Raw genomic sequence first — 52862 nt, forward strand, 5'->3', positions numbered from 1 at the left:
GCCGCCTTTGAAATAATCCCTGAGAGTGGCGATTGATACTGCATCCTCAGGGATTGTTTCAAAGGCGGCACTGGAAGGTGAATCCGTAATGCAGATACGCCTCAAAGAAGTCTCCCAGATTCAGCTTCCGAGTGACTTAGAGGCAGATCTACAGGTCGGGGGTGGCATCTCGCCTCAGCTTCTGAAGTTCTTGGCGGAACCGCTCCCAGAATCCGTCGATAAACTTGATCCCTTCGATTGCCTCAGCGGGGCATAATTTCGCCCACTGCATAAACGGGTTGCCAGCGACTGTTTGGAACTTCGGTTCTCCTGCTGCATCCCCCTCGCGCCAGTAAACATCCTGCATCCAGGCATCTGTCCGATCAGGGCGCGAACTGCTGGCGAACTGTTCTCCCTTGCAGTCAGCGAACAACCAGACATCAGCAACAGGAGGACCTGCTCTGCCTGACGCTGGTTCATCAACGCACTTCTTGGTCTCCCAATTGCAGTTCTGAATCCAAGTCCTGCGCCGAACCTTGAGACGGATCCAACCATCAGGCATCCGCTCTGGCCGTGACAACTGCTCGGTTTCGACACGGCACCCAGTTCCACAACCAAAGACAGGAAGGACATGCTCTTGAGGCACAGTCAGATCCTGAGGGGTAGTCAGCAGCAGGAATAGCAAGGGATTCATCTGCCCAACCCCTTGAGTTCTTCCAAGAGAGCTCGGTTGAGTCTGTCGTCGCATCCAACAACCATCTGGGGGTAAATGGTTCCCTGTCTGTATGGGGCGTAGGCAGCAGCGCAGACCTCCTGTGTTGCTGCTTTCCACTTCTCCAGGGTCACTGGGGTGAGTTGCTTTTTGAGTGCCTGGTTGGACTCCTCCCACTTTTGAGCGGCACAGAACCTGATTTCATGTGTCGTATGACCAGGGCACTGGATCTCTGGTTCCTCTGCCTTCACAGGCACCACAGGCAGAAGCAGCAGGAGCACCAGTGCTTTCACTTTTCCTCTTCTAATACAACTTTCTCCACCACAGCATCCTTCACTCGGTCTCAAACGGTCTTGCCGTCTTGATCGGGAGCAATCGCATTGGCAGTTGCCTTGGAGTCGGGCAGGGCTGCTGGTCGGCCTTGGTGCAGATCGGAGAGGCCCTTGAAGTGGTGTGGGGTGTGGGGTGTGGTGGATGCGATTCAGGGTTTGAGACTCGCCTCCGCCATCAGTTCGCTGCCATTGCTTGCGCTGGCTTTACAGCTGATGCGTTGTTGATCAATGGTGCAGCTGCCACGGGCAGACCATGCTTTTGGCAGTCCTTCGGCAAGCCCCAGCTGATTCATTAGGGCCTCGGCGGCGCCCATGACTGGTCCCGTCCAGCTTCTCCCGTTCAATCTGCAGTGGCCTTGCTCGCAGTCCACTGGAAGGCGCTGATCAGCAGCCACCGTCACAAAGGTGAGGCTGTGCGTTGCTCCATTGCTGTTGGCCTCGCCGAGAAAACGCAGACGCATCACGGTGTCGGTTTTGCGATCCAGTTGCAGCTGGTTGCAGCGATGGTTTGTCCCTGAGGTGTCGACATAACTGCATTGCGAGGTGTTGCTTTGCAGGCGTCCAATCGCAGGGAGAGCCGCGCTTGAGGTGGGTGTACACAGGAGCACCACTGCCACAGCACCTCCTACAAACGAACCCAGAGTTTCATCATCGTGGAGAGTTTCGGTCATGCGACTGGCGCCTTCTTGATTTAGTAGTCGCTGTCGGCCACACACATCCCCAGACAGCGCAGGCCGTTCTCGGCTGTTCTTTTGCAGTGGGAACAGAGCACCGGTGAGGCTGGCACTGCAGAGGGTGTGGACGCCTCAGTATCGGCGGACGTGCCATCTGGTGCTGAGGAGGGTTTGAGTTCTACGTGTTCGCTCGCTGCCATGACTGCCTTGGTGCAGGGCTTCCGTTGAAGGATTTGGTCAGGCGATCATGGCGTCCAGTGGGGCAATCGTGTGGCAGGGATCGGTTTTGGCACCTGGTCGTGGGGGAATCAATTGCTTTGGGGCTACGACCCGGATCGTGATGACCCTGAACTGTCGGCCACGCTTCAGGAAGCCGTCGCCGGTGGGTTGGCCTTGGTGGATACGGCTGATTCCTATGGCACCGGGCGTTTTAACGGTCGCAGCGAAGCTCTCCTGGGTCGGATCCTTGAGGATTGCAGCGGTGAACTCCGTTCCAGGTTGACGGTGGCCACCAAGTTGGCTCCGTTCCCCTGGCGCCTGGGACGGCGCGGTTTTGACCGTGCCTTTGCTGCCAGTCAGGCACGCCTCCACGGTCATCTTCAGAGGGTGCAATTGCACTGGAGTACAGCTCGTTATGCCCCCTGGCAGGAAGGGGCTTTGCTTGATGGCCTCGCAGATCTTGTCGATCAGGGCCGGGTTTCAGAGCTAGGGGTGTCGAATTTGGGGCCTCGCCGTTTGAGGGCGTTGCAGGCCCGGCTGGCGGCCCGTGGCATCCCTTTGCGCAGTGTTCAGGTTCAGATGTCATTGCTGGCCCCTGATGCAATCGAGGCAGGAGGCCTGAAGCAGACCTGTTCTGATCTGGGGATTGAACTTTTGGCTTACAGCCCCTTGGCCCTTGGGGTGTTGACGGTCAGTCCTGGGGATCTGCCGCCAGAGTGCACCCGCTTGCGCGCTGGTTTGTTCCGCAGGCTGTTGCCAGGGAGTGAGGCCTTGCGGGCTGGTATGGCCGCGGTCGCCGCTGCCCATCGGGGATCGCTGGCTCAGGTGGCACTCAATTGGTGCCGAGCCCATGGCGCGATGCCATTACCCGGTCTCCGCCGTGTGCATCAGGCCCAAGATGCAGTGGCGGCATTGGCTTGGTCGCTCAGTGATGAGGAGCGGGATCAACTGGATGCTTTGGCGCTTGCTTGCTCAGCGCGGATGCCGGCCAATCCATTCATGAGTGCCTAGCCAGATCTGACACGGCTCCAGTGGGTGGCCAACAGCTTCAACCGCTTGCGGCTTCGCCAGGCTCCGGGTCTGGACTGACCACCACAGGCAGGCTTGAAGCAGGGTTGGTGAGGGACACCACCTTGACGGGTGTTGGTTTCTGGTTGGCAGGAGTGCTCTCGGGTTCCTCACGATGCTGTTCGCAGGCGGTGAGGGCTTCCTGCAGGAGAGAGTCAAAGGTGGCGCCTGGTAGGCGATGGCGCGCGATCTCAAGAAAGGTGCGCGGTAGAGACTCATTGGCTGCGCTTCTTACCGCCGGGTTGTTGCGGCGATGCTCTTGCTCATCGCGAATTGCACGTAGGAAGCGATGGGTGACATCTCTTTTGGTACAAGCCTTGATCAGGGTGTCGCGCTCTGCCTGGGCAATGCTGTGGTTGCTTTCTAGTTCGCTGATGCGTCGTTCCAGGCTGGCCAGAACCTCTTCGGCTTCTTTGCTGATGTGGGTGAGCTGACCATCGGAGAGGTAGGGCATATCGGCCACATACACCTTGCCGTGGTCCTTGAGGGCCAGGAAGGTGGGCCGTGGACCCTGGCGAGTGAGATGGCCGCGATCGTGATGGGATACGGCAGGACGACGTGGAGGAACGGGGCCTGCAGACGAACGCCTTCTGGTGGTCCGTTGGGGTTTATCGAAAGGCATCAAACCTAAGGGGATGTAACGACGCGGATGTTGCGCGGATGACGCAACAAAGCTTCCGGGAAATGTTAAAGCGGTTATTGGTCGCGGGTGATGACCTGAAACGCCGATTTACGTGCGGTTGTCAGCTTTGATTCAGCTCGGGAGACCGTTGATCCCATCGCGCTGGGCGCTAATGATCTGCTCAACCTCCCCGATCGGCCAGGCGGGAAGGTTGAGTGCCTGACAGAGGGAGAGGGCCTCAGCCACTGCCGTCTCGGGGAGGACCAGGCAGAAACCGATTCCCATGTTGAACGTGTGCCAGAGGTCGCGTTCCGGAATCTCACCGTTCTGCTGCAGCCAGTGGAAGAGCTCGGGACGTGACCAACTGTCTGGGTTGATGCTGGCACTAAGGCCTTCAGGCAGGCACCGCGGCAGATTCTCGGGAAGCCCTCCACCGGTGATATGGGCCATCCCATGCAGGGGAAGTTTCGCTGTCTGCAGGCTCTGCACCAGGTCGCCGTAAAGCGTGGTTGGAGCCAGTAACGCCTCGATCAAGGGCTGCTGTCCGGGGCCGAAGCGGGTGCCGCCATCGGCATTGGCCATGGCAAGAACCTTGCGCACAAGGCTGAATCCATTGCTGTGGACTCCGTTGCTAGCCACACCCACGATCGAGTCACCGGCTTCGATCGCACGTCCGTCAATCAGTTCGTCTTCTTCCACGACCGCCACACAGAACCCGGCAAGGTCGTAGCGGCCTGCTGGATAGAACCCTGGCATTTCCGCCGTTTCTCCCCCCAGGAGAGAGCAGCCACTGCGTCTGCAGCCATCGGCGATTCCTTCCACGACCTCGGCCATGGCCTCGGGGCTGAGCGCGCCCGTTGCCATGTAGTCAAGGAAGAACAAAGGGGACGCCCCTGAGGTGATCACATCGTTCACACACATCGCCACCAGGTCGATGCCAACGTTGTGATGACGGCCATAATCCTGCGCCAGCTCAAGCTTGGTGCCCACTCCATCCGTCCCGGACACAAGGAGCGGCTTGCGTAACCCTGCCGGGAGGCGCATCAGTCCCCCAAATCCCCCCAGACCTCCCAGCACTTCTGGCCGGAAGGTGGATTCCACGCTCGAGCGGATTCTGCTAACGAAGGCTCGTCCCGCCTCGACGTCCACGCCCGCGGTCTTGTAATCCATCCTCGTGCGGGGGCGGCCCCCGAATCGCGCTTTCTTCGATCCTCTCTCCCCGTGGTCCCAGGCCCGGTTGCTTGGCCGTCCACACGGCTGATTAGGTGGCGTTGTCTCGCCGATAAGGCTGGCTAATCGGGCTTTGATGGGCCTTGCTCTTCTGTCGCATTGCAGTGCAACTGGTTGAGCGCTTTGGCCTGGTTGCGTCCCATCGGTTGGAAGCTCTTTGTGCTGCTGCGCGCATCCTGAAGGCCTCCTTACCGTTCGATCGATATTTGTTTGATCAGGTTGCTTGGATTTGATTCCCATTGGGAATCTGCAGGCTCAACGCAGCTCCCGTCAGGCGATGAAGCGTTCCAGCCATCCAGGCATCCGCCACGCATGCGCTCACCTTTCGCTCTTCTGCTGTTCACCGGACTGGTTTCGAGCGGAGTCGCTCTCCTGCCAGTTCTGTCTCGTGAGCTTGCCCCAGGCTTGGTGCGTGAATCGCTTGAAGCAGTGCTGAGTCAACCCATTCAGCCTGTCCGTTCATCCTTTGTTGACAGCGAAGACAGCGGAAGCAGCATCAACCAAACGGTCGTTCCTGCTTCTGCAGACGAGACGCTGTCGAAAGGAAGTGTTCCTCCAACTTCAGTGATTGCCCCTCCTCCCGTTCCTCAGCCTGCTGTGGTCTCGGTGAGTACAGGTGAGGCCAGCTGGTATGGCCCTGGCTTCTACGGAAATCGCACGGCCAATGGTGAGGTCTATCGGCCCGGCACGATGACCGCTGCCCATCGCACGCTTCCCTTCGGCACCAAGGTGCGGGTGACCAATCTCTGGAACGGGCGTATCGCCGTGATCAGAATCAACGATCGTGGACCATTTGTGGGCCATCGTGTGATCGATCTTGGCCACGGTGCCGCCAGTCGTCTTGGTCTGACGGCCTCTGGTATCGCACAGGTGAAGCTCGAGGTACTGCGCTGACCTTTCAGGTTCTTCGATCAGTGTCTGCATTGCGCCATTGGCGCGCTCAGCAGACCCATCCCGTCCATTTCGTACCCACCATGGGTGGGCTCCACCAAGGTCATGCGCGGCTCATGACCGCTGCTCGTGGATTCAGCCCTGCAGCTTGCTCTGTTTTGGCAAGCGTCTATGTGAATCCTCTTCAGTTCGGGCCAAGTGAGGATTTCGAGCGTTATCCCCGAGACCTAGAGGCTGATTGCCGTAGGGCAGCACTGGCCGGTGCGGATGCCCTTTGGTGCCCCAGCGATGTCGAGATGTATCCCGATGGTGCTGATCAAGTGTTCCGCATCCAAGTACCCAGAGGATTGCAGCAGCATCTCTGTGGTGCAGGGCGTCCTGGGCATTTTGATGGTGTGGCAACGGTGGTCAGCCGTTTGTTGGCGCTCGTGCGTCCCGCCGTGCTGGTGCTCGGTGAGAAGGACTGGCAGCAGCTCACCATTCTCCGTCATCTGGTCATGGATCTGGACTGGCCTGTGCGGATCTGTGCAGTCCCAACGGTTCGCGAGCCAGATGGTGTAGCGAGCAGTTCCCGGAACCTCTATCTCACCGCCCCTGAACGCCAACAAGCGGCGGCGTTTTCGGCAGCGCTTCGTGCTGTGGATCTGCAGACACCTGTGGCCTCGGCTCGTGTCGCCATTGCAGCTGCTGGATTGGAGCTGGAGTATGTAGAGAGGGTCGATCCCTTCAGCCTCCAGCCTTGTGGCCCCGAGAAAGCGATCTCGCTGCTGGCCGCGGCGGTTCGCTGCCGGACGACCCGTTTAATTGATCATGTTTTTCTGATGAGTCGTCAGCCCCTCGTTGCGATCGATGGCCCGGCCGGCGCCGGCAAGAGCACCGTGACTCGAGCCTTTGCTGAACAGCTTGGACTCATCTACCTGGATACCGGAGCGATGTACCGCTCGGTGACCTGGTTGGTGCAACAGAACGCTGTGGACCCCAAGGATGGGGCGTCCATTGCGCCGCTGCTGAACGACCTCGACCTGCAGCTGCGGTCACTGCCCGCTGGCGGTCAGCAGGTGTTGGTCAATGGGCAGGACGTGAGTGAAGCGATCCGCTCGCCTGAAGTGACTGCGTCGGTTTCGGCTGTGGCGGCGCACCGCTGCGTCAGGCAAGCACTGACTGCTCAACAGAAAGCGATGGGTGCCAAGGGTGGCTTGGTGGCAGAAGGTCGCGACATCGGCACCGCTGTTTTCCCGGATGCTGATCTGAAGGTGTTCCTCACGGCCACCGTGGGCGAACGTGCCCGGCGTCGCGCCCTTGACCTGGAGCAGCGGGGGTTCCCGGTGCCTGAGCGCTCTGAGCTCGAGGCACAGATTGCCGAACGGGATCATCTCGACAGCACGCGCGAGGAAGCTCCCTTGGTGCAGGCGGACGATGCTGTGGAGCTCGTGACCGATGGCATGAGCATTGAGGCTGTGATCGACGCCCTGGTGGCGCAGTTCCGGTCTCGGGTGGCGGAGGAAGCCTGGCCTACTCCAGCGGTGGACTGAGTTCGTCCAACAGGTTGGAACAGGCGTCTTCGAGCAGGTCGAGCACGTGTTCAAACCCCTGCTCGCCTCCGTAATAGGGATCAGGGACCTCCGTTTCAGAGAACCGGCGGCTGTAGCTGAGCATCGGTTTGATGCTGGCCGTTGCCCTGGGCCCAGCTTCGCGAGACAGTCCTTGAACGGCGGTGAGATTGTCGTCGTCCATGGTCAGCACCAGATCGAAACTCGAGAAATCGTCGAGGCTGATCTGTCGTGCGCGGCTGGGCAGCTGAATGCCGCGGCGGTTGGCTGCAGCCTGCATGCGTCGGTCCGCTGGATTGCCCACATGCCATCCGCCCGTTCCGGCGGAATCGACAACGAACTGATCGCTGAGACCACGCTCCTCAAGCAGATGCAGGAAGACACCTTCGGCAGCGGGGGAGCGGCAGATATTGCCGAGGCAGACGAAGAGCAGTTTCATCTCTGACTTGGGCGGGGCATGGGCTTGTTCATGGACTCACAGATTAATTGCAGTGATCTACACCCTCTGCCAGGGCCATCGAAATTCTTGATGCGACGACAGGATCGGGTTCGCTGTCTTTTGCGCTAATTAGAAGGTTCTTTGCTTTTATGCTGCTCATTTTTTCAAGCGCAAGGCATGCGCTGTAGCGGAGGCCCCAGTCATCAGGCTGATTCAGGGTCCAGTTGAGTTTTTCAATGATTAATGAGAGGGATTCCTCAGCCTCTCTTTGTATAGATCCAATTTCCCCAAGCGCGTTGGCTGCGACGCGGCGTATGTTGCCCTGGCAGTGGTTTCCTATCTCTACTCCAATGGCATCAACGAAAGCTGGTAAGTAAGAAGGATTCTTGAGTTCTGACATCGCCTTAATGATTCCCATTTTTATATCTTGATCTGATTCGGAGAAATATAGCTCTGAGAGCCCTTTGTGGTTATTTTCGAAAATTCTGACCAGTAATTTTATCCCCTCTATGCGACTTGAAAGGGATGGCTCCCGAAGCATTGAAAAAGCTTCCGGAGTTGAATTCTGAGTCGTTTTTGGCCAGTCTTCTTGGCGACCTTGAGGCCTGGTTTCTTGGCTGCTCGTTGGCAGGTTTCCGGAAAAGTTTTCTTTAATAAGGGCATCTAACCTTGCAAATAAGTTGCTGCGAAGAGCGCTTTCCTTAGGCGATTCTTCGCTTGTGTGATCTGATTGTTGATTGCTAAGTTCGCAGAGAATGGCCTTAATGGCGAACATTTTAATGTTGTTGGGGATGTTCGCCTCAAGGATTGCGTCTGCACTGCTGATTGTTGCGATTCGTGCAAGGTCGAATGCTGCTGCTTGTCTTATGAATCGATTGTTGTGGTCAAGCAGTGTGATCACGTTCTCTAAGTATGATGCTTCTCCTGTGCAGATGAAAAAGAATGATGCGGCTGAGCTGGCAATTCTTTCTGAGTCTGAATCGAGGAAGGGCTCGATTTTATCGCGAACATGGCAGGCTTTGAAGGTTGTCAATGTTTCGATGAGAGCCTCGATGGGCTTGTTGATGTCTTGTCTGTCTAGGTAGGTGATCAGAGGACCGATGCAGTCATTGTTATTGATTGCGATTAGTGCTCTAAGTGTTGCCTCGTGTAGCTGTACGTCCTTCGTCTCCAGAGTCTGTAGCAACGCTGGAATGCAGCTAGAGTCTCCGATCATTCCTAGTGAACGCGCGGCCTGGCGTCTTAGGGGATATCCTCCCGCTGCTGTTCTATCGCGTTCGTCGTTTAAGCATTGAACCAGTTTTGGAACGGCGGATTTGATTCTGTGTTTACCCAGCCACCAAGCGCTGTGATACCTAATGCCTGAGTCTTCATGATTAAGGGCATCGATGGCCGTTTTTGCCGAATTGATCAGAGTCAAGTCGCTTCCCTTCTCTCGGTGACAATGGGTGCTGCAGTCTAGGAAATTGACTTGGTTGTTATTTTGCTTGCTTGGTGTAATTCTTGATTGATATCCCTTCAGCTGGCATCTGCCCAGTCTGCATCCCAGGATTCTGATCGCTTAAAGCAAAATTCTCCTGCAATAGAGCCCCAGCATCGTTGATTAGTTGTAGGGTCATATCCTCGATCCAGGGTTGAGAGTGTATTCCCCTTAAGGTGGAAATGGCTTTTGAGCACTGTGTCCTTGTCGTCTCGGCGCACGATGCAGAGACATCCGGGTTCAATTTCTCCGTGGTAGCCATCTTCCCTCTCAATAACTTGATAGTGGCATTGCTCTAAAACTGTCAGGTCGTCAGTGCTGATTTCTTGGCGTCTGCGACGATCAAGTGTCGCGTTGGTGAACCTTGCAGGCTCACGAAAGCTATGGTTCCAGAGTTTGATCGCTCCTGTTTCAAGCTCTTCAGCCCGGATCATTCGCAATCTATATGGATTCTTGGGGTCAACTGCATACGTCTGCTCTAGAAGAAGTGACCCTGGTTGAAGATGTTCTATTGGCCTATAACGAAGAAGAATATGTGCAAAAAATGGTGGATTCTCAAAGGCTTGCTGTTGGTTGCTGTACTCTCCGCAAAGCAGGCTGAGAAATCGTTGAAGAGAAGGTGTCATCCAAAGCCATGCAGAATGAAAAAAGCCTCCCTAAGTAGGGAGGCTTTGTAAGCTACTTGCTTAGATCTGCTTAATCAGATCAGGGCATTGATTGCGTAGTCGATGTAGCTGTTGGCTTCGGTGGCAGCACTGCCGGAAAGGCCGTGGTTGGCTTTGATGTGCTTCAGAGCTTCAACATACCAAGTAGGAGAAAGCTCAAAGGTGCGGTTGATCTCAGCCAGTCCGGCGATCAGATAATCATCCATGGGGCCAGTACCACCAGCGACCAGGCAGTAGGTGATCATGCGCAGGTAGTAGCCGACGTCACGGGAGCACTTGGCTTTACCTTCAGAGGTCGAGGCGTAGTTGGCGCCTTCCATCTGGGTGGTGAAGGGAAACTTGGTGTAGACAGCCTGAGCTGCACTGTTCACCAGAGCATCAGCCTGGGTGGTGAGGGCTTTGGCTGCCTCAAGGCTTGCCGTGGCGCGGTTGAAACGACCGGATGCCGCCTGAACTTCAGTGTTGCTGAGGAACCGACCTTGGGAGTCTGCTGCTGCAACAGCTTCGGTGAGGGGAGTTTTCATTGCTATAGAGAGGAATTAATAACGTTGAGTGCGACGCCTTGATCAGGCGACGGAGGCTGCAGCGCGATCGAAGTAGGTGCCGATTTCACTACTCAGGGAGGCGCAGTCACCTGAGGAGATCCCAGACTTGTCGTTAACGGTGGACAATGCTGCGTCCTTCATCAGGTTCACGCCGGCTGCCACGGAAGCACCGGGAGTTCCCAGGGCGAGATAGGTCTCACGCAGACCGTTCAGGCAGCGGTCTTCCATCACGGAAGCATCGCCGGTGAAGATCGAGTAGGTGACATAGCGCAGGATGATCTCCATGTCGCGCAGGCAAGCGGCCATGCGGCGGGAGGTGTAAGCGTTGCCACCGGGGGCGATCAGTGCAGGCTGCTGGGCGAACAGGCCGCGGGCAGCGTTTGCAACGATGCTGGAGGCGTTGCTGGAGATACGGTTGACGGCATCCAGACGCTTGTTGCTGTCGGAAACCATGGCTGCCAGCGCATCGATTTCGCTGGCGGTGATGAACTGGCCCCTGGCGTCGGCCTGGGCGACCACCTTGGTGAAGGCGTCGAACATTTGGAACTCCTCTTGGCAGCGTCTAAGTGTGTGTCACAGACACAGGAGGGACATCGACAAAAGTCCCGTCTGAGTCGTTCAAGATTCTCGCGAAGTGGAGCGGAGGCTCCCGAAAGCTGTTCATAATGCTTAATCGCCTTTTGCTCACAGGGATCTCGCACATGCAGGAAAGAGACCCCCTACAGATCAAAAAGCACAGTATGGATGTACTCCTCTGTCCACTCTCCTCCGTGAAACCGGGTGAGCATGCCGCGTGCTGGATCTTTCTCTGCCCTGTAGTCGGTGTAGCGCCGTTGGCCGGCCAGGAGGTGATCACGGCGGCTGTCTGAGACGGGTTGGGCGGTTGCTGCCAACTCCAGATAAAGCTTCAGATACTCATTGAAGGCGGGCCGTACCACGGTCTCGATCAGATGATCGCCTTCCTCCCCCAAAGGCAGACGGGTCCAGAGAAAGCCTGGTGAGAAGAAGGGTTGGGCTTCGTCAGGGATTGGTCCTCCATCTGGCAATTTGGATCGCCAATGTTCAAACAGTGGCAAAAGTCGATCCCACACGGGTTGTGTATGGCTCTCGTCGGATTTGTCCGCTGGTTGCAGGTCTAGGGCAAGAAGGTGGCCAGCTGGAAGGGTGACCAGGTCACCGCCGAAAAAGGGCAGGTCGAAGCGAGCTAGCGGATTGATCACGAAGTTGAGCACCGAGGCAGCTCCTCCTGCGCTCACGCAGGCTGCCCTCACCTGGCGGAATTTCTCTGTTTTGCAGGCCCAGGTTGCTGTGGTGACCGTCACGGGCTTTGCTTTCGAGCCCGTCTGATCTTGCTTGAACAGGAATTCTTCTTTGACCGGATAGGACTCAATGTTGAGGCTGTTCATGGCCTTGATGGCGTCCTCAAGAAAGGGTTGCCAGGTCCATCCGGGAATGTCGACAGGATCTGTGCTCTTGAGTCGAGTCGGGCTCATTGATTCGCAGAAGCGGGGAATAGAAATTCATGCAGGAATCGATCCGACCACTCTTTGCCAAAGTGACTGGTGAATAGGCCGTGGGCAGGATCGCGCTCTGCGCTGTAAACGTCGTAATTCTCCTGCAGACGCTTGACCTCATCAGCAGGAATGGAAGCCTTGCCACCGCAGGCTTGATCGTGAAGCTGCCAGTAGGCCTTCAGGAAGGCACTGAAGGCGGGTGGAAGTGATGTTTCAGCTTGATCGGCTCCTCCACGGCAAAACAGTAACCATGAGGAGAAGTATTGATTCGGGTCAAAGGAACGCATGGTTTCTTCCCCATTGAGATCGGGAAATTGTGCGTTCAGACTCTTAAGACCCTCGAAATAGCGGTCAAGGTAATCAGCATCCTGAACCAGAGGTTGAAAGTCCAGCACCGCCACCAGTTTTTGCCGTGCCCCAAACCAGAGCAGATCCACTCCCATCAGTGGGTGGTCGAAGTCATGGTCGGGGTAGGCAACTGAATTCAGGACTTGGAGGCTGTCGCCGGCATCGAGCCTGGTAACACGCCAACGGCGAAAGCCTGGGACCTGCCAAAGCCAACTGCGGATCACGCTGTTCCCTTTGGCTGAATGGCATTCTTCGAGCCCACTCGGGACCTGAAGTGGCGTGCCTCCCCTGGCAGTGATGCTCTGATGCAGTTCGTCGAGAAAGGGGTCAAACACGATTCAGCTCCGCAACGGAAGAAGGTGGTGCATCCGCTTGGGCTCTTGCTTCTGCTGAAATCGCAGCAAGATCGGCCTCAGTAGGACAACGAAATTCAGTGCAATAGGTGGTCATGGCGACTCCATTCAGGAATTGCACCGAACTCACACGCATCCTGATCTGATCGTTAACAAACCAGCAGCGTTCAATTCCCACATTGGTATCATAACGAGTCTTGATTGTTAAAATTCCATCGTGGGTAAAGTTGTAAGTACTGACGACAGATTTTTTCTCGACATAGCCAACATCACGAAGCAGGAAGCCTGTGCTGGGGTCTTGGGGGTTTGGAGCATTAACGACGACTGCCGCATAGTCATCATTTCGAGTCTCTTGCATCAGATTGCTCTCCCACCAGAATCTTGCACCCCCAGCCGTGTCTTGGTGCTTGACGCTTAGAGCGTCGCAGACCTTTTCGACGACAGGATCGTCATTCTCGAAGGGTTCAATGATTAAATTGGAATCCCCTGATTCATCATCCTGACTGTCAAGATGATGAACCACGCGTCGAATCATCCATGTGCCGCGACTGGCTTCAAAGAAAGCCGCCATCGTTCGCGGTGGATTGGCCATTCCTTTCATGGGTTGTTCGCTTGGAAGTCCCGTTGTTGCTTGAGCTGGCTAAGGATCTCGTCTATCCGGGATAGTTCAGGGTGGTCTTTTATGGTCGCTTCAATTTTCTTCTGAGAGAGTCGGAGCTTTTTGCCAAGTCCGACGACATCGTTGTAGAGCCGCTCACGGTAAGCGGAGAGTTCCTCAATGGATTCTTGTAGCTCTTCAACTGTTGGGGCCTGATCAATTTGGTCCGTCATCCTGGTGAGAGGCCAAGAAAATTCTGTGACAACCTTACCTCTGGCCGCCATAGACAAGCCTCAGGCGTTGCGCTTGGTGACTTGCTTCCAACGATTGCTATGTCTCTCGCAAAGCCTGTCCCTGGCTCCCCTTTATTCCTTGGCTTGTCGCGAGGTGGGTGGTGGTCGACTGCTGCAAGGTGACGAACTCTTGCGTGATCGGCAGATCCCCTGCCAGTGCTTGGCAGTACAGGCTTAGCTTGCAAGAGCGCTTCAGCCCACTGGGGTCAATTGTTGTCAGGTCAAGCCTTTCCCTAAAGGACTTGCTTGGCGGCTACCTCACTGCACCAGAAGCCTTCCCCCTACAAAACTGTCTGGCCTACAATGCTCGACGCATTTTCCCGTTCGGTCGTCAGCGCTGACGCCAAAACTGCTCCCGTTGGTGGTAGTGACCTCGTTGGTCTCCGGTCCTACGTCCAGAATGGCAACAAGCGTTTGGACGCAGTCAACGCCATCACCTCCAACGCCTCCTGCATCGTTTCTGATGCCGTCACTGGCATGATTTGCGAGAACACCGGCCTGATTCAGGCTGGTGGCAACTGCTATCCCAACCGCCGCATGGCCGCATGCCTGCGCGACGGTGAGATCGTTCTCCGCTACATCAGCTACGCCTTGCTGGCTGGCGATGCTTCCGTCCTGGATGATCGCTGCCTCAATGGCCTGAAGGAGACCTACATCGCTCTGGGCGTGCCAACTCAGTCGGCTGCTCGCGCTGTTGCGATCATGAAAGCTGCAGCAACAGCTCTCATCGGTGAAACCAACTCTCCTGCTTCAGGTGGTAAGCGTTTCCGCAAGATGGACACCACTCAGGGTGACTGCTCTGCGCTGGTTGCAGAAGCTGGTGCTTACTTCGATCGTGTGATCGGCGCCGTTTCCTGATCAGCGTTATCAATTTAATTTTCAGCAATTCTCCCCTTTAAAGGAAACCATCAATGAAGTCCGTCGTTACCACTGTTGTGACTGCTGCAGACGCAGCTGGTCGCTTCCCTTCTCAGAACGATCTTGAGGCCGTTCAGGGCAATATCCAGCGTGCCGCTGCTCGTCTGGAAGCTGCTGAAAAGCTGGCTGCTGGTCTGGACAAGGTCACCCGTGAAGCTGGCGATGCTTGCTTCAACAAGTACGCCTATCTGAAGCAGCCAGGTGAAGCTGGTGATAGCCAGGTGAAGGTGGACAAGTGCTACCGCGATCTGGGCCACTACCTGCGTCTGATCAACTATTGCCTCGTTGTTGGTGGCACCGGCCCTCTCGATGAGTGGGGCATCGCTGGCGCCCGTGAGGTGTATCGCAGCCTGGGTCTTCCTACTGGCCCCTATGTCGAGGCTTTGATCTACACCCGTGACCGCGCTTGCTCACCCCGTGATATGAGCCCCCAAGCTCTGAACGAGTACAAGAGCTATCTTGACTATCTGATCAACGCTCTTTCCTGAGTTATCTCTCAGCGATCTAATACAAGGGGGCAAATGCCCCCTTTTTTTGATGCTAAAAACTGCTAGTTTTCGCTGGCTCTTAGCAGCTGATTAATAGCAAGTTTTAAAACACTTAAAACGTTCTCATCGTTTTCCTCGGTCGCCCTGCTTTGAAGAGCATCGATTGAAGAAATCTCGCGTAGCTTCATTAGCGAAAGTGCACTATTCTTTCGTACCCAGGAATCGGAATCGGAAAGCTTGGGGATGAGCAGCGGGGTCGCGATTTTTGCATCGTCAAATTTACCCAAGAGTGTGACTGCTTCTGCACGGATCTCTGCAAAAGGATCAGATAGTGCATTGAGCAAAAGTTCTTTATCCTCCTCTGTCTCGAGAGCTTGGATTTGGCTTCCTAATGCAGAAATGGATGCTTTCCTTACATTGGCATTTTCTGATGTGGCGGCTTGACGCAGTACTTGTGGAGCCCTGTCTCCGATCAGAGTTAGAGCCCAATTTGCTAGCCCAATTTGCATTTCCGTACTGTCGGGAGCCGCAATAATGCTCAGGATTGCGTCGATAGATTCTTCTCCCATCGATGCCATGGCACCCATGGTTGATCCTTGAACAACTGAGTCAGTATCGGAAAGAAAGGTTGAGAGTAGATCGGGAAGACTTGCCGGGTCCCTAATCAGCGTCAGTGTTTTGGCAGCTGCTCGTCTGACTGTGACTTGAGAGCTATGCCGCATGGCTTGGCATAAAGCAGGTACGGCAGCTTGACCAACGGATCCAAGGCTATCCGAAAAACTGCGGCGTAATAGGCCTCGGGGATCGCCAAGCCCAGCTATCATTATTGCGATCGAATCTGGATCAGACTCGATTGGTAATCCTGCTCTAAGTTTCTCTTTGAGATGCGTCGCCAGATCAAGAGCTTCTTCTTCGCTGAGTTGGATTTCAGCAGAGCTCTTCTCAGGAATTTCCATTCGATCCCCTTTGATGAGAAATGGCTGCTGGCTTCATAGCCCTCCGATTGCCTCGTTCAAGTTATCACCAACCATAGACCCCGACCATGACAGTTTTCGTTGTTTCCCATAACCTCCAATTGAACTCGCCGCAGACACCAGATTTTTCTGCAGAGCAGTTGGCGAAGGGTTTGATGCATCATTCGACTGCCTTCTCAAGTTCCGATGCTTTGGATCACCCACATTGGTTGGTGAAACTTGAATCTGATTTATCTGTGAATGATATGGCCAACGAACTCGTAAGAGCGTGGAAGGCTTTCCGGATTCATCAGGGGCATTCAGTGGATCACTCTTGTTTGGCCCTAGGAGGCCGAAAAGATAGCGCTGCCCTACCTGAAGCACCACTTCAGATGGGAAGTTGGGGGGTCGATTTTGTTGAATGTACCGACCCCGACAAATTTCTTGCGAGCATTAACTGGGATGCCCTTAAGTCAGCTCGACCTTCAGACGGTATTTTTGAGTTAAGGGCTTAAGAATGAGATCAGGCTCGATGATTCATTTTTTGCGTTGACGCCGCCGCTGGGATGACTTCTCTTTGTTGCCTCCATCTTTATCTTGCGATGATAATTTGCTGATCAGTGCCTTTCCAATCTTTGCAGCTGTTCCTTCATTGTTTTGGGCTGCCGAGCCAGGGTTTTCGGGCGTTGATATTGGCCTCATATCGGTAATCACATAACCGCTTCTATGCATGACTTGCATGCCATGGCAAAGAGAGTTAAAGGGCAGGCTGAAGTGAGTTGATATGCCTGGCCTTGAGCGATTTAGCGCATTGACTTGCACCTTAAAATGCGCGCTTGAAAATGGCCCCATTTTTTTATAGTCTATTGGATAAGTAAATTGTATGCTCGTTTTGGCTCGAATGCCAAAGCTTTACTTTTATTAATTGGGTTGAGTTTGGTTAAGGCTTGCCTCGGTCGAATGCCTTAAGATTCTGGGGAATCAGTTCATCTTGATGTGACCTTGGGCCGTTTTGATAATATCCACCCTGGCCTTACATGTAATCATGCACGCCACATCCTTTCATTGTCCATTGATGAGTTGGAATCCAAAAGTGACTTTTATATGGCTGCAGCCCACCTGATCAATTGCCCCTGCGCAGAAACTGAGGATGCACTTCAATCACTTCTTGTCTGTGCAGTAGATGATCAGGCGATCAAGATAGCAAAAAGAAAAGCCGTTGAGGTTCTAGCGCGACTTGGTTCTAAGTCTTCAGTCCCACTGATTGGCCAATGTCTCTGGTCTGATGATATTTACCTCGTTGAAAATTCTGTTTGGGCTCTCGAAAAATTAAGCTGTAATCGTCATGATTTGATCCAGCAGATGATTGGCTTGCTAAAGGACGCTTCTCAAAATCAGAGGGTTTTGATTAAGGCTCTCGCTACGCTTGCGATCGATCAGAGTTTTGACTCGATTCGCTCGCTTCAAACCTCTGATCGCCCTGGTGTTCGTGGTGCTGCAATTGCTGCGGTTGCCAAGTGTACGCAAGATAGGGCTAGCTTGTTACAAATTAAGGGGTATTTGACGCTTCCCAATCAAATGGATCGGCAATGTGCCGTTCAGGATCTTGTCGACGGGGGTTCAATTGAACTTCTCCCTTCCATTGCCACTGCACCTGTTTCTCCGGCTTTTCGAATACGAGCTTGCCGTGAAATTCTCGCAACGGCAAAGGTTCTTCTTTCAGCAGATGTAGGCCTGGATTTAATAGATGTCGTCTTTAGGGACGATCCGGCCCAGATTAATGTGATTCATCAATATGATGAGGCTCCGGCTCCTGAGTTTCTGGTTCGCCAGCTATATAGTACTGACTTTAGTCGTTGTTATCTGGCGATGCAGAATTTGCCAGAGTATTCTGCTGAAGTGCTGATTCCAATTTTGCAACAGTCGTGGGAGGAAGAAGCCCATAATGATTATGGGGCCCACTATTTTTTCATGCATATTTTTGGCTCAAGAGATGACTGGAGCTCCTCCGCTCTTGAGTGGATCGTTAATTTGTTGAATGAAGCCGCGATCAATCGGAGGCCTCAGTTCCAAAAAAGCCGTGCAGCTGCAATTCAAGCACTTCATAGTCTGAGGCCTGATTTGTTTTTTGAACTCGGTTCGCAGCTGCTTCGTGGTTCGATCCCTGCATCCTGGGAGTGTCGCTACGTCACCATCATGTGCATGGAGAGCTTATCCATCGGAGGAGGTGATCAAATCAGGGATTTACTTGTCAATTGTCAACAAGATGCCGACGCTTTTGTTCAGGCTCGAGCTGCTTCGGCTCTCTCTTCTATAGGCTGAATTGAGAAATAAAATTGTCTAGTATCATCGCCAAGGCCAAATCGGTTAAATGCTAAAATTAGAGAAGAATTAAGCAAACTGTTCATATGGATTCTCCTTCTCAATCATTTGACCAGCTCCTTGCTGATCTTGCTCATCCGAATCCGAATATCCGTGACAATGCTTGTACCCTCATGGCCGAGCATTTTGCTGATCAGGCATTGCCTCAGCTGATCTCTTTGCTCCATGATCCGGATCCAGCCGTCTACAGAACGGCTGTCAAGGGGCTTGGGATTCTGGGTCACCAAAGTGTTCCGCATTTGTTAGAGCTGTTTGAAACGTCGGATAATGGAACAGTCAAGGCTTGCTGCATTAAAGCTCTTGTTCAAGTTTCAGTGAATTTCCCGACGCAAGCCTTTCCGGCTCAGACGATGGATGTATTGGAAAAAGCGCTTGATGAAGCGAACCCAGTTGTTGCACAGTCAGCGTTGATGACCCTCGGTCATCTTTCCAAGCAGGACTCAGAAAAAGAGCGTGTCATTCCTCTTCTGATCAAGGCATGCGAAAGGGATAATATTGCTCATGTTCAGGGTGCCTTGATGGCATTGGCAGAACTTGATGCACCTTTGGTGACTGATTGCTTAGAGAAACTGGCCTCTGATATGGGTAAAGACAGCTTGGTGCGAGAAATGGCTCAAGCAAGTTTAGAACGTCGAGAAAGTCTCAATCTTGGCTGATGCTTTCATGAAATTCTTTTCAGTTGGTTGTGGGCCACTTCCATGACAGCCTTGACTTGATTGTCAGGTTCGCTCTTGATTGCGGTCATCAGGGGTTCAATTGAATGACATGCTTCCATTTTCATCAGTGCAAGGGCTGTATTCTTGCGTACCTGTGGTGCTGTGTCTTGAAGCAGAATAATCAGTTGGTCTTCCGCATCCTCTGGGTCTAACGTTTTGCCCGTGATTGTTGCTGCTTCCGCTCTCACTTCTTCTTCTTCATCTCCCAAAGCCTCGAGTAAAAGATTTCGTGCTGATCGGCTTGAGCCAGACTGAACCTGTTCCGATAACGCAGTAAGTGCAGCTATTCTTATTTCTGGATTTCCTGATTTTGCCGCTGTGTTAAATGCATCTGGGGCTTTAGCTCCAATAAAACTGAGGGCGAGATTGATCAGGCCAACTTGAAACGCGGTGCATTTTTTATCTGAAAGTATTTTGAATATTGATTCGATTGCTGGGATGCCGATGGTGGCCATCGCTCCAGCCGAGGAGCCTTGAACGACTGGATCATCATCCGTCTCGAACGCTTCGATCAGGTTCGGTAGGGCTAACTCACTGCCGATGATATTGAGGGTTTTTGCAGATGCCCGTCTGATCACAACATTCGGATTGTTTTTCAATGCATGGCAAAGGATTGGCACCGCGGCCTCGCCCACGGACCCTAGGCTTTGTGCAAACGTAAGGCGAAGTGAGCCCCTTTGGTCTCCTAATCCAGCCACCATTCTTCTGAGAGAATCATCGTCTGAATTTGGCTGCAGATGATCAGCGAGTTGAAGCTTTAAGGCTTCGGCCAGCTGGTAGGCCTCAGCTTCGGTTAGCTCTCCGACCTCAAGCATCGAAGAGTTTGGGGTTTGTTCCGTCACTATTCATTTTGCCTTGTATACAAACTCTACCTGAGTGCGATTACATCCTGGCTGTTGATCCACCTGATTGGAGCATAAAAAAGCCTCCTCAAATCTTGGTGCGAGGAGGCTAATTGTGTTAATGAGTTTGAACTTCCGTTAGATCAGAAGTGAACTCCGAAGGGACGGAAGGCGACGTAATCAGTCATCTTCGGTGTCTGGTGGCCGGCGTACTGCTGCTCAGGCAGTTTCACCGGAATGCGCGTCACTGCGGTATAAGTGAACGGCATTGGTTTTGCACTTGCGCGAGCCGCGGTGGCCAAGGGGTTGACCGTACGGCTGTTGCGACCCTGTGCGTTGTCACTGATGGCAACCTTCGCGCCACCCAGCTCACGCATCAGGTTGAAGGTACGCGTGAACATACCTGCGTAGGAATCCTGACTGCGGTCGTAAGGGACGATGTCTGAGCCAAACACCTCTGTGTATTCCGCAGAGTCAGTCAAGCTATCAACCAGTGCATCGAAGCCCTCTTCGGCTTGCAGCTTGATGTTGGCTTGAACTTCTGCCTGATTCAGTGGAGCACGGCCAAGCAGATGCTTGAAGTTCAGCTCAATTCCGCGCTGTGCGCCCACAGCATGGAAGAAGTTGGCTTTGTAGAAGTCAGACTTCGCCAGTCCGTTCACGAAATCACGAACAGTGATTTCGCCATTCATCAGACGAACTTCCAGCGATGTTTCGCGCTGGTTCTCTGTGGGTGGCAGGTTGCCCAGCACCTGACGATAAGCAGCCGCAATCACGCGCTCGAGTGCTGCGCTGTTCTCTGGGCTGTACTGATCAAAGGTGACTGCGAAGGGGCACTCGGCGTGGAGTCTTGGCCCAATACCAATACCCATCGCGGCACAATGCTGACGCTTGTAATCAGCAATAGCGCCTGCAACGGTGCGAGGAGCGGTGTTTTTGCCGGCTTTGCTCGCTGTGGAGAAGGAAGCGGGCCCTGTTCTTGTGGCTGACGTGAGGGCTTTCAGGCTGGTTTCAGTGCCGAGCATGATGAGAATTGGGTTGAGTTTTGCTTTTTGTCCCGACTCACTCCTGACTCATGCTGTTGTGTTTGCAGATCAAGAGTTAAGCCATAGACAAATGGTTGAAGCAGAAAAATGTTTCTGTGGATTTTTTGCTGTCAACGCATATTCTATGTGTTAAAGCCAATAGGCTAATTGTTCACTTGTTGGAATTGTTATATTCCGGGCGTTTGGTTAACGCCTCTATGTCGGCAATGTGTGTCTTGCGCGAAAACCTAGCCAACCAGGCGTTTGGGTTGCCTAAATAAGGTGCGCCTCGACGGTAAAAAAAAGGGGTGGGCAGTATTGCCCACCCCGGTCACATTGCTGAAGTGATAAACATCTAAGCTGAAGAATCAGCCCAGTGAGTTGATCACATAGTCCAGCAGGGTGTTGTAAGCGGTCAGAGCCTGGGGGCTCATGTCACGAGGTGAGCAACCGTCGTTACGCATGTTGGAGAAACCAGCAACGTAGGTGCCAGCGTCGATGCTGAGAGCCTTGTAGACTTCCTTCTGACCATTGATGGCCAGCTCGTCCAGAGGGCCGGTGCCGCCGGTAACCAGGCAGTAGTTGATCAGACGCAGGTAGTGAACGAAGTCACGCTTGCACTTCTCTTTGCCTTCGGTGGCGCACTTGCGGGGCTGACGGCCGGTGGCGCCGTTGGGGTACTGAGCGTACACAGCGTCAACAGCGCGCTGAGCGATGCCGTCGTAGTTAGAAGCAAGCTTTTCAGCAGCTTCGAGACGAGCAGCAGCGCGTTGGATTGAACCCTGCACCGACTCCATGTCGGAGGCGGAGGGGAAACGGGAAGCGCTGTCGGCTGCGCCGACAACGGTGGTGATGACGGACTTCATGATTTAGGAAGCTAGTTAGGGTGTTGGACGTTTAAACAGACTTGGTTCAGCTGATGGCGCTGATCACCATGTCGAAGTAGCTACCAGCTTCGCCGGACAGGCTGGAGCAGTCACCCTGGGTCACAGCAGCTTTCTTGGGCTGGCTGTTGGTGTTGGTGATCAGAGCACCGGCGGCGGCCTTCATGATGGCCACGGCGCGGGAAGCAGAACCGGTAGGAACGCCCAGAGCGGCATAGGTCTCGCGAAGACCGTTCAGGCAGCGGTCCTGAAGCACGGAAGCGTCACCGGCGAGCAGGGCGTAGCTCACATAGCGGAGGACGATCTCGCCATCGCGCAGGCAAGCAGCCATCTTGCGGTTGGTGTACACACCACCGTTAGGAGCGGTCAGGCCAGTGTTCTCGCAGCAGATGCCGGCAACAGCGTCAGAGACGATGCAAGCAGCGTTGCCAGAGATGGCGTTCACAGCGTCGAGGCGCTTGTTGCCATCAGCGATGAAGGACTTCAGAGAGGCCAGCTCGCCTCCGCCGATGAAAGCACCGCTGGAATCGGCCGAGATGGCCTTCCTGGAGAATGCGTCGAGCATGGGTGTTTGAAAGTTAGAGGGGGATGCAAATCCGCATCACGAATGACAGTAACCCTGCTCTCAGTCTCCGAACCGGGAACCCGAATTTGAAGACACACAAGTTTGCAAACCCGAGTCAGAGTCAGAATATTAAAAAAAACGGAACAGGAATTGCCTCGGCTCTGGCAGCACAGCAGTCTGCTGCGGTTGCAGAATTCATCACAACCCTTTCAGGACTTGCTCGCAGCTCCATTTGAGAGGCAGCCAGCTTGTCGTCTGCTGAATCTGCATAAGCGGCTCTACCTGGTCTTTCAGCCCTAGCCTCAGGCAGGACCAAGCTGCTGCTACGCGTGACTTGGCGTACTGCGGCAGCGTCTCAGCCAGGGCGGTGCGGACAAGATCACTACGTTCTTGTAGGCCCTGAAGTCCAACAACTGCCGTCAGCAGATAGTTGACTCCGTAATCACTCCAGAAGCGCGAATGGATGTGATCAATTGTATCGAGTTGTTGCCCCTTCGGCATTTTTATCACGCTTAATGCTCCCCCGTATTGTTTACCTTCATCCCTGTGCTGCAGGTTTTTTTCGATTTCCGCGATCTCTTCGCTGCAAATCCAGTCGTGCTGGAGTGAAAGCATTGAAGGGTCGTCTTGCAGGAGTTGAATGATGAGGTCGCTATGAGCGATCGGCACCGTTCCACTCTTTTGGGGATCGACGAGTTGAAACGCACTTTTCGCCCGCAACGGCATCGACACCGGGCACGTCACGAGATGGGGCAGCACGCTGACGTCACCGGCATCGCCAAGGTCGATCACAGCGGCCCGCCGTCGACCGGCAATCGAATCGGTCAGCTGTGGGATCAGGGGGGCGAGTCGGTCGAATTGGCCATGCACCTTGGCTGCATAAGCCCGAGCTGCGCCGGCAACAAGCGGGTTGTCATCCCGTTCTAGGGCCGCAATCGCTTGTTCTCCGGAGGCGATGCCAAGACGAGCGTGGGTTTGAATTACGGAACGCTTCTGGTTGTCGCTGCCATTGAGTGCAGAAAGGAGCTGCTCACTTTGATGGTTGCTAAGAGGGGCTCCAATTTGTGCTATCGAATCCACGGCGTTGATCACCGATGCTTCGTCGTCAAACCCTAGAGCTGTAAAAAGTGCTGGCAAAGCTCTTGGATCTCGTCGTCTTCCTAGCGCTTCAAGAACCTTTCGCCTCGTGATCCGGTTAAACAGATTTTCAGGATCTAGCTCAATGGCTTCGATCAAACCCTCTAGTGATCGATCGCTACGACAGGCAGCCAGCCTTGTTGCTGCTGTGTATTTCTCGACTGGATTGGATAGCTCTTCGGGGTTGGTTCTCAGTAATTCCAGCGCTTTCTCTTCTGGAAGCCCCTCAAATAAAATATCGAATCTTTCAGACATGACCGACGTGGCTTCATTCTTCGAAAATTAGCACCTCCAGCTTGCACCTCTTTGTAACAGTGCCAGCTTTGAATGGGTGCAGCTTGTATCTGGTAATCTTCTGTACAGATACTTGCGTATTATGCCTGTCTCTGCTGAAGCGGAACAAGCCTTGCACCGTTTTGTCGATGCAATCGCTTCTCAGTCCGCACTTCAGGACCAGTTCAACCAAGTCGAAGAGATTGATTCTCTTCGTCACCTCGTTCAATCGGTTGACTCTACTCTGACAGGTGCTGCTGTGATCCCCTTGGATCAGGCGACTCTGCCCCCTAAAATCCTTGTGAATTCTGGCGTGACGAACCAGGAGATACCCTGGCGCCTACTTCGCTGCCCCGGTGGTCCTTTGGTTCTGCAAATGATCTGCAAAAAAGCAAATTTTGCGGTTTGGATCGAGAGTTGCTGATGTCTGCTAAGGAGTTACATCGCTTTATTGATGAAGTCGTCCGCTCCCATGAGCTGGCTACAGGTCTTAAGGGGCTTGCCACGCATGAACAAATTATTGCTTATGGGCAAAGTCAGGGCTTTGATTTCACTCCCTCGGATTGGTCTAATTTGTATGACCAGGATTTCTTGAGTCAGCAAAGCGCTGTTCAAGAGTCTGTGCGTCAGGCCGATCCTTACCACTGGTCGTGGGCTTTTCGTCAACTGTCTTGCTGGAGAGCTATGCTGATGGAAGGCGCTGGAGACGGTCGGTCTTGAGCCCTGCATTGTTGTCAACCTGACTTTTAATAGCCATGTCTGATGCTCAGCAGGATCAGATTCTTGAGGATTTTATTACTCAAGCTCGTTCGGATCCGTCTTTAAGGGATGAGATCAAGGCGGCATTGAACCAAGATGAAATTATATCCATTGCCCAGGCGAGGGGCTTTTCAGTTGATTCACTTGCAATTCTGCGAAAATGGAGCAAGCACACTGATTTTTCAAAGCCAACATGGTTGGGTTGGTTTGACGACTGAATCAGGTGTTGATGTCTGAGTATCGTGTCTGATTGCTTCCTTTTTTTGCCCAGTATGTGACGAGTTCTTCTCCCCCAGGCCTGGGTACACTGGCGATCGCTCTTAGGATTTTAAATGACCTGTTAGGACCCATGGGCCAATTCCCCACTGCTTTCACAGTCCTCACTCGTCCACCAATTGCTTCAACACACTGTTCAAATTTTTCAAGCTGTGTTTGATCGACTGTCTCAAAAACAAAATCAGTTCCTTCGCATATTAGGTGTTGAGATCGAATCCAGGCCTTGATTTGTTTTTTGCTATTTTCCATGCATTACTGACTTATCTTTGTCCAATCAGGTGTAATTAGTTCTGATATTGTTTGAACTCTGGCAAAGCGAAGTGGGCCATGCTCTGAACCCCATTTTGGTTCATCTGTTTGGGGGTCAAAACCACGATCGCGACTAATCCACGTGTCTTGATCGACCTCAACTTCGCTGACTAGGTAGGTAAGGTTTCCATCTCTCGGGACGAGGCATTTTTTCCCGGGTTCGACATTGCCAATATAATGTCCTGGTTTGCTTTCAATGAAATGCATCGAGCAACCACAGCGGGGTTCTAGGTTTTTGGTGTCGATTGCTTCAAGTAGTTCTGGAGTTCGTCCTGCTCCTGCCAGCCTTTCTTTGTTGGTAAAGCCAAAATTCTCCATCACGTATCTTTCGTTTTCGACCCTAAGACGATGAATGCCTTGTCGGTATGGATCCCACGGAGCGTAATCGTAATATTGTTCTGAATAAAATCCAGGACCCTGGAAGATTGACCACGGTAATGGCCTGAAGACAATATGGATACGGGCAAAGTCTTTGGGATTCTCTTGTGCCTGCGTGAAATTATCGTAGATGCCGGCAAGTGTTTTGGTGAACCTAAGGATATCGTCTTGATTCATGTGGTTGTGTAATTGGATGATTAGGCCTTGATTCTTCTAACCTCAGACGCGAATGAAGTTTGTAAGATGCCAGATCCCTCTGAGGTTCTCAAGACGGATGATCGACACCGTACGTTTTCGGATACAAACCAGATTCTCTCCTCTGCCATTGACTGATCGTACTTTGTATTCAGGATGAATGTTCCGTCATCAAGGAACTCATAGCTTGATTCTGCAGGGACTGATTCTGCATAGCCTAAGCTTCTTAGTAGCCAGCCTGATTTACTATCTTTTGGAATCGGAATGATAATGCATGATCCGCTCGATACTTCGTTTGGATCATCGGGTTCCCAATCGCTTTCAGCACTCCATTCCATTTTGAATGGAGATTGAAATTTTGAATCAGATGATAAATTTGATTTGTCTATTAACTCTGCAATTGCCTCGCTTTTGGGACTTATGGCTTCGATTGAAACTTCGCTGAGAACATCTTCGAATTGTTGAAATGCGAGAGAATGGCCAGAGCGCATCGATCGCCATTCGCCTGCACTTTGAGCAACAAATTGCTCAATATTCATCGTTGTGAGTTAGCGGATTAATCGTGTTGGTTTGGGTGGGCTCAAGGTTGTTCTTCATCATGCTCACCATCGAGTCAACCATCATGGACATGGCCATGGGCACAGAGGAGACAGAAGTTTGGAACTCTTCTGTTTGATTCGACTGTGTGCTGGTTGTATTCCGGAGAATTGGCATGATTTGAGGATTTTGAGGCTGAGCTAGTGGGTATATATACTTGCCCTGTCAGGGTTGGCTTTTGCCAAGTCCAATCATGACAGGACTAACGATAGAGGTGGTGGCCATCACGCAAAGGCTTAAGTCTTCGCAATAGAGAGGATTTTGCCTTTCTGAGCCAGAATGCTTTGAATCGTGGCAGACATTGAGCTTTGGCTCACCACAGATCGTTGGACAGCACGACGGTTGGCTCCGATCTGCCTGCCAGAGCTCCAAGTGATCGCGAGCGTATTGCCATTGCCCACACCCTTGCGATTGACGATGTTTGGAACATCGCCTGTGGTGAGGCTGTTCAGTAGTTTTGAACTCCGCTCTGCTCCATCAAATCCAGCAAATCCAGCATCCAGAGCAGTGGATCGTGTGAAATTGATCGTTCTGCCACCGGTTACGGTCTGTTTGGAGCGGTTGTATGGAACTTGGTCAACACCAAATGAGGAGAGATACTCTTCGCTGTATGTGTAGCTTTCAATTTCAGCTTCGTAGCCTTCATCATTGAATCGCCTGACATGCTCCATCAATTCAGCTTGATCATGAGGTGAGCGCCCTAAGAGGTGCTTGAAATTGAGTTCGACGAACCTGTAAGGGCTGTTGCTTTCTAAGAACAGCTTTTTGTAAGTTTCAGACTGGGCAAGTGCAGTAACAAAACCTTGAACAGTCAGATCACCGTTGATGAATAATGCTTCAAGAGATGGATTCACATCCAGCTCCATCAGATGACGGTTGCCAAACACCTGTTTGTAGACGCTTTGGATGACCTCTTCAGCGTGGCCGAGGTCAGTATTCGCTGGCGCTGCAAGGGTTGTGGTTTCCGTCATTGGTCTGGGAATAGGGAGAAGTGTCGGTGGAGCCTTGATCAATCAAGACTCCTATTGTTCAAAGCGACTGCTTTGTCTTACATCACTTCAGTGATGGAGACGATCTTGCCGCCGCGAGCATGGATGTACTTCATCTGGCTGGACATGTCCTTGCCGGACACCAAGTAGGTGCTCCCTGCTGTGCGTTGGCGCGTGCGTGCTGACTGAGCAGAAACAACAATCCGGAACCGCTTTGTGGTGGGATCAGGAGAGCCAGATTGGGTGCCTGTGCGATTGATCCGGGTGGTCGTTGAGCTCCAGCCACCAGGCACTGTTTTCGTTGCCACCGAGGTCACCAGGGCTGAACTGGTCTGTACGGTGTCGCTGGCTGCATACCCTTCTGCCAGTTTGAGATGGCGGTTGAAGGCAACCTGTGAACGGCCGTTTTCAGAAAGGATGCGAGCGAAGGGGACTGTATCTTCCCCAAAGGTGCTTTGGTACTCCTCGCAATCCACGTAGCTGCTGATTTCAGCGTCGTAACCACCTTCGGCGAGGATACGGGTGTGTTCGCTGATCTCGGCTTGTGATTTAGGAGCCCTACCCAAGAAGTGCTTGAAGTTCAGCTCAATGAAACGGTAAGGAGCGTTGGTTTCAAAGAAACGGCGCTTGTATTCGGCCGAAAGACCGATAGCACGCACGAATTCGCGTGTGCTCAAGTAGCCGTCAATGAATTTACTTTCAGCTGAAATTGCCCGTTCGAACTCCATCAGATGAGGGTTGCCCATCACTTGCTTGTATGAAGCACGGATGAGAGCGTTCAGTTGATCGGTGCTATCGCCGGGGCAGCGCTGGTACGTTTCCTGTTCTCTCTGGCCAAGACCAAAGAACACGTAGGAATCACCACGCATCGGAGCGGAATCCTTACCGCTCGTGACGCCTGGATCTTTGCTGGCGATCCGACCTTTCGCGAAGCTTGCGCTTGGGCGAATGCCAATAGCTTGAGAGGTCAGGCTAATGCGGGGTGCCATGCCGCTGCCCATGCTGCTGGTGAGCGCACTGCTGCCGCCTCGAGCACTGTCGCTGCCTGCGAAGCTCTTCTGAAGAGCCGCCAGCATTGGGAATGCTGCTGTTGAGAGGTCAGCGGGAGAATTCCAGGCGCGAGCATAAGGAACAACATCGCTGCCAAACACTTCGAGGTATTCGGCAGAATCGATGATGCTGTCAATCAGTGCATCGTGTCCGTGCTCTGCCTGCAGGGCAATTTTTGCACCGATTTCGGCTTGAGAATGAGGAGCACGGCCCAAAAGATGTTTGAGGTTCAGCTCGATACCGCGCTGTGGGGCCACGGCGGCAAAAAACCGACTCTTGTAAAAGCTTGATTTGGCTAGGCCACGGATGAAGTTACGAACATCGAGTTCTCCGTTGCATAGCTGTGCTTCCAGCTCATTAGAACGCTCGAAATCCATCACATGGGCGTTGCCGAACACCTGGCGGTAGGCGGCAGCGATGACATCATTCAGCGCTGATGCATCGGAGGGGCTATAGCACTCAAAAGTGACGCGATGGGGGCAGTCTTCATGGCTGCGGGGACCGACCCCGATGCTCATCTGATCACACGACTGCTTGAGGAATTCACCGTTGGTTAGGGCCGCTTTCTGTGCGGACTTCGTCTTGTGCTTGAAGCTGACTGGGCTGCTCCACTTGGTTTCAGCGCCGAATCCGGTTGAGACTTGATTGGTGGCCATGGTTCAGGTTGAGGGGGAGTTGGGGAGTGTTGATTTCGAGTGCTTGTTCCTGAATGGATCAGGTCACCGGTGTAATGCTTGCGATTTTTCCGCCTTCGCGGTGGATCCGTTTGAATTGCTCTGAGAGCTTGTCGAACGGCACATAGAACACCCTGTTGGAACGGGTGTAGCGCGAGATGCGACGCAGATCATTGGCGCTGTATCCAGTTACTTCCACGCGGTAGGTCACGCCTTCCTCACCCGCACCAACACCCAGTCGCGTGGGTGCGTCCTGCAGATTTCGGGAGGGTCGGAAGCTCCAACCAGTGGTTTCGCCAGAGGATGGCGGAATCACGGGAAGAGGGAGGTTCTGATAGGCGGCACCACCGAGTTTGCTTCTCTTGCCTGCGAGATCACCCTTCAAGCTGCTGCTGCTGTTTCCGCGCAGCAGTTGGAAGCTCCAGGTGAACTCTTGGAGTGTGGTGCAGCATTCGGTCTTCCAGCCGCGTTGAAAGGGAACAGTCCACTCCCCATAGGCGTTTTGGTAATCGGCTGAATCGAGGAAGCTATCGATATCAGCGTCATATCCCTTGCTGTCGAGGAGTTCAGCGTGCTCGCGCATCTCCTCGAAGTCTTCCGGTGCCCGACCCATCAGATGGCGGAAGGTGAGTTCGATATAGCGGTAGCGCGCACAGGTATCGAAGAAGCGGCTGCGGTAGAGCTCGCTCTTGGCGATGCGACGAACCAGTTCCCGCACACTGATCTCGCCCAGCTTGAACTGGGATTCGGGAATGAGCTGACGCTCGCTCTCCATCACGTAGGCGTTGCCAAGCACCTGCTTGTAGACGGCACGGATGATTTGCTCCTTCTTGGCATCTTCGTCACCGGGAAGAAGTTCAAGGGGAGCCTCACTCTCGTCCGAGAAGCGCTCGACCCCCAAAAGCGAGGCAGGACCGAAGGGCATGTAGGTTCTCGCGTTTTCGCTTGTTAATAGTCCTTCAGAAGCGCCGTGAGCGGTCTTGTTCTTTATAAACCTCAATCAAGTATGTCCGAATGTTGCGTGGCATGACAGTTCTTCGGCTATTGGTGCCTTTCCTGCTTTAGCCGAGCGCCTGCCAGTGCTTCCCCTCAAGTGCTCAAGCTTGCTGAGGAGGGGAGCAGCGATTCAAGGCTGGAACGGGTCGTTGCCCTGGTATGGGGATTCCAGCAGTCCAATTCCTCCACAGCTCTGGCCAGCAGGGCTTCAATCTGAGCTTTCTCCAGGCCGGAACAGAGCGAGAAGTCAGCTCCTTTGATCGATTCGACCGTGTCCAAGGCCGCGTTCTCTAGATCGGCGCCTCTCATGTCCGTCATCTGCATTTCGCAAGTACCGAAACGGGTGCCACGACACATCGCACCCCGCAAGTTGGCTGAGCGAAGATCCGATCCCGCCAAGGACACCCCGTCAAGAATGGCCCCACTGAGATCTGCTCCGCTCAAATAAGAGCCCAGCAGCACTGCTCCGCGAAGATCCATGCCCCTTAAATCGCTGTTGTTGAGGAACGCACCATTGAGCTTCGCTCCTGGTCCGACTGCACCGCTTGTTCGCAGCTCAAATCCTTCAGGCACGACGGTGTGACTGTCGTAAAGGGCGAGTCGAAGATCTGCACCTTCCAGTTGGCATTGACTGAGATTGGCACCGCGGATATCGCAACGGCAGAGTTGGGCTTCACGTAAATCAGATGGGCCTAAATCCTCACCATTCCAGTTAGCCCCTCGCGCATCGAGGGGGCTTTGTTGCGTGTCATTGGCTCGTGCATCCTCCGGCGCTGACCATTCCCAAAGATTCAAGGATGCAGGACGTGACATTCGCGCTTCAGGCTCTCACGATCAAATCATCTCAATAATAAAGCCTGGCTCTCAAACACAAGACTCGCTCTAGGCCTCCTTGGCGTTCTGCTTCTACGCTGTGTTTGCTGCATACGCAGCTTGCTTGGAAAGTTGTGCTTGATGCTCGGCGGGATGGTCAGTCTTTGGCTCTCATTCATTTAGAAACAGATGTCTGAGTTTTAGGAGCGAGACTCACATCCCGCTGATGATTGGCTTGTTTGTCGTCAATGACAGGGTCGTCAATGGCAATACTTGTCATTCATGCTTTAGGTCGATGCTTAATGCCGGCTTGAGTTGTGAGTCCGTACAGCTTTTGGGCTCAATGATGCAAGCGCAACAGCCAGAGCAAGAGCGAGTCGCTGCGCTTGTTGTCTAGGCCAATGGCTAGTGGAATGGGGATGAAAAAGCACCGAAACCATAAGGGTCCGGTGCTTTGAAGGAACTGATTGAAAGGCCTAGTGTTGCACTAGACCCATAACGTTGGTGCTTGGTTCGAGCTTGACGTTGGCTCAGGCCCAGGATTTGCAATTTTTGGATTGGTACATCCTGCGGAATGCTTCGGATGTTGGATCGCTGGTTGCTTTGGAGTAGACGAATCCGCTGACGTCATAGCCCTTGCCTGCACCGCTAATGCTGCGAGCATTGGTGAATTCCATCACGAGCTGGCTACGCCCTTCGATGATGGTGTCTGAGGCTGCATTAGCTGGCGAAATCCGAGCCAGGTTGACGAAGGTTGAGCAGTACTTGCCTGCTTCAGATGTCCAAGCCCGCTGATAGGGAACTGTCTGTGTGCCGAACACCTCGAGATATTCACCTGAGTGTGTGATCTTCTCAACGAGAGCATCAAATCCCTGCTCTGCAATCAGGCTGATTGCTGCACTGACCTCCGCTTGGTTAAGAGGAGGACGCCCCAAAAGGTGCTTGTAGTTCAGTTCAACGCCACGGATGGGGGAAACCTTGAAAAAGTAATTTTGCTTGTAGAGGTCAGACTTGGCCAGGCCGGCAACAAAATCACGGACGCTGATGTCTCCGTTTGAGAGCTGGGACTCGAGTTCGCTGCAACGCTGGCTGCCCATGGGCCCTAAGTTGCCAAGAACTTGCTTGTAAGCAGCAGAGATCGTTGCCTTTAGGGCATCGCTTCCTGTCGCTGCGAATTGATCAGCAGTGCTACTAAAGGGACACTCGCTGTGAACCCTTGGGCCGATGCCAAGGCCCATGGCGTTGCAGAGATTCTCTTTGTATTGATGAATGCTGGTGGATGGCTCGCCGACGCGAGTCAGGAGCACGCCCTGGTCGATTTCCTCTCTGTAAACGTTGATTGCCTTGCCTTGTTTGAGCTTTGCTGAATTTTTGACGGCGTATGAAACTCGATTGAGGCTTGTGAAATCGCGGGTCGGCTTGATGGCAACCATTGCTGATCTCTAAAAAATGATTTGTATCAGTTAGCTTAAAACGATTGGCCTAAGCCGAATCCAGGCCTTCATGCGCTTGCAACAAAAAGTTTTCCGCAAGATTGCTAAAGTGCCTGCCCTGGTCATATACATGGATTGTCCAATTTCCGCAAGCTTCTTGAACGTTGCTTTGCATTTGCCTGCCTTGCCGCGCCTCTTGTTGACTGCTTGCGCAGTTTTTGGTGAGCCTACAGCTTGATCTGTAGCCTTCTTGGATTGCCTTGGCCGATCTGTTGATCAGCTTTGTCTTCCTCCCGAAAGCGGCTCTGAATCGGGAGGAAATGGCCAAGTCTTTTATAAGTTGTCTATTGATTGACCTCGATTGAGACGCAGAAGTCACTCTTTTGGCTTCTTGGTGAATAGCAATTCAAATCTCTTTCTCAGTTGCTAAGCATTGAGACTGTGATGGTCAAGAACACTCGTACAAGTTCGAATCCTCCCACGATTGCAAAGGCCAGCCAAGCTTTGAGGGCCCATGCAGGCGGTTGACCATTGGCCCAAGCCTCTGAAACCTTTAACTGTGCGATGAGATTCGCAGCCTCACTCGGCGCACGATTCTGGAGCGAATCACGCCAATCAGCGCCATAACGCGGAAACGATTGGTAAATCGGAAGTTCACCAGTTGCTTGCCCGGGTAAAACACGAGAACGCTGTGACGGAACTAAGTCGTATCCGAACGAATTCATATATTCCTCACTATCGAGAAGCTCGTCGACAAAGCGTGTAAATCCTTTGTGTCCGATCACGATTGACCATGCACGTCGCTCAGCGTCTCCATGGACCGGGCGACCGAGCACGCGTCCCACCACCTGATCGACCATTCTGTAATTGGAGCTGCATTGGTAGTACCCCTGTTGGAAGCGTTCAGACAGGAGAAGTCCACGAATGAAATCGCGCATGGTGATGGTTCCATTGCGCAGCTGTGATTCGAGATTCGGATCTCTGTCACTGCGCATTGCATGGAAGAACACTTGCTGATACGCGCGTTCAATTTGGCAGTCAATCGTTGTTCTCAGGTTTTCGCCGGATGAGCTGGCCGAACCTTGCGGCTGAGCTTTGACCGTGCTGCTGTCTCCAGCCAGGTTGCTGACGCGGGAGTTCTGAGCCTCAAGTGGGTAGGTCAGCAGTGGCAGAGACATCTGAGTCTTGCTGGGTAAAAATACTTGGGTTGCATCCTCACCCCTGCAAGCAGGTGGCCGCTCGCATCCTTAGCAGCTGTTCATTGAAGTTTGATTGAGTTGCTCTCTCATGTGCTGAAAGGCTTGCTGGGCGCACTCTGCTTCTTTGCGGTTTGACGTTGCATCGAGTCGTGTCTTGCAGAGTTCCTCAAGGGTTTCTAGAGCCAGGTTCATGCCGTCCATCGGCACGGCCATGAATGCGTAAAGCGCGCGTACGGCTTTCATGCCCTCATCGTCAGTGCAGTGCGGGCAAGAAGATGCGACTGCATAGATGCACACACGTAGAAAATTCCAGCAATCTCTCCAGCATGCTTCGGCACGTTGCTCGGGGTGCAGGCCCCCACCCGGGAGAATCAGTTCCGGATGGTTTTTAATCAATTGCGTTTTTGTTTGGTTAACCAAATGCTCTGCTGCCTCCTGGAGAGCAGCAATGGCGCTTGGGTCTGTGCCTGACCAGCGGCAGATTTGATTCACATCGTCTGGGCAGAGCTGCTGTTTGCTTGTGTCTGCAATGTTGATGCGCTTCCGTAGTTCCTCGGGGATGTGGTGATTGTGTTGGAGGCCACAGACCTGAGCTTGTTCGCAGAGTTTTTGGATCTCCTTGCTTTGCATGGCTAGCGCTTTAGCTGTTACGGGCTGAACGGTTCAGCACTGGTGATGCGCTGAGTTGACCATGTCGGTCCAGATAAAATGCCCATGTTGTCTCAGATGCTAGGCCTGGGCAGTGATCTGGTAGCGATCTGGCCAAATTGAGTTCAATGCCAAGGCTGTGTAGAAGGGGTGCAACTTCTTCGGGAGATTCAATCTGAAAGGGGCGAATTGCAGACCCAACCACCCACGTGAGGCAGGTATCTTTAAGGTTGCCACCGCCGTGTTGGCAGGCCAGTAGGAGGTTGCAAGGTGTTGATAGAGATTCAAGGGTTTCGTACCAGAGCCTGATGTCGTCAGGCTTTAGGTCAATGCGAAACCTTGAGCCATTGATTGTGTGAATGACTTCGCCATTCTTGTCGGCTGATTGAAGGAGGGAGTTGAGGTCTGTCATTGGAGGGTTGGGGCGGTTGGCATGTGTGTCTGGGCTTCATTCAGTTTGTTGATCCAGGCTTTTGGTGTTTCAGAAAAGAAATCTTGTGTCTTCTCAAAGCGGAATGGTTCTGTAATTGCTCCCCAAAGGTGTTCATGCATGATTCGATCGTGGCCGCGATCGATTCGACAGCTTGTTGGTGTTTCTTTGATCATGTATGTGCAGCCTTCCAGTCGGTTTAAGTCATCCTCTTGGATCGGTTTGCGTCGTTGCTGGTGATCCATGTCTGCCCAGAACCTCTGGGCTTCTTTGCTGGAATGGTTGTGGATGATCAGCCCGCGTTTTGGGGCGATGTCAGCTCTCGGCGCCCGCACGCGATAGGGATCGGCGGCAGAAATGGCATCGGCCTGCTCCAAAAGAAGAGAGCCTGGACGCCAGTGGGTGAGGGGGTGAAGGCGCACGAGGATGTTCCCGTACAGAGAGGGGGATTCAAAAGCCTGGCGTTTGTTGCTGAAGCTCGCTCTGAGGCCTTGGGTCAGGCGGGTGAGTGATTGATCCATGGCGGAGAGCCCTGTTCAGCTTGTCCTTGCCTGTGTCCATAAGGTGATGCTGCTGATGCTGTTTCGGCTGCATCCTTGCGGAGGTGCTTTGGTGCGCGAGGCATTCTTGACGACCATGGTCGCAGCTAATCCTTTGGCGCTGGACAGGGGGGTGAGGATCGATACGATTCGCCTACTTCGCTGTCGTGAGAAATGGACTTGAAGGCAAACGTGACCGAGGCTTGTTTGCTGCAGCATGTCTGTCGCCAGCTTCATGAAATTACGCATATTGCTGAATCGTTGACGCTTCGGATTCTTGACGTTGAACGACGCTGCCAGATGCTTGAAGAATCCGTTCAGCAAGTCTCTGTCGCAACAGAAAGCGGCGATTTGCATGAGCTGCTTGATGTTGTTGGAGGGCGCTTGACCGACCTCCGCGAAATCCTTCAAGTGGATCAGGCCGAGATCGCTCCCGCTGCTCCCGATGTCATTCAATCTGACCAGGCTTCGGACGATGCGGCTGATCAGTTGATCGAGTTCCAGGAGCCTGAGACGATCTACGTTGATGACCCTCAGATCGATCTTCTGTCGGCCTGATCGTGAACGTCAGCCCAGATCAAGCAGTCTGATTCGGAAATCTGCCACTTTTTTTGCTTGCTCCGGTTCAGATAGGAGGAAGGGATGATCGCTGATGTAGTCAGTGAAGATGGCCTTAACTCTTTCGTCTACGCTGAGATCTTGCTCGGATGGTTTTCTGTTTGATGCCTTCCATGCATCATCAAAGGCCATAGCAAAACTGTCGGCGTTATTAAAAACCCTGTCCATAGTGTGGGCCTTCACCTGTTTGCGTCTCAATGCCAGGACCCAGATTTGAACTGGGGACACGGCGATTTTCAGTCGCCTGCTCTACCAACTGAGCTATCCCGGCCCGTCGCCTTCGCGACTTATGAATTGTAGATCACAGCCGGTCTGTGCAGCCGGCAGGCGCGAGTGCCTGACTGCTTTAGGCGTACGTGCCAGACAGGCGACACCCTGGACATTGATGTTGGATTGCTGGAGCGTCAGGTAAGCCGCATAGGCGGTTGCTCCAGTGGTGAGAATGTCATCGACGATCCACACCCCCTTGCGGGACTGACGTACTTCAATGCTGTTTTCGCGATCGCAATAGAAGCCATCCCTTTGGTTCTGCCAGCGCTGCTTCCGATTCAGATGGTGCTGGCCGACAGCGGCTCGGCACCGCTCCAGTAGAGGCCGATGCTCCCGACCTAAAGCCTTCACCATCAAGTTGGCGATCGGGTTGGCCAGGCTCGCCCGTTTCCAGCTTGGAATGGGAACCAAAACAGCATCGGTTGGCAGGGTTTGGTTGAGAGCGCCGATCAGGGATGCCAGCAATCTTGGCTCTTGGCTTCGCCTTAGCTTGAACAGGATCTGGCGGAATCGGCCCTCATAGCGGGCTGCTGCTAACCACGGCAGCGGATCCAGCCCTTGAAGGGGGATGTCTGCAAGGCCTAGGCACTGCCGACACTTTGGGCACGGCTCTTCTGCATTGGTGAGGCTGGCGAGTGGTTGCATACAGATGGCGCAGGCCTGTTGGATCAGCAGATCCTGGATCCCTCCGCAGAGTGAAGACCACATCGATCGATTCACAGCTTGCGGAAGCGTTCCCCCCTGTCTGCAGTCTTCAGTCGCTCCTGGGCATGGCCTTCAGCATCGCAACCAGGGTGCGGTGGGCATCATCACTGTCAGTGAGCTGGTGATCAAAGCGAATCTCGACGGCTTTGCCATCCACGTTCAGTTCCATCGCCTCTGGATGCACTGCCGTCATCGAGGCGGACTTGGCGTCGATCATTCCGCCGTAATGCTGGGCATACTGCAGAACAGCTTCTTTGTGATCATCATTCATGTGCCGGCAGATGCGGTCACTAACGGCGGAAGTGAGGGGGTCTGCAGCCATGGATCGTGCGGGGAGTAAGAGGGTGAAGGGCAGCCTTCACGTCTGCGAAGGCGATGATCAGCGAATTAGGAGAAATGCTGCCAGAGCAGGACGCCAAGCCGCATCCCGCTGAAGGTCACGTAGCCGGCTAAAACAATAAACAGGCCGATGGCAAGAGCATCGCGCAATTTGCTGGGCACTGACGCAGGAATCGGATCGACTCCAATTCTCGCTCGGATCAGGGCCTCGCGGTCAGCCCCTTCCCCTGCAGGTGGTTGAGGGCCAGGCGGGCCACTCCTGCCGCTGGAGGCGTGAGGCAGGTGAGCACCGGGCAGTGGAGGATGCGTTCACGCAAGCGTCTCCATTGAGGGTTGCGGGCACCTCCGCCCAATGTGATCACCCGTTTTGGAGGTTGAGCTCCCAGTTCCGTTAATCGTTCCCATCCCTCAGCTTCGATCCGGGCCATGCCCTCTAGAAGGGCATGGAGGTATAAGCAATCACTCACTGGTCTGGGTGTCAGAACCGGTTCCAGCGTTGGGTCGTCAGAGGGGAAGCGTTCCCCAGGACCAGGGAGTGGACGAAGCTCTAGGCCACTGGATTGTTCAGGATTGATCTGGCGGCTGAGCTGATCGAGATTGATGCCTGGGAACTGCTGGAGAAGGACGGCGCCGCCGCTGTTGGAGGCGCCACCGCATAGCCATCGACCTGCGACTCGGTGGCTTGTGATGCCAGGGCCTGTCAGGGGCTTGGTTGTGAAGCGCTTTAGCACCAGGGTGCTGCCCAACACCGTGATGCCATCGTTGTCACCGGGATTGGCGGCGAGGACCGCAGCATTGGAGTCTGTGGTGCCTGCCACCACGGTGACATCGCTGCAGAGTCCCAGTTCCTGGGCAGGCTTTGCCGCGAGTCTGCCCAGGTCGCTGCCGCTCGGGTGCACCGTGGGCAGACTGTCTGCCCAGGGCAGTGTTGCGATCGATTCGTTCCACTGGCCCCGTTCAAGGTCCCAGCCCAGGCGGAGATTGTTGCCTTCTTCCCCCCACTGCCAGTCGTTAAGCAGCCAGCCGTTGATCCAGTCAGCTTGATGGCGGAGCAGCAGCCCTTCCCCGTGGTCTTGGATCAGCCGAAGGGCCCTGGCCAGACTGCCGCTGCAACTGGATGCTGGCCCACCTCCAGGGAGCAGACCCATCAGCGTCTCAGCGAATTCTGGACAGGACTGGGCGTAGCTCAGTGCATGGCCAATGGGCGTGCCGTGATGATCGCAGGCCAGAAGCGTGCCAGAGGTCCCATCGACAGCGATGGCTTGGATGGCTGAGCGAAGGTTGGTGGGGATGGCCTGAATCAGGCTGCGGCAACTGGATCTCCAGTCCTCTGGATGTTGAAGTCCTTGCCGATACGTCGTTGCTGTGTTGTGGAGGATGTGACCGGCTGCATCGATCACCGCAATGCGTACACCGCTGGTGCCCAGATCAATTCCGAGCGCCAGCGGGGTCATGGCATCTCAGCTTTTTTGCAGGGCTTCAGCTTTGGCGCTGACATCCTCCCAGGGCAGGTTGAGGTCGGGGCGGCCGAAGTGTCCATAGGCCGCGGTGTCTTGGTAGAAGCGACCACCGCGTTGTTGTGGGAGGTTGCGCAGACCGAAGGTTTCGATGATTGCGCCAGGACGCAGATCAAAGTGCTGTTGCACCAAGTTGGTTAGCTCAGCATTGCTCACCTTGCCGGTGCCGAAGGCTTCAACCAAGATCGAGACAGGCTTGGCGACACCGATTGCGTAGCTGAGTTGCACCTCAGCACGCTCAGCAAGGCCAGCAGCCACAAGGGCTTTGGCCACATAACGTGCGGCGTAAGCTGCCGAGCGGTCCACTTTGGTGGGGTCCTTGCCCGAGAAGGCGCCACCACCGTGGCGGGCGTAGCCGCCGTAGGTGTCCACGATGATTTTGCGGCCTGTGAGCCCGGCATCGCCCTGGGGACCACCCACCACGAACTTGCCGGTGGGGTTGACCAGATACTTCGTGCCTTCACGGCTGGGCTTGAGCGCTAGGTCTGCGGTGGCCGGCTCAACCACATGGGTCCATAGGTCCTCCGTGATGCGCTCACGAATGCCTTGTTCATCACTGATGCCGTCAACTTCGGCAGTGTGCTGCGTGGAGATCAGGATCGTGTCGATCGCAACAGGTTTGTCGTTTTCATAGACGACGCTGACCTGGGTTTTGCCATCCGGGAGGAGGTAGTTGAGGCTGCCGTTGTGGCGAACTTCAGCCAGGCGGCGGGAGAGACGATGGGCCAAGCTGATGGGAAGGGGCATCAGTTCTGGCGTCTCGTTGCAGGCATAGCCAAACATGATGCCCTGGTCGCCGGCCCCCACCTTGTCCAGTGGATCCCCGGCATGGTCGTCGGCTTCGTTCACCCCCTGGGCGATGTCGGGCGACTGCTGATCCAGAGCGACCAGCACGGCACAACTAGTGGCATCAAAGCCACCGGCACGGGCTCCGCTGTAGCCGATTTCCTTGATCACATTGCGGACAAGGTGGATGAAGTCCACCTGGGCGTTGGAGGTCACCTCGCCAGTGATCATGCAGAGGCCAGTATTCACAACTGTCTCGCAGGCGACTCGGCTGGCAGGATCTTGTGCCAACAGGGCATCCAAGACCGCATCACTGACCTGATCGCAGATCTTGTCGGGATGTCCTTCCGTCACCGATTCGGAAGTAAAGACGTATTGGCTCATGAGCGCTCTAGTTCGTCCGAGACTTTAAGGGTTGGTCTCAAGAGCAGTTGCTGCGCCCAGTCACGTTCAGTTCGTTCCAGTGGGTGATGAGATGTTCGTGCTCTGTGAGGTCGGGATCTTGCTGCCAGCCCGCCACATAACCAAGGCTATGGCTGACGCCTGCCTGACGAGCCATTAGCAGATCAGAATCGGCGTCACCGATCAGGGCGCATTGACGTGGGTTCAGCCCCAAGATCTTGCATAGGCCTTGGACGGCCTCCGGATTGGGTTTGCTCGGCAGATCCTCTGCGCTCCAGATGCCGGCGATGTGACCGTCCAGATCGTGGCTGCGTAAAAAGGCCTGAATACCCGCTCGGGTGTCATTGCTGATCACTGCACAGGTGACACCGGCGTCTCTGAGTTGGTCGAGAAATGTTCTTGCCGCTGGTAATAACGGGCTGGATTGCCTTGGCTTGTCGAGCTTGGCAAGGCCCACTTCGTTGTTGACGGCCTCTGCAAAGGTTCGCTCTGCCAGCAGGAGTGCCCTCGGCCAGCTCAGGCCCATCAGGCTGAACACCGTTGCCGTTGCTAGAAGATTGTGCTCCCTCGAAGCCACAGCCAGAAGGCCGTCAGGGCTGACGCCTTGGTCGGAGAGTCCGTAAGCGCGATGGAGTAGCGCCCTGAGCTTTGTTTCAGCAGCACTGTCGCGTTGATCTGAGCCGGCCGTGATGTCGGCATAGCACTGGCAGGCCGCATTGATGCGACTGGTCCCCTGTGTGATCAGTCTGGGTTCGCTATGGGAAAGGGTGCCGTCCTTATCGAACAGCACCCCTTCAATCTCACCCAGAAGCTCGCCCCTAAGCAGCAACTGAGCCATTCATCTCAGGCGACGATCAACCCATCATGCCGCCGTAGGCCTCCTCGCCCTCTTCAGCCTGCTCCAGCAGCATCTGCTTGTAGCGGGCTGCCATCTCCTCTGCCTTGTCGAACACCTTCTGAGGATCAGTGAGCATGTCACCGGGTTCGGGTTCGAGGGCTTTGGTGGAGAGGGAGATGCGTCCCCGCTCGGCATCAAGGTCGATGATCATCACCTTCATCTGATCATTCACGTTCAGCACCGAGTGGGGGGTCTCGATGTGTTCATGACTGATCTCAGAGATGTGCAGCAGGCCACTGACACCACCGATGTCGATGAAGGCGCCGTAGGGCTTGATGCCACGCACGGTGCCAATCACAACTTCGCCCACCTCGAGGCGGTTCATCTTGCGTTCGACCAGCGCACGGCGGTGGCTGAGCACCAAGCGGTTCCGCTCCTCGTCCACTTCGAGGAATTTCAGTGGCAGGAAGTCGGCCACAAGCTCTTCCTTCGGCTTGCGAGTACTGATGTGGCTGCCAGGAATGAAGCCGCGCAGGCCTTCAACGCGGACCAAGGCACCACCACGGTTGGTGGCGAACACTTCTGAGTAGATCGTGGCGTCTTCTTTCTGCAGTTGACGGACTCGTTCCCAGGCCCGCTGATATTCAATGCGTCGAATGGAGAGAGCGAGCTGACCGTCTTCGTTCTCCTCACTCATGATGAAGAACTCGCGGATCTCTCCGGGTTGCAGCACATCACTGAGGCCTTCGACCCGGTTGATCGAGACCTCTTGCATGGGCATAAAGGCTGCCGTCTTGGCGCCGATATCGATCATTGCCCCTTTCGACTCAAGCGCAAACACCGTGCCATTGACGATGTCTCCGGGCTTGAAGTTGTAGTCGTATTTGCTCAGCAGAGCAGCAAACTCATCAATGGAGAAGCCTGCGCTCTCCAGATCGCTTGGGTTGGCCCGGCTGCTGGGGTCGTCAGCAGTGGGCACATCCTCCGGAATGCTCAGATCCTCTTCGGCGAAGGCTTCAGCCATGGCTTCTGCGCCGGTGGCTTCAATTGCAGCGTCCTGCTCGCTGGTTGCTGCTGGATCCTGAACCTGATCAGTGGAGGTGACAGACATGGAGGGTTGGCGGTCTGCCCTGAGGCAGTGCGAAAAGAAGGATGCTGAGGCCCGCCGACCTCAGGCAATCGATCTTTCATCCTACAGATCAGCCCCAGGCTCAAACGACGACAAGCTTGCCGTTGCTGCTGCTGTGCATGCCTTCGAGGGTGGCGACGAAGTCACTGATCCCCTGAAATTGGCGATAGACAGAGGCGAAGCGCACATAGGCAACTTCATTGAGGTCTTTGAGCTGGTTCAGGACAAGCTCGCCGATCTCTTGGCTAGACACTTCCCTGCTGCTTCGTTGCTGGAGAGAGAGCTCCAGTTCATCGACGACATTTTCCAGTCGGTCTGCGGATAAACCGGTTTTTTCACAGGCGCGACCAAGTCCGTGAAGGAGTTTGGTGCGACTGAACGTTTCACGGTTGCCATTGCGTTTCAACACCGTGATCGGCATCGTCTCCACCCGTTCATAGGTGGTGAAGCGAAATTCGCAATTCAGGCATTCACGCCTCCGCCTCACACTTTTTCCGCCGTCGGCAGAACGGGATTCCAGCACCCGACTATCTGTGTTTTGGCAGGAAGGGCACTGCACGCCCGCGCGTCTCCTTGGAGAGAATTTGTTCCAAGTTTAGACGCGTTGTCGAGCGATGAAAAGTGGGCGATTCCGTGTTCTTTGGTTTTGCTATCGGCATCAAGGTTTGAATTCATCGTTTTTCCCAATAAAAAACCCCGCCTGATGGCGGGGTTGATTGAAGGAAACCTGAATCACTTGCCGATCTTCGGGGGATCGCGGAATGCGATCGCAAAAAAGAGAGTGGCAATCGCCAGGGTGAGGATGAGGATGTAAGCAAGGCTGTCCATCGAGAATCTCCGGTAGGGCGATCAGCTGAGAGGTGAGCCTGCCGGGGGCACAAAGCCCTCGGGAAGTCGACGGGTTGAGCGGTCGCCCAGTTTTTGGAACAGACCAAACTCAACTTGTTCGCCAAGATCGGGATCGATACCAGCAAACACGTCGCGATAAAGGGTGCGAGCACCGTGCCAGATGTGTCCGAAGAAGAACAGCAAGGCAAAGACCGCATGCCCGAAGGTGAACCAGCCTCGTGGTGAGCTGCGGAAGGTGCCGTCGGAGTTATAGGTTTCGCGGTCGAATTCAAAGGCTTCACCCAGTTGAGCCTTACGCGCCAGACGCTTCACGACCGCAGGATCAGTGAAGGTTTGTCCGTCGAGAGCTCCGCCATAGACCGTTGCAGTCACTCCTTGTTGTTCGAAGGAGTATTTCGCTTCAGCGCGGCGGAATGGGATGTCAGCGCGGACGATGCCCTCGCTGTCTTCCATCACCACAGGGAAGTTCTCGAAGAAGTTGGGAATCCGACGAACCTGAAGATCACGGCCTTCGCTATCGGTGAAGGAGATATGGCCAACCCAGCCAGTGGCAAGGCCATCACCATTCACCATCGGGCCAACGCGGAAGAGGCCGCCCTTGGCAGGACTGTTGCCCACATAGTCATAGAAGGCAAGCTTTTCCGGAATGGCTCCGTAGGCTTCTTTCGCTGAGGCCCCTTCGTCCATTGCGGTCTGGACGCGACGGTTGATCTCAGTTTTGAAGTAGCTCTGATCCCATTGGTAACGGGTAGGGCCAAACAGCTCGATGGGTGTGGCAGCAGCGCCGTACCACATCGTTCCAGCCACCACAAAAGCTGAGAAGAAAACAGCTGCGATGGCACTAGCCAGAACCGTTTCGATGTTGCCCATCCGAAGGGCCTTGTAGAGGCGCTCTGGGGGACGGGATGTGATGTGGAAAATGCCGGCAATGATGCCGACGATGCCAGCAGCGATGTGGTGGGCAACAATGCCGCCTGGATTGAAGGGATTGAATCCTTCTGGCCCCCAGGCCGGCTGAACCGGTTCAAGGTGACCAGTGATTCCATAGGCATCCGAGACCCACATCCCTGGGCCGAAGACACCAGTGAGGTGGAAAGCTCCGAAGCTGAAGCAGCCCAGTCCGGCAAGCAACAGATGGATTCCGAAGATCTTGGGAAGGTCCAGAGCAGGTTCCCCTGTGCGGGGGTCCTGCCAGATCTCAAGATCCCAGTAGGTCCAGTGCCAGATGGCGGCCAGCATCAGCAGGCCACTGAAAATGATGTGGGCAGCAGCGACGCCTTCAAAGCTCCAGAAGCCAGGGTCTACACCGGTTTCACCGGTGATACTCCAGCCTCCCCAGCTCCCGGTGACACCGAGGCGGGCCATGAAGGGCATCACAAACATGCCCTGACGCCACATCGGATTCAGGACTGGATCCGATGGGTCGAAAATGGCGAGTTCGTAGAGAGCCATCGAGCCGGCCCAGCCGGCAACGAGGGCTGTGTGCATGAGGTGCACGGCCAGAAGTCGGCCGGGGTCGTTAATTACGACTGTGTGCACCCGATACCAGGGCAATCCCATGGGTCAGGTTCAGGGGAACGAGCTGCCAATGCAGCCAGACCCAGGGATCGTAAGGGTTGTTCCACGGCGTTCGTGCTCTGCTGTCGCGAGCTGCAACGTGTTGTGGCATGGGATTTGGACGCGCAGGCAATCCCCGGGCCCTGTGATGTTGCAGCCTCGAAGCGGCCCCGCTTGATCGGGATGCCCCCGAGCTCCGGTTACAAAACGAAACGCCTGCCCTCAGAATGCACCAACCTCGATCCACCAGTTCGCCATGCCTGTGATCCGATTCGTCCGCGAAGGGCGTGATGTTGAGTGTTATCCGGGCGAAAACCTGCGGGATGTGGCGCTCAGGGAAGGCATCGAGCTGTATGGGCTCAAGGGGCGACTCGGCAACTGCAACGGCTGTGGGCAGTGCATCACCTGCTTCGTTGAGATCTCAGGTGGTGGTCCTGCATCGCTGTCTCCGCGCACGACTGTGGAGGATGCAAAGCTCAAGCGTCGTCCTGATGCTTGGAGGTTGGCTTGTCAGTCCTTGGTTGAGCAGTCGGTCATCGTGCTGACCAAGCCTCAGGCTGGTCTTCCGAATCGTGATCTCAAGATCAAGACTGCTCTTGCCGAGACACTTCCCGCGGGTCCTACGGCTTGGCCTGTGATTGAGCCCATTGAGGATTCAGGCGATGAAGGCACCGACGCGACAGATCCTGCTGGTTCGGCCCAGCCTGGATAGGGGGAAGCTGCTACGCCCGATGACGAGGGCTGAAGCAACGTTCCGGAAGGTCGCCGAACGGTGATACCTTCCGATTGCATCTTTCATCAGCCATGGAAACCAACGATCTCGGCTTTGTTGCCAGTCTTCTGTTCGTTCTGGTTCCGACTGTCTTCCTGATCATTCTCTATATCCAGACCAATAGCCGTCAGGGTTGAACTGGAGGTATTGCCGGAGCTGGCAGCTCAGCTGCGCTCCGGTTCTCTCACCAGCATCACGGGGGCAGGTGCATGCACCCTGATGTAGTCGCTCACTGAGCCGCCCAACAACTTGTCGAGATCCACAAGGCCACGGGCCACGAGTGGACGGCGGTCTTGGGAGGCAATCACCACAAGATCTGCATTGGTGTCTTTCGCGGCTTTGCAGACCCCCCGACCCACGTCTGCGTCGGTGATATGCATGGGCTTCATGTCGACCCCGAAGCTTCTCGCCCGTTGCACTGCTGCGTTCAGGAGCTCATCACGCTTGTTGTTGGCGCCCCTTGAGGGTGCGAGGTCCTGGCGGGCAACATGGACACCGATGAGCTGGCCGCCTGGGATGTCGCGAACCATTTCGCAGGCCAGCTTGAGGGCGTCATCGCCAACGCCTGTGCCATCCACGGTGACCATCACCCTGTTCACGTGGCGCACGTAAAGGTCATCCCTGACCAGCAGCATCGGGCGGGTGGAGAGTTGGAAGACGTATTGGCTCGTGCTGTTGGCGAGAATCGACTGGAGGCGGCCAAGCCCTCTGGATCCCATCACGATCAGATCGGCGTTGAGTTCTTCGGCCACCTTCAGCACGGTTTGCTTGGCGTCGCCGTTGCGAATGATCGAGTTCACTTCAGTGGCATCAAGGCCCATGCGTCCCACCGCTTGGGCCATCAATGACGCGGCAGCTCCCCAGTGCTCTTCAGAGTCAACTGAGCCTTGCTCGGGTACAACGTGGAGCAGGTTGATGCGAGCGGCGCGGAATCCGGGAAGATCGCGCAGCATGCGAACCATCTCCTCCACATGCCCCTTGCCAGAATCGGCGATCAGCAGGTTCTTAAACACGATCTCGTTTTGGCTGTGCTGCAGCCTATGGCGAGACTCCCGCCCCTGAGACATGGCGATTGAGAGCGTTACGACCTCCCCCTGGACGCTGGAGAAGCGCGTGCTTCCTCAGCACACCGACTACGCCGGAGTGATGTGGCATGGGGCTTACCTTGCTTGGCTTGAAGAGGCCCGGGTTGAGGCGCTTGCTGCCGTGGGTATGCCGTATTGCCGTGTTTCGGACGAGGGGTATGAGATGCCGGTGGTGCGCCTTCAGCTCCACTACCGGCAGGCGCTTTCCCATGGGGATCGTGTGATTGTTGAGAGTCAGGTGCTTCCGCGTCTGGGTGTTCGATGGCCCTGGCATGCACGCTTTTGTCTCCCGGATGGGACCTGCGCGGCGGAGGCGGAGGTGGAGCTTGTCATCGTGCAGAGCTCGGGAGAAGGTCGCGGGGTGTTGAGACGGCCTCCAGCTTTCCTGGCGCCTGCGCTGGCCGCACTGACGCAGGGCCCCAGCCTGTAGTCTAGTTCATGCGTACTATTCGATGCTGTGCGGCGATGGTGGTGGGTCTGGAGTCATTGCCCTGGGATTGGCGCGGCGCGGATGGTTCGCTTGCTGGAGCTGGCTGACCGTTATGACACTGACCTTGCGGGCCTCTGGGGGTGGTCGAGCGCTCGGTTGCAGGCTGAGCCGGGGTGGCCTGACCACCTGTTGTTAAGCATTAATGCTTATCGAGGCCTGGTGGGGACCTGTCCAGCTTGTGACCCTCCTGATCAGGTGCTGCTACCGATGGATCGGCAATGGCCAGCAGGGTTTAAGGACCTCCGCCGTCCACCTTTGAGGATGTTCTGGCGGGGCAATGCCTCTTTGCTGAACGCCTTGGGTTCAGGTCAGGCCGTTGCTGTTGTGGGTTCTCGGCGCCCATCCATGCATGGGCTAAAGGCGGCAGAGCTTCTCGGGGAGGCTTTGGCTCGTGCTGGTTGGCCTGTGGTGAGTGGTTTGGCGGAGGGGATCGATGCTGCTGCCCATCGTGGTTGCCTGCAGGCAGGAGGGCAGCCGGTGGCGGTGCTGGGCACCCCATTGGAGCGGGTCTATCCACCGGAGCATCATCAGCTTCAGGCTGACGTGGCTGAGGCGGGACTGCTCTTCACCGAGCTGGCCCCTGAGTCCAAGGTGCAGCGGTCTAGTTTTGCTTTGCGCAATCGGTTGCTGGTGGCACTGGCCCGTGCGGTGGTGGTGGTTGAGTGCCCCCAAAACAGTGGTGCGCTCATCACTGCCCGGGCCGCGCTGGAGCAAGGACGTGCGCTTTGGTCCATGCCTGCAGACGTGCTGCGTCCTTCCGGTCAGGGAAGCAATCGTTTGTTTCTGGAGGGTGCCAGGCCGTTGCTCGATCCTGACCAGCTGCTGCAGACCCTTGGCCAGGCCCCTCTCGCTGAGTTGCCTTCGTCGGCTGCTTCTCGCCATCCTTCAGGGCGATCCCTGGTGGAAGCCCGGCGGCGGCTATTGCAGCGAGACCCCATGCTCAAGGCCATGCTTGAGGAGGGCGCCACGCTTCAGAGCCTGGCGAATCGCCTGGCTCGCAGTCCTGTTGACCTGGCGGAACAACTCGTGGCGCTTGAGTTGGAGGGTGTCTTGAAAGCGGAGCCTGGCATGCGCTGGCGGCTTGCTTAGCTGGGGCGATGGCATCACGGGTGCTGAGAGGGGAAGACCTGCTGGCTTGGCGGCGTCGTCTGTTAGCCGAGGGAGGTCGCAGGGTGGATCTCGATTGGCTGCTGGATCTGGGTGGCGGCCTGCGTTGGCGAGATCTTCAGAAAGTGCAGCTCGATCCCGGCGGTGTCCAGGTTCATCTCATCTGTTCACTGGATGCACTGGAGCGATTGTGGTGGCGGCATCGTCATGATCAGATCCCTCTACAGCACCTTGTTGGCCGTTGTCCCTGGCGGCAGTTTGAGCTGTTTGTGTCGCCGGATGCTCTGATCCCCCGTCAGGAAACAGAGCAGCTGGTTGATCTGGCCTTTGCTCTTGGCGCTGAGTGTGAGGCCGAACCCGCTTCGAGGCTTCGGATGTGGGCTGATCTGGGTACGGGCAGCGGAGCGTTGGCCCTTGCTCTGGCTGCTCACTGGCCTCAATGGCAGGGGCATGCTGTGGATTGCAGCGCTGCTGCCCTTGCCCTGGCGCGCCGAAACCTTGCCCGATGGGCACCGGGTGCTGACTGGAACTTGCACCAGGGATGTTGGTGGGATCCGCTTCGGCCGTGGTGGGGACATTTGGATGTGGTGGTGTGCAACCCCCCCTATATCCCTGAGCTTGTGGTGGATCAACTGGATCCAGTGGTGCGTGATCATGAGCCACGCCTTGCTCTTGATGGAGGCAGTGATGGTCTCCAGAGCTGCCGCACGGTTGTCGCTGGAGCAGCCGTCGCCTTGGCCCCAGGGGGGTGGTTGCTGTTGGAACACCACCATGATCAGAGTGATGCCGTTCTGTCGCTCATGGCCAAGGCTGGGTTGATCAATGCCAGGTCCGAGAAGGATCTTCAGGGCATTCGCCGGTTTGCCGTCGCTCGTCGTGCAGGCTGAGGGAGTTCTGCACCCGTCGGGTTGTTCATGTCAGGTCAGCAGCCAATCGTTCTTTCCAGCGACGCGATTGCCGATCATCTCCTCAAGGGGGGAGCGGCTGTGATGCCTACGGACACACTGCCCGCCATGGCAGCCGTTCCAGCCCATGCCGGTCAGTTATGGAGATTGAAGCGACGCCCGCGGGAGAAGCCCTTGATCTTGATGGCAGCAAGCGGTGAGGTTCTTCTGCAGCTTGCTGTGCCTGAGGCCCAGCCAACGGCCTCCAGCCTCGCCCACCAGCACTGGCCTGGAGCTCTCACGTTGGTGGTGCCGGTCGGTGCTGATCCTGCCGCGCAGGCCATGCTCCAGGCTCTCAACCCAGCTGCCACAAGTCTTGGCCTGCGAGTACCCGCCTGTCAGCAGGCCAGAGCCTTACTGGCCAAAACCGGCCCTTTGGCAACCACCAGCTGCAATCCTGCGGGGGCTGCTGCCGCGCTCAATCCTGAACAGGCCTGTCGCTACTTCCCCCAATTGCCACTGTTGGGCCCGCTGGACTGGCCGCAGCCATTGGGTTTGGCCAGTACCGTTCTCGCCTGGGAGCCTCAGAACCGCTGGCAGATGTTGCGCCAGGGTGCTGTGATGCCAGCAGGAGTGGGTTCTCCGCCGTCATGCTTTGGCTGATCGCATTGGTGTTGGTGCTGCAGAGCCTGGGGTTCTGGTTGGGTGACCCGCTTGTGCACGTAGCAACAGCACTGATCAGCCTGAAAGCTCTCCCCTTGCTGTTGGCGGTGGTGGGGGGCTGGCTGCTGGCTGGCCGTAAGGCCTGATCTCTCGCCCTTGAAGAGGGCGAGAGATCAGGCCATGTCTTCGAAGCCGGCTAACGGATTTGAACCGATGACCTTCGCTTTACAAAAGCGCTGCTCTACCACTGAGCTAAGCCGGCAACGTCGGAAGTGTACCGGCCTGCTTTCAGCTCTGGAGTTGTTGTTGACCTAACAGCCACACCACCAATTCAAGACGGCTGGTGCATCCAGTTTTGACCAACGAATGGCTCACATGGCTTTCAACGGTGCGCACACTCAGCACCAGTGCATCGGCGATGGCCTGGTTGCTGAGACCCTGCACCAATAGATCGGTGACGGCGCGTTCAGCCGGACTGAGAGAACAACTGGGCATGGCTTCACTGGACACGTGTGGTTGCAGTGAAGATTCCCCGTTCCGTGCAGCCGGCTTGAGATCAGCCTTCGCTTTGGCTCACGGCCAGAGGTCTGCGGATCGGAAGATTGGCCACGAGAGCCGTCACCCGGTCTTCGGTCTCAAGGCTCACGTCGCCCTCGTCGAGGTCGATTTCGACGTACTTAGCCACAACCTCAAAGATTTCGCGTCGCATCTGGTCCAGCAATTCGGGGCTGAGGTCACTGCGGTCATGGGCCAGTACTAATTGCAGCCGATCCCTGGCGGTGCTCGCACTGGCGGGCTGGCGGCGGAGCAGCTTGTCGAGGATTTCGCGCACTGTCATCGGTTTCAGAAGATTTTCTTTTGCATCAGTCGGCGCACCTTGGCGCGAAGGCCACGCCCTTCTTTGGATGGGTCAATCAGAGGAACATCGTCTCCTTGCAGGCGACGCGCCACATTGCCGTAGGCACGAGCTGCTGGAGAACTGCTGCCGTTCAGCGTGAGGGGCTCGCCCCGGTTGGTGCTCACGATCACCTGCTCATCCTCCAGGACGAGACCAAGCAGGGGGAGGGCCAGGATGTCAGTGACATCATCGACCGCCAACATCTCTTGGCTGGCCATCATCTTGGGCCGCACCCTGTTAAGCACAAGTTGAACCGGGGTCACCCCATGGGTGTTGAGCAGTCCGATGACCCGATCGGCATCCCTAACAGCAGACACCTCAGGAGTGGTGATCACGATGGCCTCCTTTGCCGCTGCAACGGCGTTCTTGAAGCCGTCTTCGATGCCTGCTGGACAATCGATCAGCACATAATCGAATTGTTTTTCCAGCATTGCTGCAATCGTCTGCATGTCCTCTGGCTTCAGCCACTCGAGCATGCGGGGATTGCCAGCAGGAAGCAGGGCCAGGTTTGGTTCCTGTTTGTGCTTCACCAGAGCCTGCTCCAGACGGCAGCTCTCAGCAAGCACCTCCTGGGCCGTGAACACGATGCGGTTTTCCAGGCCGAGTAGCAGGTCGAGGTTGCGGAGGCCGAAATCGGCGTCAAGAACAACCGTGCGTAGCCCCAGCCTTGCCAGGGCAATGCCAAGGTTGGCCGTGAGTGTGGTTTTGCCGACCCCTCCTTTTCCAGAGCAGATCAGGATCGTTCGCGAAGTGGACGCCACGGCTCCCCGGGAAGTCGCGTCACCTTAATGGGGGTTGAAGATTCAGGCCAGCGTTTGTTCTCCTCAGTCCGTCGCTGGGATGGACATCCTTGCTCTCAGGCGAGGATTGGCAGGCTCAATCACGATGTCACCGGCATCGATCCGGGCTTCTTCCGCGAGGCCGGGTTGGGGCCGATCATCCGGCCCACGCGCCACTTGATCAGCAATGCGGAGCTGCAGAGGCCTGAGTTGAAGCGCAACGACTTTGGCGGAACGGTCTCCATCGCGGCCTGCATGGGCGATTCCCCGTAGACGTCCCCAGATCATGACGTCACCAGCTGCCGCGACGTTCGCGCCAGGATTCACATCGCCGAGCACTAAAAGGTCTCCGGCAGTTTCAATCTGCTCGCCTGCACGCAGGGTGCCGCGATGCAGTCGTAACTGGGTTGTGCAATCTGGCTTGGTATCGCTGGATTGGTCTCCGCTGTCATCACTGGGAGTGGCATCCGAAGCCATGGGGTCGCTCTCCAGCAGCTGCACGGGCAGGCCGAGGGCTTGGGCACTGATGGCGGTCAGCGGCTCCTGGGTGTGAAGGCTTGCGATCCTGAATCCTTCACCCTGCAATAGTTCGATCAAGGACGACAGATCCCGGCAACGCATCTCCCAGTGATGAGAGATCAAGTTGAGAGATCCAGGCCGAAGCCTTTGCAATTGATCGGGCAAGGTGTCTTTCCAGTGCGCTTGCTTGATGGGTGGGAGCACGAGGCGCTGAAGCAGACCGGAGTTTTGATCAGCTGCCATCAGGGTCTTTATGGAAGGGCAACGGCACGAACCGTTGTTAGACGCTAGGAGGATTGAGCCGCTGCGCCTGCCGCGAGGTTGTCCAGATCATGGCGAAGCTGTGATTGGATCTCACTCGGGTGAATCAGCCAGGCTGTTGCTGCTGGAGTGGAGAGACTGTTGACGAGAGGGGACATCTGTTCCAGTCCGCGTAACGTCGTTCCGTCCCAGAGACGCAGACCTCCCCGGTAGGGGTGATAACCCCGAAGCTGCTGATGGCTCAGCCCGCAGCATTGGTCAGGATTCATCTGGGCTGTTTCGCTCAGTCGGCGAGCCAGCGCCAGAGCCTCCAACTGCTGTGCAGGCTCAAGTTGAGCCACGCTGGTGGCCTTGAGCAGCCTGCGGTTCAGGAAGCGAGAACAAAGCTCTGCCAGGGGGGCTGGCCCCTCCTCCGCCCAGCGTTGCAAGTGATAGCCCAGCCGTAGGTCGTCATTGGCGAGGAATGTGCTTGGTGTGATGTCACGGGGGGCCCAGAGCCAGGTCTCCATGACGCGATCGCTCCAGACCTGCTCCGGGCCAAGGCGTCGCGCCTCACGGACTAATTGCTGCAGCATCCAGTTACACACCACGTTGAGGCGGTGGGTGTAGACGCTGCGATACATCAGATTGCGAACCACTAAATAATGCTCAACAGCCATCAATCCCTTGGGGGCGATGGCTAGGTCGCCATCTGGAGCCAGTGTCAGGGCGGAAAGAATTCGATCCAGATCCAGTTGTCCGTAGCGGGCGCCCGTGCTGTAGCTGTCGCGCATCAGGTAATCCAGTCGGTCGCAATCGAGCTGACTGCTCACCAGAGCCTTGATCACGCCCCGTTCTGCCTGACCGTGCTCCAGCAGTGACGCCACGGCAGCTGCGGTGCCGGGGGCGACCCTCTCAAGCAAAGGCTGGATGTCTGCATGCTCTCTCACCAGTCGAGCCGACCAGGTCTCGTGATGGAGGCCGAACATCTCTTCCCCTGTGTGGCTAAGGGGGCCATGGCCTAGGTCGTGCAGCAGGGCTGCTGCATAGAGCACGCCCTTGTGTTGCTCGAGGCTCGGATCCTGGGGAAGCAGATGGTTGAAGGCTTTGCGTGCCAGCTGAAACACCCCGAGGGAGTGGGTGAACCGGCTGGATTCGGCACCATGGAACGTGAGAAAGGCGGGGCCGAGTTGGCGGATCCGCCGCAGTCGCTGGAACGGGGAGCTATCCACCAAACCCATGACCATGGCTTCGGCGGGGTCATGGCCATCCAATTGAATGTTGCCGTGGAGCGGATCGTGATAGGTGCGCGTGGACATCAACGCGGTCACGTGGCGTCCAAGGGCTCGCTGCGATCGAGCATTGCTTCCATGATTCGTTCGGCATCAATCAGCCAGCGATCACCGTCTCCGCCTGGATTCAGCGGTTCGGGTTG

Annotated in this window: 69 protein-coding genes and 2 tRNA genes (1 of these 71 cut by a window edge); 19 read left to right on the top strand and 52 right to left on the bottom strand. The window is 55.3% G+C overall.

Going from position 1 to position 52862, the window contains the following annotated elements; translation table 11 throughout:
• Positions 1–148: 148 nt before the first annotated feature.
• From DXY16_RS11595 to DXY16_RS11610, 4 genes are all read right to left on the bottom strand, one after another.
• Positions 149–541: a mannose-6-phosphate gene (locus DXY16_RS11595; protein WP_244281669.1), complete on the bottom strand. Its 393-nt coding sequence runs from the start codon at positions 539–541 to the stop codon at positions 149–151.
• Between the two features lie 128 nt (positions 542–669).
• Positions 670–984, bottom strand: a complete 315-nt coding sequence (locus tag DXY16_RS11600; RefSeq protein ID WP_115121330.1) for a lysozyme inhibitor LprI family protein — start codon at positions 982–984, stop codon at positions 670–672.
• A gap of 188 nt (positions 985–1172) precedes the next feature.
• The gene (locus DXY16_RS11605; protein ID WP_115121331.1) at positions 1173–1694 is read right to left on the bottom strand and encodes a hypothetical protein; all 522 of its coding nucleotides are present in this window, start codon (positions 1692–1694) and stop codon (positions 1173–1175) included.
• Positions 1695–1714: 20 nt separating this feature from the next.
• Positions 1715–1897 carry a hypothetical protein gene (locus DXY16_RS11610; RefSeq protein ID WP_115016484.1) on the bottom strand — a complete coding sequence of 61 codons (183 nt, stop codon included), beginning with the start codon at positions 1895–1897 and terminating at the stop codon, positions 1715–1717.
• A 70-nt stretch (positions 1898–1967) separates the two neighbouring features.
• On the opposite strand from DXY16_RS11610, the gene DXY16_RS11615 reads away from it, so the two are divergent.
• Positions 1968–2927, top strand: coding sequence for an aldo/keto reductase (locus tag DXY16_RS11615; protein WP_115121332.1), 960 nt, complete (start codon positions 1968–1970; stop codon positions 2925–2927).
• Between the two features lie 37 nt (positions 2928–2964).
• Here the strand turns inward: DXY16_RS11615 and DXY16_RS11620 are convergent, their stop codons facing one another.
• Together DXY16_RS11620 and purM are read right to left on the bottom strand one after the other, a co-directional pair.
• The gene (locus tag DXY16_RS11620; RefSeq protein ID WP_115121403.1) at positions 2965–3606 is read right to left on the bottom strand and encodes a histidine phosphotransferase; all 642 of its coding nucleotides are present in this window, start codon (positions 3604–3606) and stop codon (positions 2965–2967) included.
• A 132-nt stretch (positions 3607–3738) separates the two neighbouring features.
• Positions 3739–4776: a phosphoribosylformylglycinamidine cyclo-ligase gene (purM, locus tag DXY16_RS11625; RefSeq protein WP_115121333.1), complete on the bottom strand. Its 1038-nt coding sequence runs from the start codon at positions 4774–4776 to the stop codon at positions 3739–3741.
• Between the two features lie 372 nt (positions 4777–5148).
• On the opposite strand from purM, the gene DXY16_RS11630 reads away from it, so the two are divergent.
• Both DXY16_RS11630 and DXY16_RS11635 read left to right on the top strand, forming a co-directional pair.
• Positions 5149–5730, top strand: coding sequence for a septal ring lytic transglycosylase RlpA family protein (locus tag DXY16_RS11630; protein ID WP_115121334.1), 582 nt, complete (start codon positions 5149–5151; stop codon positions 5728–5730).
• Positions 5727–7259 carry a bifunctional pantoate--beta-alanine ligase/(d)CMP kinase gene (locus DXY16_RS11635; RefSeq protein WP_115121335.1) on the top strand — a complete coding sequence of 511 codons (1533 nt, stop codon included), beginning with the start codon at positions 5727–5729 and terminating at the stop codon, positions 7257–7259. Before DXY16_RS11630 ends, DXY16_RS11635 begins: the two co-directional genes overlap by 4 nt.
• On the opposite strand, the gene DXY16_RS11640 is transcribed toward DXY16_RS11635, so the two are convergent.
• From DXY16_RS11640 to DXY16_RS11680, 9 genes are all read right to left on the bottom strand, one after another.
• Positions 7240–7716, bottom strand: coding sequence for a low molecular weight protein-tyrosine-phosphatase (locus DXY16_RS11640; protein ID WP_115121336.1), 477 nt, complete (start codon positions 7714–7716; stop codon positions 7240–7242). The two genes, DXY16_RS11635 and DXY16_RS11640, sit on opposite strands and share 20 nt — an antisense overlap.
• 43 nt (positions 7717–7759) lie before the next feature.
• Positions 7760–9136, bottom strand: a complete 1377-nt coding sequence (locus tag DXY16_RS11645) for a HEAT repeat domain-containing protein (protein ID WP_115121337.1) — start codon at positions 9134–9136, stop codon at positions 7760–7762.
• A 98-nt stretch (positions 9137–9234) separates the two neighbouring features.
• Positions 9235–9822, bottom strand: a complete 588-nt coding sequence (locus DXY16_RS11650) for a chromophore lyase CpcT/CpeT (protein ID WP_115121338.1) — start codon at positions 9820–9822, stop codon at positions 9235–9237.
• Positions 9823–9896: 74 nt separating this feature from the next.
• Positions 9897–10385, bottom strand: coding sequence for a phycocyanin subunit alpha (cpcA, locus tag DXY16_RS11655; protein ID WP_115016467.1), 489 nt, complete (start codon positions 10383–10385; stop codon positions 9897–9899).
• 42 nt (positions 10386–10427) lie between these two features.
• On the bottom strand, positions 10428–10946 hold the full coding sequence (locus DXY16_RS11660) for a phycocyanin subunit beta (RefSeq protein WP_115016465.1): 519 nt from the start codon (positions 10944–10946) through the stop codon (positions 10428–10430).
• A 179-nt stretch (positions 10947–11125) separates the two neighbouring features.
• The gene (locus DXY16_RS11665; RefSeq protein WP_115121339.1) at positions 11126–11899 is read right to left on the bottom strand and encodes a phycoerythrobilin:ferredoxin oxidoreductase; all 774 of its coding nucleotides are present in this window, start codon (positions 11897–11899) and stop codon (positions 11126–11128) included.
• A complete protein-coding gene (locus DXY16_RS11670) occupies positions 11896–12603 on the bottom strand; it encodes a 15,16-dihydrobiliverdin:ferredoxin oxidoreductase (protein WP_115121340.1) in 708 nt (235 codons plus the stop codon). Before DXY16_RS11670 ends, DXY16_RS11665 begins: the two co-directional genes overlap by 4 nt.
• Complete coding sequence (locus tag DXY16_RS11675) at positions 12596–13222, bottom strand: phycobiliprotein lyase (protein ID WP_115121341.1); 627 nt, start codon at positions 13220–13222, stop codon at positions 12596–12598. Before DXY16_RS11675 ends, DXY16_RS11670 begins: the two co-directional genes overlap by 8 nt.
• Positions 13219–13452 (bottom strand): hypothetical protein, encoded by a 234-nt coding sequence (locus DXY16_RS11680; RefSeq protein WP_115016521.1) that lies wholly within the window; start codon positions 13450–13452, stop codon positions 13219–13221. Before DXY16_RS11680 ends, DXY16_RS11675 begins: the two co-directional genes overlap by 4 nt.
• 363 nt (positions 13453–13815) lie before the next feature.
• On the opposite strand from DXY16_RS11680, the gene cpeB reads away from it, so the two are divergent.
• Together cpeB and cpeA are read left to right on the top strand one after the other, a co-directional pair.
• Complete coding sequence (gene cpeB, locus DXY16_RS11685) at positions 13816–14370, top strand: class 1 C-phycoerythrin subunit beta (protein ID WP_115016457.1); 555 nt, start codon at positions 13816–13818, stop codon at positions 14368–14370.
• Positions 14371–14423: 53 nt separating this feature from the next.
• Positions 14424–14918 (top strand): class 1 C-phycoerythrin subunit alpha, encoded by a 495-nt coding sequence (gene cpeA, locus DXY16_RS11690; RefSeq protein ID WP_115016455.1) that lies wholly within the window; start codon positions 14424–14426, stop codon positions 14916–14918.
• A 62-nt stretch (positions 14919–14980) separates the two neighbouring features.
• On the opposite strand, the gene DXY16_RS11695 is transcribed toward cpeA, so the two are convergent.
• Positions 14981–15874: a HEAT repeat domain-containing protein gene (locus DXY16_RS11695; RefSeq protein ID WP_115121342.1), complete on the bottom strand. Its 894-nt coding sequence runs from the start codon at positions 15872–15874 to the stop codon at positions 14981–14983.
• 86 nt (positions 15875–15960) lie between these two features.
• On the opposite strand from DXY16_RS11695, the gene DXY16_RS11700 reads away from it, so the two are divergent.
• Positions 15961–16386: a DUF2656 family protein gene (locus DXY16_RS11700; protein WP_115121343.1), complete on the top strand. Its 426-nt coding sequence runs from the start codon at positions 15961–15963 to the stop codon at positions 16384–16386.
• A gap of 22 nt (positions 16387–16408) precedes the next feature.
• Here the strand turns inward: DXY16_RS11700 and DXY16_RS15040 are convergent, their stop codons facing one another.
• Complete coding sequence (locus tag DXY16_RS15040; RefSeq protein ID WP_137007091.1) at positions 16409–16612, bottom strand: hypothetical protein; 204 nt, start codon at positions 16610–16612, stop codon at positions 16409–16411.
• A 261-nt stretch (positions 16613–16873) separates the two neighbouring features.
• Between DXY16_RS15040 and DXY16_RS11705 the strand changes: the two genes are divergently transcribed.
• Together DXY16_RS11705 and DXY16_RS11710 are read left to right on the top strand one after the other, a co-directional pair.
• The gene (locus tag DXY16_RS11705) at positions 16874–18193 is read left to right on the top strand and encodes a HEAT repeat domain-containing protein (RefSeq protein ID WP_244281670.1); all 1320 of its coding nucleotides are present in this window, start codon (positions 16874–16876) and stop codon (positions 18191–18193) included.
• Positions 18194–18279: 86 nt separating this feature from the next.
• On the top strand, positions 18280–18909 hold the full coding sequence (locus tag DXY16_RS11710) for a HEAT repeat domain-containing protein (RefSeq protein WP_115121345.1): 630 nt from the start codon (positions 18280–18282) through the stop codon (positions 18907–18909).
• Positions 18910–18914: 5 nt separating this feature from the next.
• Here the strand turns inward: DXY16_RS11710 and DXY16_RS11715 are convergent, their stop codons facing one another.
• From DXY16_RS11715 to DXY16_RS11735, 5 genes are all read right to left on the bottom strand, one after another.
• Positions 18915–19811 carry a HEAT repeat domain-containing protein gene (locus DXY16_RS11715; RefSeq protein WP_244281671.1) on the bottom strand — a complete coding sequence of 299 codons (897 nt, stop codon included), beginning with the start codon at positions 19809–19811 and terminating at the stop codon, positions 18915–18917.
• Positions 19812–19954: 143 nt separating this feature from the next.
• Positions 19955–20836 carry a phycobilisome rod-core linker polypeptide gene (locus tag DXY16_RS11720; RefSeq protein WP_115121347.1) on the bottom strand — a complete coding sequence of 294 codons (882 nt, stop codon included), beginning with the start codon at positions 20834–20836 and terminating at the stop codon, positions 19955–19957.
• A gap of 368 nt (positions 20837–21204) precedes the next feature.
• Complete coding sequence (gene mpeA / locus DXY16_RS11725) at positions 21205–21702, bottom strand: class 2 C-phycoerythrin subunit alpha (protein WP_115121348.1); 498 nt, start codon at positions 21700–21702, stop codon at positions 21205–21207.
• A 46-nt stretch (positions 21703–21748) separates the two neighbouring features.
• On the bottom strand, positions 21749–22285 hold the full coding sequence (locus tag DXY16_RS11730) for a bleomycin hydrolase (protein ID WP_115016439.1): 537 nt from the start codon (positions 22283–22285) through the stop codon (positions 21749–21751).
• 198 nt (positions 22286–22483) lie between these two features.
• Positions 22484–23677 (bottom strand): HEAT repeat domain-containing protein, encoded by a 1194-nt coding sequence (locus DXY16_RS11735; protein ID WP_115121349.1) that lies wholly within the window; start codon positions 23675–23677, stop codon positions 22484–22486.
• Between the two features lie 121 nt (positions 23678–23798).
• Between DXY16_RS11735 and DXY16_RS11740 the strand changes: the two genes are divergently transcribed.
• Genes DXY16_RS11740 through DXY16_RS11750 form a run of 3 tightly spaced genes read left to right on the top strand, consistent with a single transcriptional unit; the run spans position 23799 to position 24672 of the window.
• Positions 23799–24119 carry a hypothetical protein gene (locus DXY16_RS11740; RefSeq protein ID WP_115121350.1) on the top strand — a complete coding sequence of 107 codons (321 nt, stop codon included), beginning with the start codon at positions 23799–23801 and terminating at the stop codon, positions 24117–24119.
• Positions 24119–24415 (top strand): Nif11-like leader peptide family natural product precursor, encoded by a 297-nt coding sequence (locus DXY16_RS11745; RefSeq protein ID WP_244281672.1) that lies wholly within the window; start codon positions 24119–24121, stop codon positions 24413–24415. The genes DXY16_RS11740 and DXY16_RS11745 overlap by 1 nt, the downstream gene beginning before the upstream one ends.
• 35 nt (positions 24416–24450) lie before the next feature.
• The gene (locus DXY16_RS11750; RefSeq protein ID WP_115121352.1) at positions 24451–24672 is read left to right on the top strand and encodes a Nif11-like leader peptide family natural product precursor; all 222 of its coding nucleotides are present in this window, start codon (positions 24451–24453) and stop codon (positions 24670–24672) included.
• 1 nt (position 24673) lies between these two features.
• Here the strand turns inward: DXY16_RS11750 and DXY16_RS15205 are convergent, their stop codons facing one another.
• The 11 genes from DXY16_RS15205 to DXY16_RS11810 form a co-directional block, all read right to left on the bottom strand.
• Positions 24674–24979: a CpeR family transcriptional regulator gene (locus DXY16_RS15205; protein ID WP_115121353.1), complete on the bottom strand. Its 306-nt coding sequence runs from the start codon at positions 24977–24979 to the stop codon at positions 24674–24676.
• Between the two features lie 3 nt (positions 24980–24982).
• On the bottom strand, positions 24983–25594 hold the full coding sequence (locus tag DXY16_RS11760) for a chromophore lyase CpcT/CpeT (RefSeq protein WP_115121354.1): 612 nt from the start codon (positions 25592–25594) through the stop codon (positions 24983–24985).
• A gap of 20 nt (positions 25595–25614) precedes the next feature.
• Entirely contained in the window at positions 25615–26151 is a 537-nt protein-coding gene (locus tag DXY16_RS11765) for a phycobiliprotein lyase (RefSeq protein WP_115016426.1), read from the bottom strand.
• Between the two features lie 294 nt (positions 26152–26445).
• Positions 26446–27180 (bottom strand): phycobilisome rod-core linker polypeptide, encoded by a 735-nt coding sequence (locus DXY16_RS11770; RefSeq protein WP_115121355.1) that lies wholly within the window; start codon positions 27178–27180, stop codon positions 26446–26448.
• Positions 27181–27257: 77 nt separating this feature from the next.
• Complete coding sequence (locus tag DXY16_RS11775) at positions 27258–28904, bottom strand: phycobilisome rod-core linker polypeptide (RefSeq protein WP_115121356.1); 1647 nt, start codon at positions 28902–28904, stop codon at positions 27258–27260.
• Between the two features lie 58 nt (positions 28905–28962).
• On the bottom strand, positions 28963–29847 hold the full coding sequence (locus DXY16_RS11780; protein ID WP_115121357.1) for a phycobilisome linker polypeptide: 885 nt from the start codon (positions 29845–29847) through the stop codon (positions 28963–28965).
• Between the two features lie 164 nt (positions 29848–30011).
• Positions 30012–30731, bottom strand: a complete 720-nt coding sequence (locus DXY16_RS11785; protein WP_115016416.1) for a pentapeptide repeat-containing protein — start codon at positions 30729–30731, stop codon at positions 30012–30014.
• Positions 30732–31261: 530 nt separating this feature from the next.
• Entirely contained in the window at positions 31262–32164 is a 903-nt protein-coding gene (locus DXY16_RS11790) for a phycobilisome rod-core linker polypeptide (protein ID WP_115121358.1), read from the bottom strand.
• A 419-nt stretch (positions 32165–32583) separates the two neighbouring features.
• Complete coding sequence (locus tag DXY16_RS11795; protein ID WP_115121359.1) at positions 32584–33342, bottom strand: phycobilisome rod-core linker polypeptide; 759 nt, start codon at positions 33340–33342, stop codon at positions 32584–32586.
• A gap of 69 nt (positions 33343–33411) precedes the next feature.
• Positions 33412–33993 carry a phycobilisome polypeptide gene (locus DXY16_RS11800; RefSeq protein WP_115121360.1) on the bottom strand — a complete coding sequence of 194 codons (582 nt, stop codon included), beginning with the start codon at positions 33991–33993 and terminating at the stop codon, positions 33412–33414.
• 426 nt (positions 33994–34419) lie between these two features.
• On the bottom strand, positions 34420–34962 hold the full coding sequence (locus DXY16_RS11810; protein ID WP_115121361.1) for a CpcT/CpeT family chromophore lyase: 543 nt from the start codon (positions 34960–34962) through the stop codon (positions 34420–34422).
• Positions 34963–35241: 279 nt separating this feature from the next.
• On the opposite strand from DXY16_RS11810, the gene DXY16_RS11820 reads away from it, so the two are divergent.
• A complete protein-coding gene (locus tag DXY16_RS11820; protein WP_136989039.1) occupies positions 35242–35538 on the top strand; it encodes a hypothetical protein in 297 nt (98 codons plus the stop codon).
• Positions 35539–35547: 9 nt separating this feature from the next.
• Here DXY16_RS11820 and DXY16_RS11825 read toward each other — a convergent pair whose 3' ends face one another.
• From DXY16_RS11825 to psbB, 11 genes are all read right to left on the bottom strand, one after another.
• Positions 35548–35781 (bottom strand): hypothetical protein, encoded by a 234-nt coding sequence (locus DXY16_RS11825; protein WP_371410912.1) that lies wholly within the window; start codon positions 35779–35781, stop codon positions 35548–35550.
• Between the two features lie 15 nt (positions 35782–35796).
• Positions 35797–35869: transfer RNA gene (locus tag DXY16_RS11830), tRNA-Phe, on the bottom strand.
• Positions 35860–36576, bottom strand: coding sequence for a ComF family protein (locus DXY16_RS11835; protein WP_115121362.1), 717 nt, complete (start codon positions 36574–36576; stop codon positions 35860–35862). The genes DXY16_RS11830 and DXY16_RS11835 overlap by 10 nt, the downstream gene beginning before the upstream one ends.
• Before the next feature lie 46 nt (positions 36577–36622).
• Positions 36623–36895: a DUF2470 domain-containing protein gene (locus DXY16_RS11840; RefSeq protein WP_115121363.1), complete on the bottom strand. Its 273-nt coding sequence runs from the start codon at positions 36893–36895 to the stop codon at positions 36623–36625.
• A 217-nt stretch (positions 36896–37112) separates the two neighbouring features.
• On the bottom strand, positions 37113–38366 hold the full coding sequence (locus DXY16_RS11845; RefSeq protein WP_115121364.1) for an FGGY-family carbohydrate kinase: 1254 nt from the start codon (positions 38364–38366) through the stop codon (positions 37113–37115).
• A 6-nt stretch (positions 38367–38372) separates the two neighbouring features.
• Positions 38373–39599: a methionine adenosyltransferase gene (gene metK, locus DXY16_RS11850; RefSeq protein ID WP_115121365.1), complete on the bottom strand. Its 1227-nt coding sequence runs from the start codon at positions 39597–39599 to the stop codon at positions 38373–38375.
• Between the two features lie 37 nt (positions 39600–39636).
• Positions 39637–40455, bottom strand: a complete 819-nt coding sequence (locus DXY16_RS11855) for an HAD family hydrolase (RefSeq protein ID WP_115121366.1) — start codon at positions 40453–40455, stop codon at positions 39637–39639.
• Positions 40456–40471: 16 nt separating this feature from the next.
• Positions 40472–41566 carry a 30S ribosomal protein S1 gene (locus DXY16_RS11860; protein WP_115016393.1) on the bottom strand — a complete coding sequence of 365 codons (1095 nt, stop codon included), beginning with the start codon at positions 41564–41566 and terminating at the stop codon, positions 40472–40474.
• Between the two features lie 100 nt (positions 41567–41666).
• On the bottom strand, positions 41667–42143 hold the full coding sequence (nrdR, locus tag DXY16_RS11865) for a transcriptional regulator NrdR (protein ID WP_115016391.1): 477 nt from the start codon (positions 42141–42143) through the stop codon (positions 41667–41669).
• Positions 42144–42316: 173 nt separating this feature from the next.
• Positions 42317–42412: a photosystem II reaction center protein T gene (locus DXY16_RS11870; protein ID WP_028953714.1), complete on the bottom strand. Its 96-nt coding sequence runs from the start codon at positions 42410–42412 to the stop codon at positions 42317–42319.
• A gap of 21 nt (positions 42413–42433) precedes the next feature.
• On the bottom strand, positions 42434–43993 hold the full coding sequence (gene psbB, locus DXY16_RS11875; RefSeq protein WP_115121367.1) for a photosystem II chlorophyll-binding protein CP47: 1560 nt from the start codon (positions 43991–43993) through the stop codon (positions 42434–42436).
• Positions 43994–44246: 253 nt separating this feature from the next.
• Here psbB and DXY16_RS11880 point away from each other — a divergent pair, with 253 nt between their 5' ends.
• Positions 44247–44702 (top strand): 2Fe-2S iron-sulfur cluster-binding protein, encoded by a 456-nt coding sequence (locus tag DXY16_RS11880; RefSeq protein ID WP_115121368.1) that lies wholly within the window; start codon positions 44247–44249, stop codon positions 44700–44702.
• Between the two features lie 92 nt (positions 44703–44794).
• Positions 44795–44899: a photosystem II reaction center protein PsbM gene (psbM, locus tag DXY16_RS11885; protein WP_115016385.1), complete on the top strand. Its 105-nt coding sequence runs from the start codon at positions 44795–44797 to the stop codon at positions 44897–44899.
• A 27-nt stretch (positions 44900–44926) separates the two neighbouring features.
• Here psbM and DXY16_RS11890 read toward each other — a convergent pair whose 3' ends face one another.
• Positions 44927–45775, bottom strand: a complete 849-nt coding sequence (locus DXY16_RS11890) for a universal stress protein (protein ID WP_115121404.1) — start codon at positions 45773–45775, stop codon at positions 44927–44929.
• A 52-nt stretch (positions 45776–45827) separates the two neighbouring features.
• On the opposite strand from DXY16_RS11890, the gene DXY16_RS11895 reads away from it, so the two are divergent.
• From DXY16_RS11895 to DXY16_RS14870, 5 genes are all read left to right on the top strand, one after another.
• The gene (locus DXY16_RS11895; RefSeq protein ID WP_115121369.1) at positions 45828–46277 is read left to right on the top strand and encodes an acyl-CoA thioesterase; all 450 of its coding nucleotides are present in this window, start codon (positions 45828–45830) and stop codon (positions 46275–46277) included.
• Between the two features lie 81 nt (positions 46278–46358).
• Entirely contained in the window at positions 46359–47426 is a 1068-nt protein-coding gene (dprA, locus tag DXY16_RS11900; RefSeq protein WP_115121370.1) for a DNA-processing protein DprA, read from the top strand.
• Between the two features lie 8 nt (positions 47427–47434).
• On the top strand, positions 47435–48331 hold the full coding sequence (prmC, locus tag DXY16_RS11905; RefSeq protein ID WP_115121371.1) for a peptide chain release factor N(5)-glutamine methyltransferase: 897 nt from the start codon (positions 47435–47437) through the stop codon (positions 48329–48331).
• A gap of 27 nt (positions 48332–48358) precedes the next feature.
• Positions 48359–48991 carry an L-threonylcarbamoyladenylate synthase gene (locus DXY16_RS11910; protein ID WP_115121372.1) on the top strand — a complete coding sequence of 211 codons (633 nt, stop codon included), beginning with the start codon at positions 48359–48361 and terminating at the stop codon, positions 48989–48991.
• Positions 48979–49137: a hypothetical protein gene (locus tag DXY16_RS14870; protein ID WP_170953947.1), complete on the top strand. Its 159-nt coding sequence runs from the start codon at positions 48979–48981 to the stop codon at positions 49135–49137. The genes DXY16_RS11910 and DXY16_RS14870 overlap by 13 nt, the downstream gene beginning before the upstream one ends.
• A gap of 44 nt (positions 49138–49181) precedes the next feature.
• On the opposite strand, the gene DXY16_RS11915 is transcribed toward DXY16_RS14870, so the two are convergent.
• The 7 genes from DXY16_RS11915 to ctpZ all read right to left on the bottom strand — a co-directional run.
• Positions 49182–49253 (bottom strand) — tRNA-Thr (locus DXY16_RS11915).
• 26 nt (positions 49254–49279) lie between these two features.
• Complete coding sequence (locus tag DXY16_RS11920) at positions 49280–49486, bottom strand: response regulator transcription factor (protein WP_115121373.1); 207 nt, start codon at positions 49484–49486, stop codon at positions 49280–49282.
• 61 nt (positions 49487–49547) lie between these two features.
• Positions 49548–49829, bottom strand: a complete 282-nt coding sequence (gene minE, locus DXY16_RS11925; protein WP_115016375.1) for a cell division topological specificity factor MinE — start codon at positions 49827–49829, stop codon at positions 49548–49550.
• Between the two features lie 5 nt (positions 49830–49834).
• The gene (minD, locus tag DXY16_RS11930) at positions 49835–50650 is read right to left on the bottom strand and encodes a septum site-determining protein MinD (RefSeq protein ID WP_115121374.1); all 816 of its coding nucleotides are present in this window, start codon (positions 50648–50650) and stop codon (positions 49835–49837) included.
• A 63-nt stretch (positions 50651–50713) separates the two neighbouring features.
• Positions 50714–51430 (bottom strand): septum site-determining protein MinC, encoded by a 717-nt coding sequence (minC, locus tag DXY16_RS11935; protein ID WP_115121375.1) that lies wholly within the window; start codon positions 51428–51430, stop codon positions 50714–50716.
• Between the two features lie 44 nt (positions 51431–51474).
• Positions 51475–52746: an HD domain-containing protein gene (locus DXY16_RS11940; RefSeq protein WP_115121376.1), complete on the bottom strand. Its 1272-nt coding sequence runs from the start codon at positions 52744–52746 to the stop codon at positions 51475–51477.
• An 8-nt stretch (positions 52747–52754) separates the two neighbouring features.
• Positions 52755–52862 carry the end of a carboxyl-terminal processing protease CtpZ gene (gene ctpZ / locus DXY16_RS11945; RefSeq protein WP_115121377.1) on the bottom strand. 1158 nt of this gene lie beyond the right edge of the window, so the window shows 108 of its 1266 coding nt (coding positions 1159–1266); the start codon falls outside the window, past its right edge; the stop codon is at positions 52755–52757.

The sequence above is a fragment of the Synechococcus sp. UW105 genome (assembly GCF_900473935.1).
Classification (GTDB): domain Bacteria; phylum Cyanobacteriota; class Cyanobacteriia; order PCC-6307; family Cyanobiaceae; genus Synechococcus_C.

Bases quoted from the DNA above. Each gene is read 5' to 3' on its own strand.
- DXY16_RS11595 (WP_244281669.1), bottom strand. From the start codon at position 541: ATGCCTGATGGTTGGATCCGTCTCAAGGTTCGGCGCAGGACTTGGATT.
- DXY16_RS11605 (WP_115121331.1), bottom strand. From the start codon at position 1,694: ATGACCGAAACTCTCCACGATGATGAAACTCTGGGTTCGTTTGTAGGA.
- DXY16_RS11610 (WP_115016484.1), bottom strand. From the start codon at position 1,897: ATGGCAGCGAGCGAACACGTAGAACTCAAACCCTCCTCAGCACCAGAT.
- DXY16_RS11620 (WP_115121403.1), bottom strand. From the start codon at position 3,606: ATGCCTTTCGATAAACCCCAACGGACCACCAGAAGGCGTTCGTCTGCA.
- purM (WP_115121333.1), bottom strand. From the start codon at position 4,776: ATGGATTACAAGACCGCGGGCGTGGACGTCGAGGCGGGACGAGCCTTC.
- DXY16_RS11630 (WP_115121334.1), top strand. From the start codon at position 5,149: ATGCGCTCACCTTTCGCTCTTCTGCTGTTCACCGGACTGGTTTCGAGC.
- DXY16_RS11640 (WP_115121336.1), bottom strand. From the start codon at position 7,716: ATGAAACTGCTCTTCGTCTGCCTCGGCAATATCTGCCGCTCCCCCGCT.
- DXY16_RS11650 (WP_115121338.1), bottom strand. From the start codon at position 9,822: ATGACACCTTCTCTTCAACGATTTCTCAGCCTGCTTTGCGGAGAGTAC.
- cpcA (WP_115016467.1), bottom strand. From the start codon at position 10,385: ATGAAAACTCCCCTCACCGAAGCTGTTGCAGCAGCAGACTCCCAAGGT.
- DXY16_RS11660 (WP_115016465.1), bottom strand. From the start codon at position 10,946: ATGTTCGACGCCTTCACCAAGGTGGTCGCCCAGGCCGACGCCAGGGGC.
- DXY16_RS11665 (WP_115121339.1), bottom strand. From the start codon at position 11,899: ATGAGCCCGACTCGACTCAAGAGCACAGATCCTGTCGACATTCCCGGA.
- DXY16_RS11675 (WP_115121341.1), bottom strand. From the start codon at position 13,222: ATGAAAGGAATGGCCAATCCACCGCGAACGATGGCGGCTTTCTTTGAA.
- DXY16_RS11680 (WP_115016521.1), bottom strand. From the start codon at position 13,452: ATGACGGACCAAATTGATCAGGCCCCAACAGTTGAAGAGCTACAAGAA.
- cpeB (WP_115016457.1), top strand. From the start codon at position 13,816: ATGCTCGACGCATTTTCCCGTTCGGTCGTCAGCGCTGACGCCAAAACT.
- cpeA (WP_115016455.1), top strand. From the start codon at position 14,424: ATGAAGTCCGTCGTTACCACTGTTGTGACTGCTGCAGACGCAGCTGGT.
- DXY16_RS11695 (WP_115121342.1), bottom strand. From the start codon at position 15,874: ATGGAAATTCCTGAGAAGAGCTCTGCTGAAATCCAACTCAGCGAAGAA.
- DXY16_RS11700 (WP_115121343.1), top strand. From the start codon at position 15,961: ATGACAGTTTTCGTTGTTTCCCATAACCTCCAATTGAACTCGCCGCAG.
- DXY16_RS15040 (WP_137007091.1), bottom strand. From the start codon at position 16,612: ATGCAAGTCATGCATAGAAGCGGTTATGTGATTACCGATATGAGGCCA.
- DXY16_RS11710 (WP_115121345.1), top strand. From the start codon at position 18,280: ATGGATTCTCCTTCTCAATCATTTGACCAGCTCCTTGCTGATCTTGCT.
- DXY16_RS11720 (WP_115121347.1), bottom strand. From the start codon at position 20,836: ATGCTCGGCACTGAAACCAGCCTGAAAGCCCTCACGTCAGCCACAAGA.
- mpeA (WP_115121348.1), bottom strand. From the start codon at position 21,702: ATGAAGTCCGTCATCACCACCGTTGTCGGCGCAGCCGACAGCGCTTCC.
- DXY16_RS11730 (WP_115016439.1), bottom strand. From the start codon at position 22,285: ATGCTCGACGCATTCTCCAGGAAGGCCATCTCGGCCGATTCCAGCGGT.
- DXY16_RS11735 (WP_115121349.1), bottom strand. From the start codon at position 23,677: ATGTCTGAAAGATTCGATATTTTATTTGAGGGGCTTCCAGAAGAGAAA.
- DXY16_RS11740 (WP_115121350.1), top strand. From the start codon at position 23,799: ATGCCTGTCTCTGCTGAAGCGGAACAAGCCTTGCACCGTTTTGTCGAT.
- DXY16_RS11745 (WP_244281672.1), top strand. From the start codon at position 24,119: ATGTCTGCTAAGGAGTTACATCGCTTTATTGATGAAGTCGTCCGCTCC.
- DXY16_RS11750 (WP_115121352.1), top strand. From the start codon at position 24,451: ATGTCTGATGCTCAGCAGGATCAGATTCTTGAGGATTTTATTACTCAA.
- DXY16_RS15205 (WP_115121353.1), bottom strand. From the start codon at position 24,979: ATGGAAAATAGCAAAAAACAAATCAAGGCCTGGATTCGATCTCAACAC.
- DXY16_RS11760 (WP_115121354.1), bottom strand. From the start codon at position 25,594: ATGAATCAAGACGATATCCTTAGGTTCACCAAAACACTTGCCGGCATC.
- DXY16_RS11765 (WP_115016426.1), bottom strand. From the start codon at position 26,151: ATGAATATTGAGCAATTTGTTGCTCAAAGTGCAGGCGAATGGCGATCG.
- DXY16_RS11770 (WP_115121355.1), bottom strand. From the start codon at position 27,180: ATGACGGAAACCACAACCCTTGCAGCGCCAGCGAATACTGACCTCGGC.
- DXY16_RS11775 (WP_115121356.1), bottom strand. From the start codon at position 28,904: ATGGCCACCAATCAAGTCTCAACCGGATTCGGCGCTGAAACCAAGTGG.
- DXY16_RS11780 (WP_115121357.1), bottom strand. From the start codon at position 29,847: ATGCCCTTCGGTCCTGCCTCGCTTTTGGGGGTCGAGCGCTTCTCGGAC.
- DXY16_RS11785 (WP_115016416.1), bottom strand. From the start codon at position 30,731: ATGTCACGTCCTGCATCCTTGAATCTTTGGGAATGGTCAGCGCCGGAG.
- DXY16_RS11790 (WP_115121358.1), bottom strand. From the start codon at position 32,164: ATGGTTGCCATCAAGCCGACCCGCGATTTCACAAGCCTCAATCGAGTT.
- DXY16_RS11795 (WP_115121359.1), bottom strand. From the start codon at position 33,342: ATGTCTCTGCCACTGCTGACCTACCCACTTGAGGCTCAGAACTCCCGC.
- DXY16_RS11800 (WP_115121360.1), bottom strand. From the start codon at position 33,993: ATGCAAAGCAAGGAGATCCAAAAACTCTGCGAACAAGCTCAGGTCTGT.
- DXY16_RS11810 (WP_115121361.1), bottom strand. From the start codon at position 34,962: ATGGATCAATCACTCACCCGCCTGACCCAAGGCCTCAGAGCGAGCTTC.
- DXY16_RS11835 (WP_115121362.1), bottom strand. From the start codon at position 36,576: ATGTGGTCTTCACTCTGCGGAGGGATCCAGGATCTGCTGATCCAACAG.
- DXY16_RS11840 (WP_115121363.1), bottom strand. From the start codon at position 36,895: ATGGCTGCAGACCCCCTCACTTCCGCCGTTAGTGACCGCATCTGCCGG.
- DXY16_RS11845 (WP_115121364.1), bottom strand. From the start codon at position 38,366: ATGACCCCGCTGGCGCTCGGAATTGATCTGGGCACCAGCGGTGTACGC.
- metK (WP_115121365.1), bottom strand. From the start codon at position 39,599: ATGAGCCAATACGTCTTTACTTCCGAATCGGTGACGGAAGGACATCCC.
- DXY16_RS11855 (WP_115121366.1), bottom strand. From the start codon at position 40,455: ATGGCTCAGTTGCTGCTTAGGGGCGAGCTTCTGGGTGAGATTGAAGGG.
- DXY16_RS11860 (WP_115016393.1), bottom strand. From the start codon at position 41,566: ATGTCTGTCACCTCCACTGATCAGGTTCAGGATCCAGCAGCAACCAGC.
- DXY16_RS11870 (WP_028953714.1), bottom strand. From the start codon at position 42,412: ATGGACAGCCTTGCTTACATCCTCATCCTCACCCTGGCGATTGCCACT.
- psbB (WP_115121367.1), bottom strand. From the start codon at position 43,993: ATGGGATTGCCCTGGTATCGGGTGCACACAGTCGTAATTAACGACCCC.
- DXY16_RS11880 (WP_115121368.1), top strand. From the start codon at position 44,247: ATGCCTGTGATCCGATTCGTCCGCGAAGGGCGTGATGTTGAGTGTTAT.
- psbM (WP_115016385.1), top strand. From the start codon at position 44,795: ATGGAAACCAACGATCTCGGCTTTGTTGCCAGTCTTCTGTTCGTTCTG.
- DXY16_RS11895 (WP_115121369.1), top strand. From the start codon at position 45,828: ATGGCGATTGAGAGCGTTACGACCTCCCCCTGGACGCTGGAGAAGCGC.
- dprA (WP_115121370.1), top strand. From the start codon at position 46,359: ATGGTTCGCTTGCTGGAGCTGGCTGACCGTTATGACACTGACCTTGCG.
- prmC (WP_115121371.1), top strand. From the start codon at position 47,435: ATGGCATCACGGGTGCTGAGAGGGGAAGACCTGCTGGCTTGGCGGCGT.
- DXY16_RS11910 (WP_115121372.1), top strand. From the start codon at position 48,359: ATGTCAGGTCAGCAGCCAATCGTTCTTTCCAGCGACGCGATTGCCGAT.
- DXY16_RS14870 (WP_170953947.1), top strand. From the start codon at position 48,979: ATGCTTTGGCTGATCGCATTGGTGTTGGTGCTGCAGAGCCTGGGGTTC.
- DXY16_RS11920 (WP_115121373.1), bottom strand. From the start codon at position 49,486: ATGCCCAGTTGTTCTCTCAGTCCGGCTGAACGCGCCGTCACCGATCTA.
- minE (WP_115016375.1), bottom strand. From the start codon at position 49,829: ATGACAGTGCGCGAAATCCTCGACAAGCTGCTCCGCCGCCAGCCCGCC.
- minC (WP_115121375.1), bottom strand. From the start codon at position 51,430: ATGGCAGCTGATCAAAACTCCGGTCTGCTTCAGCGCCTCGTGCTCCCA.
- DXY16_RS11940 (WP_115121376.1), bottom strand. From the start codon at position 52,746: ATGTCCACGCGCACCTATCACGATCCGCTCCACGGCAACATTCAATTG.